A 56,414-nucleotide genomic window follows, 5' to 3' on the forward strand; every position below is an offset into this window, starting at 1 on the left:
GAGGCGGGCGTTTCAGCGATTCGAATCTTGTCGACGCTAGTCATCCTGGGCATTCTGCCCGCCCGCTTCACTACGACGCTTCTCTCTACGCGCCTTGTTCAGGCGACCCAGTGCCAATATCGGCCCCGACACGACATAGCAACCGAACAGTGTCAGCAGCATCACTGAGGGCTCGATGGAGATCAGCACGAACAGCAGCACGATCGCCAGTAGGAACACGAACGGTACCGGCCCCTTGAAATCGATCTCCTTGAAGCTGTGGTAGCGCACGTTGCTGACCATCAGTACGCCGGCGGCGGCCACCACGACGGTCATCAGCACCTTGAAGCCCAACGACTCGGCATCGAAGGTGTGGAAGACCCACACGCAGGCAGCCACGATTGCCGCCGCCGACGGGCTGGGCAAGCCGACGAACCACTTCTTGTCGGTGCTGCCGATCTGAACGTTGAAGCGTGCCAGGCGCAGTGCGGCCCCAGCGACGAAGATGAATGCCGCGATCCAGCCGACCTTGCCGATGTCCTGCAATATCCAGGTGAACGCGACCAGCGCCGGTGCCATCCCGAACGAGACCATGTCGGCCAGGCTGTCGAACTCGGCGCCAAACGCACTCTGGGTATTGGTCAGCCGAGCGACACGGCCGTCCAACCCATCGAGCACCATGGCGATGAAGATGGCGATGGCCGCCTTGGCATAATCCCCGTTCATCGCAGCGACGATGGAGTAGAAGCCGGCGAACAACGCCGACAGTGTGAACAGGTTGGGCAGCAAGTAGATGCCGCGGCGACGGATGCGTTTGCCGTTCTCGACGGTTTCCTCGATGACTTCGTCTTCATCATCGAAGAGCGGAGACGTGGCCCCGATCGTGATCGTCTCGGGCTCTTGCTCGTGGTGGCGGTCATCCTGCGTCATGAAGCGAGTCCTTTAGTGTCGAGTGCGCCAAGGCATTGTAGCCGGCTCATTCTACAGCCTAGCGGGAATCACGACAGATGCCCGCGAGAAAGCCAAACCCGTCAAACAAAACGGGGGGCGCGACTGTCGTCGCGCCCCCCGCATGAGCCATGGACCGATCGGTGATCAGTTCTTGCTCTTGTCGACCAGTTGGTTGGCCGTGATCCACGGCATCATGGCACGCAGCTTGGCACCGACCTGCTCAACCGGGTGCTCGGCCGTCTGACGGCGACGTGCATTCAGCGAGGCGTAGTTGCAGGCGCCTTCGGAGATGAACATCTTGGCGTACTCGCCGTCCTGGATGCGCTTGAGCGCCTTGCGCATCGCCTCTTTCGAGCTCTCGTTGATGATCTCGCGGCCGGTCACGTACTCACCGTACTCGGCATTGTTGGAGATCGAATAGTTCATGTTGGCGATACCGCCTTCGTACATCAGGTCGACGATCAGCTTGAGCTCGTGGAGACACTCGAAGTAGGCCATCTCCGGAGCGTAGCCCGCTTCGGTTAGGGTTTCGAAGCCAGCCTTGACCAGTTCCACGGCGCCGCCGCAGAGGACCGCCTGCTCGCCGAACAGATCGGTCTCGGTCTCGTCCTTGAAGGTGGTCTCGATGATCCCGCTGCGACCGCCACCGATGGCTGCCGCGTAGGAGAGCGCGATCTCCTTCGCCTGGCCAGAAGCATTCTGGTGGATCGCGATCAGGTCGGGGATACCGCCGCCGCGTACGAACTCGGAGCGCACGGTATGGCCCGGCGCCTTGGGTGCAACCATGATCACATCGAGATCGGCGCGCGGCTCGACCTGGCTGTAATGGATGTTGAAGCCGTGGGCGAAGGCAATGGTGGCGCCCTCTTTCAGATTCGGCTCGATCTCCTGCTCGTAGATCGTCTTCTGGTTTTCATCCGGCGCCAGGATCATGACGACGTCAGCGGTCTTGCACGCTTCCGCGACACTGGCGACCTTGAGGCCGGCGCTCTCGGCCTTGGCTGCCGAGGAAGAGCCCTTACGCAGGCCGACGGTCACGTCGACACCGGACTCCTTCAGGTTATTGGCGTGCGCGTGGCCCTGGGAGCCATAGCCAACGATCGTGACCTGTTTGGCCTGGATCAGGGAGAGGTCACAATCCTTGTCGTAATAAACGTGCATATCGAACTCCGGAAGTCGGTGCTAGCGAGCGTTCTGCTCGGAACTGTCGTACTGAACAACCATTAGCGTTGATGGCTACCGACGCCGTCTGTCGCGGCGCCCGTCGCTTCAGCCTGACGCCACGATAAGCCAGGCAATATGTTGCGTAAAACGCTATATTTGCAATGCGACATTTCGGATTATGAAACAATCATGGACTACCGCCCGCTCACCCACTTCCTGGCATTGGCCGACCACCTCCACTTCGGCCGGGCTAGCGACGCTTGCCATATCAGTCCATCGACGCTAAGCCGCTCGATTCGCCAGCTCGAGGAGACGCTCGGCGTCACGCTGTTCGAGCGCGACAATCGTCACGTCACACTGACGCGGGAAGGCTTGCTGTTCCACGCCTACGCCCGAGAGACGCTGGAGCAGTGGCAGGCGATGCAGGCCACCTTGATGGCAGAGACCCGTGAACTGGCTGGCGAAATCAGCATCTACTGCTCGGTCACCGCCAGCTACAGCTTCCTGTATCGACTGCTCAGCGAGTTCCGGTTGCGCCACCCACGCATCGAGATCAAGCTGCACACCGGTGACCCTGCGGATGCCATCGCCCGGGTCCAGGCGGAACAGGAGGACATCGCCATCACGGCACGCCCGCGCAGCCTGCCGGATGCGCTGGCGTTCAAGCCGCTGGCGACGTCGCCGCTGGTCTTCATCGCCCCGCGCGATGGTGCGGATTGGCTACCGAAGACGCCGGATATACCGACCCCTTCGCAATGGAAAGAAGTGCCGATGATTCTGTCGGAATCGGGCCTGTCACGAGATCACGCCGATACCTGGTTCCGCGCCATGGGGATCAGTCCGCGCATCTATGCCCAGGTCGCCGGCAACGAAGCTATCGTCAGCATGGTGGGATTGGGATTCGGCGTCGGCATCGTGCCGCGTATCGTGCTCGACAACAGCCCGCTGCTCGATCGCATCATGATCCTGCCGGTCAAGCCGGAGCTGCCTCACTACGATGTCGGCCTGTGCGTGCTCAAGCGCCGCTTGAAGAGTGCGCTGATCGACGCGCTATGGGCTCAGCTCCCGAACTGACCCCGCCCGCCGGAGCGGCGACAAACGCAAAACGCCCGGCGGGATCGCTCCCGCCGGGCGTCGGTCCACCACCGGTCAGCTACAACGAGAGCAGCTTGTCGCCACGCGCGATGCCGGATACCCCGGTCCGCGCGACCTCGAGGATGCCGATCGGCGCCATCGCCTGGACGAAGGCGTCGAGCTTGCCGGCGTCGCCGGTGATCTGCACGGTATAGACGCTCGGCGTGACGTCGACGATCTGGGCCCGGAAGATATCCGCCGTACGCTTCACTTCATCCCGCGCAGCGCCCAGCGCCTTGACCTTCACCAACATCAGCTCGCGCTCGATATGGTTGCCCTCGGTCAGGTCGACCAGCTTGACCACGTCGATCAGCTTGTTGAGATGCTTGGTGATCTGCTCGATCACCCGGTCGTCCCCCACCGTGGTGACGGTCAGCCGCGATAGTGACGGGTCCTCCGTCGGCGCCACGTTGAGGGTTTCGATATTGAAGTTGCGCTGGGAGAACAACCCCACCACGCGGGACAGGGCGCCGGGTTCGTTTTCCAGCAGAATCGAGATGATATGGCGCATCAGGTCCGCTCCGTCTTCGAAAGCAGCATGTCACGCATGGAGCCCAGCGGCACCTGCATCGGATAGACGTGTTCGAAGGGATCGACGTAGATATCGAGGAACACGAGCTCATTAGTATCGGCGAAGGCACGCTCCAGCGCCGGCTCCAGCTCATCGAAGGTCGTCACCTTGATCGCGGTGAAGCCGTAGGCCTCGATCAGCTTGGCGAAATCCGGCAGCGACTCCATGTAGGAGTGGGCGTGGCGGGACTTGTAGTTGAGATCCTGCCACTGGCGCACCATCCCCAACGACTGGTTGTTGAGGTTGACGATCTTGACGCCGACATCGAACTGCTTACAAGTCGACAGCTCCTGCATCATCATCTGGAAGCTGCCTTCGCCGGTGAAGCAGACCACATCGTCCTGCGGATAGCTCAGCTTGATGCCCATCGCCGCCGGGAAGCCGAAGCCCATGGTGCCGAGGCCACCCGAGGTGATGAAGCGGTTGGGCTTGGCGAACTTGTAGTACTGGGCCGCGAACATCTGGTGCTGGCCCACGTCGGTGGTGACGAAGGCTTCGCCGCGGGTGGCGCGATAGACCGCCTCGATCACCTCCTGAGGCTTGAGCGCTTCGCCCGGCTTCGAAGGCTCGTAGAGCTTGCCTTCGCGCTCGGCCCGCCAGCCCTCGATGCTCTTCCACCACTCGCCCAGTGCCTCTGCGTTGGACGCCTCGCGATCCTGAACCAGGCTGATCATCTCGTCGATGACACTGCCCGCCGCGCCGACAATGGGCACGTCCGCGCGTACGGTCTTGGAGATCGAGCTGGGGTCGATATCGACATGCACGATCTTCGCGGTGGGGCAGAACTTCGAGGTGTTGTTGGTGACGCGGTCGTCGAAGCGCGCGCCGATGGCAACGATCAGGTCGGCGTGATGCATCGCCATGTTGGCTTCATAGCTGCCGTGCATGCCGAGCCAGCCCAGCGACTGCTGATCGCCCTGCGGATAGCCGCCGATTCCCATCAGCGTGGTGGTGATCGGGAAGCCGAGCCGATGAACCAGATCGGTCAGCGCTTCGCTGGCCCGCCCGGTGACGATGCCGCCGCCGGTATAGAACACCGGCCGACGCGCCTTGAGCATCATGTCGACGGCCTTCTTGATCTGGCCGCTGTGCCCGCGAGTCACCGGGTTGTAGGAACGGATCTTGACCTTCTTCGGATAGACGTATTCGTAACGCTCGGTGGGCGCGGTCATATCCTTGGGGATGTCGACCACCACCGGACCGGGGCGCCCGGTCGAGGCAAGATAGAACGCCTTCTTCAGCACCTCGGGAATCTCGCTCGGATGGCGGATCGAGAAGCTGTGCTTCACCACCGGACGAGTGACGCCGACGATATCGGTTTCCTGGAAGGCGTCTTCCCCGATCAGGTGGCTGGCGACCTGGCCGCACAGGACCACCATCGGAATCGAGTCCATGTAGGCCGTGGCGATGCCGGTAACGGCGTTGGTCGCGCCCGGACCGGACGTGACCAGCACCACGCCGGGCTTGCCGGAGGCACGGGCGTAACCATCGGCGGCGTGGGTCGCGGCCTGTTCATGACGAACGAGAATGTGTTGAACGCTATCCTGGCGGAACAGGGCATCGTAGATATGCAATGCCGCTCCACCCGGATAGCCGTAGATGCGCTCGACGCCTTCGTCTTTCAGAAAGCGGGCGATCATATCGGCGCCGGAAAGTAATTCCACTGGTGAGTCTCCCCTGGAAGTTCGAGTGCCGCTTCGCGGTTCTGATGACAGAACCTGGGTCGTGAATGGTTGGCGCGATTCACGAACACGAAGCTCAATCACGGCGATACGCCGCTGCCGACGGTTGAACGTCGGCGCCTGATGCCATTTCCTGGCGTCCTGGGCCCGGGGTGGGGACCCGCACTCTTAGGAACCGTTGGCACCTTGGTATCGACGGCTCCTGACACGGCAGATCGCCGTATCGGGGTTGGCGGGAACAGGCGTGTGGCCCGCGCCCTTCTTTCCTTTGAAAGATATCCTTCGACAGGCGGGTAGAGGTCGCTCGGAACCTACCCTTCACGCAGCGGCCGGGGATCGCCCGTCATTGGCTGCGCCCGCAATCAGGAACCGCCTAGATTCCACCAGCGCCTCGGGACTGTCAACCTCCGGCGCCCACGGCAGAGACGCGAACGAGGCGAGCGACCGCTTTCCACCAGCAGCATCGACTAAAGTTGAAGGGCTTCGCACAGCGCCTCGCTGCCATCACTGCTGTACTGAATTTCAGCTGGCAACGAGTTCGAGGCGCTGATCGATGAGCTCGTGGACAACCCCACCTATGGAGTAACGCGCATGTCCCCCATCGTGAAATGGTCCGCGTTCGTGGCCATGGCAGGCTTTCTCTTCGGTTTCGACACCGCCGTGATATCCGGCGCGGACAAGCCCATCCAGGAACTGTGGGGTCTGAGCGATCTTCAGCACGGTCTCTTCATCATGTCGATGGCGCTATGGGGAACGGTGCTCGGCGCGATCTTCGGCAACTGGCCGACCGACCGGCTGGGCCGGCGCGCGACACTCTTCATCATCGGCGTGCTCTATTTCGTCTCCGCGGTGGGTTCGGCACTGGCCATCGATCCGTTCTGGTTTTCGTTCTTCCGCCTGATCGGTGGCTTCGGGGTGGGCATGTCCTCGGTCGCCGCGCCGGCCTATATCTCCGAGATCGCGCCGGCCGAAAGGCGCGGCAATCTGGTGGCGCTCTATCAGTTCAACGTCGTGTTCGGCATCTTCATGGCCTACGTCTCCAATGCCATCCTTGGCAGCCTGCTTGGCGACGACGCCTGGCGCTGGATGGTGGGTGTCGAGGCCGTACCGGCCCTCGTCTATACGCTGGCGCTGCTCAAGGTCCCGGAGAGTCCGCGCTGGCTGATCCTCAACAAGGAGGACACGCACACCGCCGCCGACGTGCTTAACCAGATCGATCCGAAGCGAGATACCCAAGCACAGATCGAGGAGATCCAGGCGGCCGACCGCGAGGACAACAAGGTCCATTCGCGCTTCTTCTCGCGCCGCTATCGACTCCCTATCGTTCTGGCCTTCCTGATCGCCTTCTTCAACCAGTTCACCGGTATCAACTTCGTGCTCTATTATGCGCCGCGTATTCTCGAGGCTGCCCAGCTTGGCGATAACGCAGCCCTGCTGTCGACTGCCGGCATCGGCCTGATCATGGTGATCTTCACCATGATCGGCATGGCCCTGATCGACCGCTTCGGTCGGCGGACACTGATGTATATCGGCTCGGTGGGCTACATCATCTCGTTGTCGATCATCTCCCACGCCTTCTTCACCGATAACCTGGGCGGCGCGCTGATCCCGTTGCAGCTGTGCCTGTTCGTCGCGGCCCACGGCATCAGTCAGGGCACAGTGATCTGGGTCTTCATCTCCGAAATCTTCCCCAACCGCGAGCGGGCACGCGGCCAGTCGCTTGGCAGCTTCACCCACTGGTTCTTCGCCGCCGTCATCACCCTGGTGACGCCATGGGTACTGGGGATCTTCAACGGCGGGCCGGTCTTCGCCTTCTTCGCCTTCATGATGGTGTTGCAGATCGTCTTCGTCGCCTTCCTGATGCCGGAAACCAAGGGCATATCACTGGAGAAACTGCAGCAGAAGCTGTCGCCGAAGGGTGAATCGGGGCATTAAAAATGCCCGTGACGCCAAGCGTCACGGGCAGGAAACGGTCAGGACGCGACCGTAGTTTCAGAAATGGAGAGTGACGCCAGGCCCGGCGCGCCGCCGGGCCGGGTCATTACTTGTCGAACACCAGATGATCGCCCTCGGCGCGGACGCGAATCGTGTCGCCCGGCAGGAATCGGCCCGAAAGCAGATCCTGCGCCAGCGGGTTCTCGATCCGGCTCTGGATCGCCCGCTTGAGCGGACGCGCCCCGAACACCGGGTCGAAGCCGACCACGGCCAGTTGCGCCATTGCCTCGTCGCTGACCTCGAGCTTGAGATCGCGTTCGGCCAGGCGGCCACGCAGGCGGTCGAGCTGGATCGAGGCAATCGCCTGGATCTGCTCCTGGCCGAGGGCGTGGAACACCACCACCTCATCGATACGGTTGATCAACTCCGGCCGGAAGTGATTGCCCACCACCGTCATCACGGCATCGCGCATGGCGGAATAGTCGCTCTCCTCGCCGCCCATGCGCTGGATCACGTCGGAGCCCAGGTTCGAGGTCATCACGATCACCGTGTTGCGGAAATCCACGGTGCGCCCCTGGCCATCGGTCAGACGCCCATCCTCCAGCACCTGGAGCAGGATATTGAAGACATCCGGATGCGCCTTCTCCACCTCGTCGAGCAGCAGCACCGAGTAGGGTTTGCGACGCACGGCTTCGGTCAGGTAGCCGCCCTCTTCGTAGCCGACATACCCCGGCGGCGCGCCGATCAGACGAGCCACGGAGTGCTTCTCCATGAACTCCGACATATCGATGCGCACCATCGACTCTTCGGTATCGAACAGGAAGTTGGCCAGCGACTTGCACAGTTCGGTCTTGCCCACCCCGGTGGGGCCGAGGAACAGAAACGAACCGTTGGGCCGGTTGGGATCGGAGAGACCGGCACGCGAGCGGCGCACCGCATTGGCAACCGCCTTGACCGCCTCGTCCTGGCCAATGACCCGCTCGTGCAGCGCCTCTTCCATGCGCAGCAGCTTGTCGCGCTCACCCTCGAGCATCTTGGAGACCGGAATCCCGGTCCATCTCGACACGACTTCGGCGATCTCCTCCTCGGTTACGTTGGAGCGCAGCAACTGATGCGTCGAGGTGTCCGCGCCGTCGCTATCGCTGCTCTCCGCGATCTGCTGCTCGAGCCTCGGGATCACGCCGTACTGCAGTTCCGACATTTTCCCCAGGTCGCCCTGGCGCCGGGCGGCCTCCAGGTCGATACGCGCCTGCTCTAGGTCGGCCTTGTACTGGGCCGCGCCCTGGATGCTGGCCTTCTCGGATTTCCAGACTTCCTCGAGATCGGCGTACTCGCGCTCAAGTTCGGTGATCAGGGTCTCGAGATTCTCGAGACGCTTGCGCGAAGCCTCGTCGGTCTCCTTCTTCAGCGCCTCCCGCTCCATCTTGAGCTGGATCAGGCGCCGGTCGAGCCGGTCCATCTCCTCCGGCTTGGAGTCGAGCTCCATGCGAATGCGCGATGCGGCCTCGTCGATCAGGTCGATCGCCTTGTCGGGGAGCTGCCGATCGGTGATGTAGCGGGTCGACAGCTTGGCCGCCGCGATGATCGCCCCGTCGGTGATGTCGACCCCGTGGTGGACCTCGTAGCGCTCCTTGAGTCCGCGCAGGATAGCGATGGTGTCCTCTTCACTGGGCTCGTCCACCAGCACCTTCTGGAAGCGCCGCTCCAGCGCCGCGTCCTTCTCGATGTACTGGCGATACTCGTCGAGCGTGGTCGCGCCAACGCAGTGCAGTTCGCCGCGGGCCAGCGCCGGCTTGAGCATGTTGCCGGCATCCATCGCGCCCTCACCCTTGCCGGCACCGACCATGGTGTGCAGCTCGTCGATGAACAGAATGACGCGTCCTTCTTCCTTCGACAGTTCGTTGAGCACGGACTTCAGCCGCTCTTCGAACTCGCCACGGAACTTGGCGCCCGCCAGCAGCGAGCCCATGTCGAGGGAGAGCACTCGCTTCTCCTTCAGCCCCTCGGGCACCTCGCCATTGACGATACGCTGTGCCAGCCCTTCGACGATGGCCGTTTTGCCCACGCCGGGCTCGCCGATCAATACCGGGTTGTTCTTGGTGCGACGCTGCAGGACCTGGATCGTGCGCCGAATCTCGTCGTCGCGACCGATCACCGGATCGAGCTTGCCTTCGGTTGCCCGGGCGGTCAGGTCGAGGGTGTATTTTTCCAGCGCCTCCCGCTTCTCTTCGGCATTGGCGTCATCGACATTGGCGCCGCCGCGCAGCTCGCCGATCGCCGTGGCCAGTCGCTTCCGGTCCAGGCCCGACTGGGTCAACACCTTGGTGAGTCCATTCTTCATGTCCAGCGCGGCAAGCAGCACCAGCTCGATCGCGATGTACTGGTCGCCGCGGCTCTGGGCCTCGCGGTCGGCCAGGTTGAACAGCCGCGCCAGGTCCTGACTCATGCTGACGTTGCCATCGAACTGGCCGACTTCGGGCAGGTTGTCGAGATAGCCCGCCAACCCTTCCCGCAACCGGCTGACATCGCCTCCCGCTTTCTGTACCAGGCCCTTGATGCCGCTATCGCGCATCTCGAGCAGCGCCATCAGCAGGTGCCCCGGGTCGAGCTGGTTATGGCCGCGACCTACCGCCAGCGACTGCGCTTCGGCCAGGGCGTTCTGCAGCTTGGTCGTCATGCGATCCATACGCATATCTTCGCCTCCAGGGAGCCGTTGCAGGTCATGACCTGGCGGCTCGGTTATTCATTAGTTGACACTTAAATGGAGGTATGTTGGTTCTTTTCAAGCGAAGCGAATGAAATATTCGCCGCGACAGAACGCCACAGACGAATGCAATTCATGGAGAGAGGAGGGTCCAGGCGATCGTGAAGGCGAATCAGCGCAGCCAGATCATGCTGGCCATGCGCCCGGTACGACCGTCATCGCGGCGATGGGAGTAGAAACGGGATTCACAGGCGGTGCAGAAATGACCGCCGCTGATCGAATGCACGCCGACACGCTCCAGCCGGAGTCGAGCGAGCCGGTAGAGATCCGCCATGTAATGCCCCAGGCGATAAGGGCTGCGCTCGAAAGCCACCTCGGCTTCCGGCTGCAGGGCCACGAAGGCTTCGAAGACTTCCGGGCCGACCTCGAACTGGGCATTGGAGATCGCCGGTCCCATCCACGCCATCAACTCCTCCGGGTCGACCCCCAGTGCCGCCACGCTGGCCTCCAGCACGCCCCCCGCCAGCCCGCGCCAGCCGGCATGGGCCAACCCGACCCGCGTTCCCTGGCGATCGCAGAAGAAGACCGGCAGGCAATCCGCGGTGAGGATGACGCAGGCGTGGCCGCGATCGAACGCCACCGAGGCGTCGGCCTGGGGCGGATGCTGCCGGTACCCGTCCTGGAAGTTCTGCATGACGCGTGCGCCATGCACCTGATCGAGCCACAACAGCGGCCGCTCGTCGCCGACCTCCGCCGCCAGCCGGTCACGGCAGCTAATCACGGACTGGGGATCGTCCCCGACGTGAGCCGCTGGATTGAAAGCCGCGAAATCGCCGCGGCTGGGCCCGGTCTCGCGCGTGGTGACGAAGGCACCCACGGTGCTCGGCGCGGGCCAGTCAGGTAGCAGCAGGGTCGGCGCGTCGCTCATCGATGGCTCGGAGTCATTCGTCAGCGGCGACGAACACGCGGATGAATGCATCAATCGGCCTCCTGATCCTCACGCAGTGCGTCCAGCAGCAAAAACATGTCGTCCGGCAGCGGTGCCTTGCACTCGATCGGCGCCCCGTTGGCGGGATGGTCGAAGCGAAGTTTGTGCGCATGCAGGGCCTGGCGTGGAAACGTCCTGAGCAGCGTTTTCAATGAGTCGCCCGCCCCGGCCGGCAACTTGAGCCGTCCACCGTAGACCGGGTCGCCGATCAGCGGGTAGCGAACGTGCGCCATGTGCACCCGGATCTGATGCGTCCGGCCGGTTTCGAGCCGGCAGCGAACGTGAGTATGCGCGCGAAAGCGCTCGTTGACGCGATAGTGCGTGACCGCCGGCTTGCCCGAGGCGGTCACCGCCTGACGCTGACGGTCCTTGGGATGACGCCCGATCGGTGCATCCACCTTGCCGCCGGCGGTCATCGCGCCCACCACGATGGCATCGTACTCCCGCGACACCGTCCGCGCCTGCAGTTGAGCCACCAGCGCGGTCTGCGCCGTCAGCGTCTTCGCCACCATCATCAGCCCGGTCGTGTCCTTGTCGAGACGATGAACGATACCCGCCCGCGGGATCGCCGCCAATGGCGCATGGTGATGCAGCAATGCATTGAGCAACGTGCCATCGGGATTGCCGGCGGCGGGATGCACGACCAGACCGGCAGGCTTGTCGATCACCATGACGTCGTCGTCCTCGAACACGATCGACAGCGGAATCGCCTGAGGCTCCCAGCGAGTCTCTTCCTCGAGCCGGGTGTCGAGTGCTAGCCGCTCGCCGCCGATCACCTTATCCTTGGGCCGGGCCTTCTCTCCGTCGACCGTCAACTCGCCCTGCTGAATCCAGCTCTTGAGGCGCTCTCGCGAGAATTCGGGGAACATTTCGGCTGCGGTCTGGTCGAGACGTCGCCCTGCCAAATGCTCGGGTACACGCTCGTCGCGCTTCAGGATGTCAGCCATACGTGAGGATCGGTTCCGTTTCGCCGGTACGTGTCGCCGCTGCGTTTGGTCGGCGCGTTTCGTCGGTACAAGGGTTTGCTTTATAGTGAGTCGAATTCGGCGGATTCTAGCACGGCCGCCAAGGAATGGTTGATACGAGGATGATGATGCGATTTTCTGCGCGATGTTCCACTCTGGCCGCCCTGTTGCTGGCAGGCGTACTGCTCGCTGGCTGTGCCAGCAATGAGCCTGCCCCGGACCTGCAGGAGCAGGATCTTTACCAGCAAGCCCAGAGTTCCCTCGATGCCGGGCGTTACAGTACCGCAGTAACGCAACTGGAAGCGCTGGATACGCGATTCCCCTTCGGCCGCTATGCCGAGCAGGCGCAACTCGAACTGATCTACGCCTACTATCGAGTCGAGGACTGGGAAAAGACTCGCGCCGCCGCCAGCCGCTTCATTCGCCTCCATCCGGACCACCCTCAGGTCGATTACGCCTACTACATGCGCGGTCTCGGCGCCTATCAAGCAGGTCGCTTCAGCCTCGAGAGCATGGAGCTGATCGACATTTCCAAGCGTGATCTGGGGGCCTCACGTGACGCCTACGTCGACTTCGGCGAACTGGTGCGCCGCTTCCCCGACAGCGCCTACGCCCCGGATGCCCGTCAGCGTATCATCTACCTGCGCAACGTGATGGCGCGCCACGAGCTGCAGGTTGCCGATTTCTATCTGCGCAAAGGGGCCTATGTCGCGGCAGTCGAGCGCGGCCGCTGGGTGATCGAGCACTATCCCAAGTCCACCGCCACCCGCGACGCCCTGGCGGTGATGGTGGAGGGCTATCTGGGACTGAAGATGCGTGACCGCGCCGAAACCGTGCTGCAGACACTGATCGAGAACGACCCCGACAATAGCCAGCTCGACGGCGATACCTTCGTGCCCAAGCATATTGATGTCGACCCGCCGCTGACGGCCCAGGGCTGAGCCGCGAAGGCCATTTTTGCGCCCGAGGTTTGCCGTAAAGAAGAAAGCCAGCGACAAATGTCGCTGGCTTTCTTCGTAGCTCGTCGCTAGCTCCCCGGCTGCCACCCGTTGACGATGGGATAGCGCCGATCGCGACCGAAGCCTCTGAGCGTCACCCGCACCCCCACCGGCGCCTGGCGTCGCTTGTATTCGCTGCGGTCGACCAGCTTGACCACCCGATAGACGTCGTCGCGCTCGAAACCGGCTTCGATGATCGCCTCCGCGCTCATGTCGCGTTCGATATAGCGTTCGAGAATCGCATCCAGCACGTCATAACCCGGCAGGGAATCGCTGTCCTGCTGGTTGGGTGCCAGCTCGGCAGACGGCGGACGCGTGATCACCCGCTCGGGGATCGCGGGTTCCTGCGCGTTGCGCCAGATGGCCAGGCGATAGACCCAGGTCTTGTAGACATCCTTGAGCGCGTTGTAGCCGCCGACCATGTCACCGTAGAGCGTGGCATAGCCCACCGCCATCTCGCTCTTGTTGCCGGTGGTCTGGACCATCAACCCCTTCTTGTTGGAAATCGCCATCAGCAGCACGCCGCGCACGCGGGACTGCAGGTTCTCTTCGGTGGTATCCGCCGCCAGCCCGCTGAAGCTCTCGGTCAGCGTTGCGGTGAAGGCTTCAACCATCGGCGCGATCGGCATCACCTCATAACCGACGCCCAGCATCTTCGCCTGTTCGGCGGCGTCGGCCTGAGAGATCTCGGCGGTATAGTGATAGGGCATCATCACCGCATGGACGCGATCCGGCCCTAGTGCATCGACGGCAATCGCCAGCGACAGCGACGAGTCGATACCGCCGGAGAGCCCCATCACCACGCCCTTGAAGCCGCTCTTGTTGACGTAGTCGCGAAGACCGGTGACCAGCGCGCAGTAGAGATTCTCCTCGGCGCCCAGCAGTGGCTCGCGCTCGCCCTTTTGCGGCTCCCAACCCATGGCATCCCGGGCGAAGCGCACTGGCATCAGCCCGACCTGCCAGAACGGTGCCCGTACGGCGACCTCCCCGGTGGCGTCCAGCACCAGCGAGCCGCCATCGAAAACCAGCTCGTCCTGGCCGCCGATGGCGTTGACGTAGACCAGCGGCGTCTCCACCTCACGCGCACGCTCGGCGAATAGCCGCTCCCGCTCGGCGGGCTTGTCGAGATGAAACGGAGAGGCATTGAGGGTCACCAGAATATCGGCGCCAGCCTCTGCGGATTGTCGTACCGGTGCGCCATCCCACAGGTCTTCGCAGATCAGGACCCCGAGCTTCGCCCCCTTGTGCTCGACGATCAGGGGCTCGTGGCCCGGCTCGAAGTAACGATCCTCGTCGAACACCTGGTAATTGGGCAGCGCCTGCTTGGCATACTCGCCGCGCCACTCACCGCCCAGCAGCACCCCGGCCAGGTTGTGACGCCGGCCGTCGCGCATGCCCGGATAGCCGATGATGACGAGCGTTTGCGGCGCGATCCTGTCGATCTTGCGAGCCATCTCTGCCAGGGCGTCCTGCAGCCGTGACTCCATCGCCTCGCGCAGCAGCAGATCCTCCGGCGGATAACCGGTCAGAAACAATTCGCTGAAGACAACCACATCCGCGCCATGCTCGATGCGCGCCTCACGCACCGCCTCGATGGCCGCCACGGTATTACCCGCGATATCGCCCACCATCGGGTCCAGTTGCGCCATCACCAGGGTCAGGTCTTGCATGGGTAAACTCTTCTCCAGACAGATGCGGCGCTCAAGCGCCTCGTTGGCCGTCGTCCATTTTCGCGCATGCCGGGTACAGAGGCAAAGCAGCGCCTCAGGTCAGCCGATACGGCGCCGGATCGACGATCGGCTCGCAGCCGATCAGTTGATCGACCAGCAACCGCGTGGCTGCCGGCGCCAGCACCAACCCGTTGCGATAATGGCCCGCGTTGACGTGCAGACCGTCGAAGCCAGGCACCGGGCCAATCGTCGGCACGCCATCCGGCGAGCCGGGACGCAGCCCTGCCCACTGCTGCTCGACCAGGCACCGGGCCAACTGCGGGATGATCGACAGGGCGCTGGCATGCAGCGACTCGAGGGCTGCCGATGTCGTCTGCTTGTCGAAGCCGACCTCTTCCAGTGTGGAGCCGGCCAGCACGCGGCCATCCCCGCGCGGGATCACGTAACGGCCATCCTTGAGCACGACCCGCTCGACCAGCCCCGCTGGCGCCTTGAAAAGAATCATCTGCCCCTTGACCGGACGCACGGCCAACTCGACCCCGATATCCGCCAGCAGCGCCCGCGACCAGGCCCCTCCGCAGATGATCGTCTGCCCGGCGCGAATTGCCCCGGCGGATGTCTCCACCCCCTCGATCATCGATCCACGCCGGACAAGACCGGCCACCTCGCACCGCTCATGGATCTCGACCTGCGCCATGCGCTCGAGCCGCGCCCGCAGCGCCTTGATCAGGCGCGGATTGCGGATGCTGCCAAGCGTCGGCATCCACAATGCGCCATCGAAGCCTGGCGCCGCATTGGGCTCTCTGGCGTAGAGTTCCTCGGCGCCGATCATGGCCAGCGGCTTGGCCACGTCCCGCGCCCATCGCAGGGCGCGGTCGACGTCGTCGACGCGCAGGTAGAGCAATCCCTTCTGGCGATATTCCGGGTCGATGCCCGTCTCCTCGAACAGCCGCCCGGCCAGCTCGGGATAGCGCCCCTCGGACCAACTGGAAAGGGCCGAGATCGCTTTCGAATAACGCCACGGGTAGAGCGGCGAGACGATACCGCCGCCCGCCCAGGAAGCCTCACGACCACACTGGCCGCGCTCGACCAACGCCACCGAATGGCCGGCATCGGCCAGCTGCAGCGCCGTCATCATACCGATGACACCCCCGCCGACGATCAAGAAATCCTGCATGGTGTCGATATCCTGACAAAAGGACGATTCTATCATTCGTCCAGAACCCGGACGCCGCAATGGTCTCTCGAGCTTCCTCCCCGCAACCCCGCGCCGATCATCGATCGGCGAGGCAGCTGCAGCGTGGTTTCACACTCATCGAGTTGATGATCTGTGTGGTCATTCTCGGCATTCTGGCGAGCTGGGCCGCGCCCGGCCTGGCAAACCTGAGCGCCCGCATGACGCTGGACAGCGAGGTGGAACGGGTATGGCAATTGATAAGAAGGGCAAGACAGGAAGCCGCCACCAGCGGGCAGCCGACCTGGCTCTGCCCGACCGAAAACGGGACGACCTGCAGCGACAATGGCCAATGGGGCGATACTTTACTGCTGTTCATCGATGGCAACGACAACGGCCAGCCTGACAATGACGAGCGCATGCTGGCAGTGAGTCACCCTAACGGAAACCAGGTCAGCATTACCGCCAACAGCTTTACCACGGGCCTGGGCTATACACCGCTGGGGTTCACCCGGGGGCGGCAGTTCGGAACCTTCACGCTCACCAACCCGGCGGCTGCCGGCGGAGGCCATAAGATCGTCGTGCACTTTGCCCGTATTCGGCTCGATACGGTCGATGCCGACGCAGCGGAGGAAGAGAGCTCGACCTGACGGACCAAGCTCACTCGCAACTGTCGGGCGTCGGCGTTCGATTTCCCTGGCTGTCCAGACTCATGACGTCGCACGTCCCACTGGTGCGGCCATCCGCACGACTGGCAGTGATCACGTAACGCTGGCCGTCGTCTTCAATCGCCACGACCAGACCATATCGGGCGGTGCCACTTTCCGGGGACTGAGTGGGCGAGAGGCCCAATGTCGAGGGAGAGACGGCATCGCTGGAATCCTCCCCATAGCGATAGGTCTGCGAGTAGCGCCGCTCCAGGTTCAGCGCCAGAGACTGCATCGCCGCCTGGGCATCCCGCGCCTGCGCCCGCTCGACATAGTGGAGATAGCTCGGGATGGCGATGGACGCCAGAATCCCGACGACCGCGACCGCGATCATCAGCTCGATCAAGGTAAAACCGCGGGTGCGCGATAGTTTATTCATCCGTCACTCCAGTCTACGCCAGGTCACTCGGCCGAGTTGCATGCTGTTGAGCGGGGCCTCGGCAATCTTCGTCAGTGCGCCATTGGTGCCCGCGCTCACCTTGGTTTCCTGGCCACCGTCATCGTCGAGCATCACTTTCGGGGTAAAGATCGCGCCATCGGTCGCGATAGCGACCGGCACATAGCGGGTGGTGTCATCCGACGATGGATAGTAACTATCCTGGTCGTCGACCTTGCCGTCACCGTTGACATCCAGCACCGGCGTCGGAAAGGCCGAGCCGTACCAGGCATTCAATTCATAGAGGTAGCCGGCGTCCTCGGCGCCGCAAACGCCATAGCCCGGGATCAACGATGAGAACAGAATCCGGTTGCCGCGTAGCGACGGGCCATCGACGACCCTCTCGGTGCCCGCAAGATCGAGATACCAGCCGTTTTCCGGGTAGCGGCTGGTGTCGACGTCATCGAGATATCGCACCATGGTGGAAGAACCATCCTGATCGTCGAGCGTCGTCTGGTGAAAAGCGCGCCCGGCCAGATCGGCACGTGTCAGCGTGTCGCTTCGGGCAACGCCATCCACGAAGTCCCTAACCGCATAGAAGCTGTCGGAGGTCCGGCGATCCTGAGTGGTGGGCAAACCGTAATTCTCCTCGCCGCCAGTGCCGAACAGCACCATCAGCCCGCCATCCGGATGTCTACCGACCTCCAGTGTCGAGGTGATGACCTGACGCTCACCCGCTCTGATGCCGCTGAAAAGCTGATGGATGTGACCTTCCCAGCCAGCCGGGTCGGTGGAGGAGAGGTCGAAGCGCCAGATATTCCCCTGCAGGTCCGCGCCGTAGGCCAGATCGACGCGACCATCTTCATCGCGGTCCAACAGGGAGACGGTCATCATGCCATTGTCGCCGCTGTTGTCGGCGGCGCTCGGAGTCAATCGCATGACATCCGAACTCGACCAGTTGCCCCCAGCGCCACCATCGACGAAAAGAATGTAGAGACTGGCCTTGCCAGCCTCACTGGCATAGCCATTGCCGACCACCACGGCGAATCGCCCATTCTCCATCCGCACAATACTGGGTTGGTTGTAGATGTAACCAAGTTGCTGGTCATCCTCCCCGAACACGGCAGCGTCATCGGCGGGGTCATATTCCCAGAGTGCGAGCGCGCTGGCATTCGACTCGCTGAAGCGAGCCGGATCGGTCACGTCGAGGGCGAACAGCCCCTTGCCGCCCGACCCCAGGCCGCTCGTCAGCAGCGAAAACCAGGCACCGGTGCCCGCCTCGCCATGGCGGGCATCCAGCACCGTCGGACTACCGTCGACATAATAGCGATGCCGGTAATCGGGATCGGCAAGCTCGGGCAACTGCTCGAGCACGAGCCCGGGCACATACGCAACGCGCTCAACCCCGGTGGCCGCATCGAAGCCGTGGAGCATGCCGTCATTGCCACCCACGTAGAGCATCTGGGCCCGCGTGCGTTGAGCAGTCCGGAATTCGGCATAGCTCGTGTCGCCCTCATCCGGCACGTAGTAGGTATTGGGCACGCCGACGAGATACGGCCGCGAGCCAATGAAATCGCCCAGCCTGGCGCTTTCGCGGCCGTTCAACCAGAGCCGGTCACGCAGACCGCCCCCGTTGCGCTGCTCGTTTTCGGTATCGCCGCGGATGTACCCGACCACATTCTGCAGCCGCTGGGTCATGTCGACGCCGGCGCCCTCGAATGCAGTCGTCGTGAAGGGGATCCCCGCCCCCGTGTCGGGATCATGGGTAATGATCTGGCGATTGCCTGGCAGGGGTAGCTGGTTGCGGGCGCTCCACACACTGCTGGTGACGCCGTCCTTCCCGAGCTTCACTGCCTGGAGATCGCCTGACCAGCTGTATTGATTGTTGTAGAGCGTCTGAAAGACATAGTCCTCGACGTCACCGTCGTGGCCAACGGTGACACCAGCTCCTGTGCGGTTGGTGTTTTCCAGCACCTGGTCCAGTAGTTCACGCAACGTGTCCGCCAGCTCACCGACCCGGTTGACCTCGAAGTAGGCACCGGGGGATCCGTCTTCGCGGCGACTGTCGTTGCCGTACTTGGCCGCGTAGTAGAGGGGCGTCTCGAGCTCATGTCCCGTGTTGCCAGCGACCCGGTAGGTGGCAGTCGTCGCCGGGCTGCCGTTACATGGCGCGTTCGACGGACAGAGCGATCCGGGATAGCTGTTGGTGTAGTTATTGATTCCGGTGTGGACGTTGAAGCCGTCGCTCTGCTGGACCACGATCCGGTCGGCACTCTCGCCAGTACCGTAGCGCCCGCTGGTGCCGCTGAGAATATAGCCGAGGCCGAGCTTGTGGGATGCCGCGGCGCGGGTCACGCTGGTGGTGATCGAGAGACGCTCGTTCGAGAGCCTATAGCTCAGGCGTACTTCTGCATCGAAATCGTAGTCTCCGCCGAACTCCGAATCTTCCCAGTCGATCAAAAAGCTACCGCTCGAACCGTCGGGCGCCTGCGATTCGACGAAGAAGTTGACGATCGCGCACTTGCCTCCCGCCGTGGTGTTGGAACAGGCGGGGATCAGGGAAACGGACTTGCCGGCGCCGATAGGTATCGATACGAGCGGCACGTTGGACGCAAGTTGCACGGCATAGGTATCGATCGGCTGGCCATCGTTCCCCTCGGGGCCGCGGATGACGGTATCGTTGTGGGCGAAGCGCGCCAGGCCTGCCACGCTGTAGCCGCCTTCCAGGCCCGGGGCGTTGGGACAGAGTCCTTTCGCATCGCTGAGCCCGGAGAGTGTCTTGGCCGTGCAGAACTTGTCACTGTCCGTGCCGGCGCTGGCGGAGGTCTGGCCGACGAAGTAGTCCCCGGAAGTACCCTCGGCCGCGCCGACGGCATTGGTCTGGGTGCGAATCTGGCCGGCGGAAATCGGTGACGAACCGGGAGCCCCCAGATCGTCGTTGTCGAAGGAGATTTCGCTGGCATTGACCAGCAGTAACGAGTGCGCGGCACACCACTTTCCGGAAAGGTCGTTGTCCCAGGCAGGTGATGTCAGTCCCGGGATGTAGCTGGTCTCGACACGACCGGTTCCGACGGAGAACCTCTCCGTTGCCGATGCTTCTCCGCCTATGTAGCGCAGCGCCTCGAGGGTGATCTCGCCAAACGGGTTCCCCCAGTTGGAGCAACTGCCATTGTTGAAAGAGCCTCTTCCCCAGGGACAATTGTCGCCTGAACTTGAGTTGTAGTTGCTGTCCTGATAGCTGTATTTCGCTATTTTCAGCGCATCGAGGTTGCTGACGATGCCGCTGTTGTCATTCTCGAAAACGCCGGTGGCAGCGCTGAGCTCGCTCCCGAAACCGCTGAAATTGGCTCTTAACACGCCGCCTTGCTTGTTGTTTTCGTAAGATCCCGTAAACAGACCGAACTCGATGTCGTTGGCGTAGTCATGCAGCAACCCGGTGGGCTTCGGGTAGGCAGAGTCCGGATATGCGGTACAGTTCTCACCGTCGCCAGCCGCGGCGCAGACCTCGACCCTGGCGCGATACTCCTCAGATCCTTGGGATGTCCTGTAGGGAAAATCTCCCCAATTCTGGCGCTCACCTCGCCATGGGCACTGCCACTGTTCGGTACTCGCCCATTTGGGCCAGCCTACCTTGCTGCCGCTCTCGTTGCCGGTGGCAACGCGAATCAGCGGTGGGTCGTTCACATTGCCGGAGTATATGTTTTCCCGTGGATGATATGTCGTATTACAGAACGTGACGGCACTGGCGCCGTTGAAAGGCGTGTTCTTGTTGATGATGTTCGGGTCGGCAATGATTTTACTGAAGCTATGGGAGTCCATGGGCAGAAACGCGCGCTCCAGCACCGTCGTTTCTGTAGCACTGTCCCGGTATCTCTTGCCGCCATACAGCGCCTTTCGAATGATATCGATCCGCGTCATTGTCGCCCAGTTGAGCAGATTCCCACTCCAGGATTTATTCCCGCTGCAACTGAATTCATCATCGCCTGGCTTTCCGTTTCCGTTTCCGTTTCCGTTTCCGTTTCCGTTTCCGTTTCCAGCGTGACCGATTCGTCTGAACGCACCACCGTCAAGATGAGCGTCGTAGTCATAGCAGCCACGACTATCGAAATAGCCGTAGTATTCGATGTCGGGGCGGTAGGTGGAATCGATCGCCCCATCGCCATCGAGGTCGGACCAATCGGTGTAGGCTTTCGAATACCAGTTGTGGTCGTTGGAAAGCACCAGCATGCTGCGTGGTGAGGTATCGGCCTGGGCGCTCAACGGCGGGTAATGCGGCACATCGTCTGCCGCCCATCCTTGGTTCGCGGCTGTCAGCAGCAGGCCACCCAGCACCCAGCCCTTAATAGACATAGCGAGCCTCCAGGCGCTGAACGGCTCGACCGCCCGGGCCGAACCCGATGCTGAACACACGGAAGAAGTAACGCTGCTCTGGATCCTCTTCCGCCTGCCCCTTGACTGCCGGATCGACCTCCTGATAGCCGTCCACCAACGACGGCGCGATACAGCCGATCATGTAGCGGGGTGCGGGCACGAAACCGCCGCTATCGCTGCTGTAGAGCGTAAAGTTGGCGACGGCGCCTGTACTCTCCAGCGAGCGCCAGTGAGCGTCATCATCGAGGCCATCCAGCGTCGTGATGTTGTAGCGCTCCCCTCCCGCATTGCAGAACAGTCCCAGGTCCCCGCTATCCTCGATGGCAACCTCGGCGGAGCGCAGTCCTGCCTCCGCGGCCTGGAACGCCATCTGGCGTGCCGCCTCGTTCGCCGAAAGCTGTTGCTGGACACGCGTCGAGTCGCTGACTGCAAGTGCCAGCATCGACACCAACGCCACCATCACGAGCGTCACCAACAGAGCGGCGCCACGTTGATCACCAGGCATCACTGGGCGGTCTCCGGAAGATTGCGAAGGGCGATGGTGGTTTCCAGGCGCGTGCGCGCGTGGCCGTCTTCGAAACTGACGGTCCCTTCTCCCCAGGGGAAACTCTGAACATAACGCTCGCCGGTCGACTCCGCCGACGCAAGAATCAGCGCCAGCCTGACCGCCCTGACCGAGGTCCAGTTGGCGTGCTCCCGCGACTGGAACGTATTGGAGTCATCGAGATACTCCCAACGCATCGCCTCCACATCGTTGAGCAGAGGCAGCGAATGATGCATTTCACCGCCAGAGAGCGAGACCAGACAGCGCAACGTGTGGCCATCGAGATAAAGGCCCGCGACGGCAACCGAATCAGCGTCGTTGCCGTCGGCAGCCGGAAAAGGCGTACCGTCGCAGTGGGTCAGCGGCTGGCCGCTCAGCTCGGCAGCCCGATAACGGACCCATATTTCGTCATCCGTATCGGCGGCGACCAGCTGGCCGGCGGCAAAGGCGGGTATCTGCTCATCTTCCGCCGGCGTGTAACTGGGGAACAGCAGGCTCAGATCCTCCCAGCGATCGCTGTAGCCGGACAGCCATATCTGCTGCTGAATCACGCTCAGCGCGAACCGACGAGCATCCTGAACATCCTGGTTGGCCACGGAACTCTGATAGCTTCTGCGACTGGACATGGTGTAGCTGGTCACCATGAGTACCAACATCAGACCGATCAGCATCGCGACCATCAATTCGACCAGACTGATGCCACGCTGGCGGGCCGGGGGAGATGCCAGGACGCGGCTCACAGTATCGTCTCCAGGCGCAGGCAACCGCCGTCGGCCGCCACCGAGAAGCCGGCATCCTGCGGGCGGCACGTCACCTGGGCCTCGCCGTCGGGCAGGCGGCGCCAGACAATGGCGAGATCGGCTTTCAACAGGTCGTCGTCCAGCTTCAGGATGCTCAACTGCGCTGTGGCATGGGGAAGCTGATCGCCCAGTGAAGACAACCAGACAGCGATCAGGTCACATAACCACTGGTTGGGCCCCGAGCAGCCAACCGGGGCGCCATTGGTGATTCCTACCCCCTCCGATGCCACCCGGTCCGTTCGCAACTGCTCGATCAGGTTGCCGCTCATGGCGACGGCTGCCGAACGCCAACGCGCCTCGACCTCGTCCCGCTGGGTCATGAGCTGCAACGCGCCCACGCCAAGCAGGGCGATGCTCAGTACGAGCAGCGCAATCAAGGATTCGATCAGCGTGACCCCACGCTCGCGTCCACCGAGGCGAACGGGCGATCGCAGCGAGATCGAGTGCGGCTCGACACGGGGAAAGGGGGGTAGGTTGGCGGACACGCGAGACTCCGCAGCGATTGCGTGACCACCAGAAAAGATGGCCGACAAGGGTTTGGCAACCCGTGCTACTCTGCACATGGTTACATTTGTTTACCCTATATCGGCCTGAAGCTAAGAAGATTTAGCGCGGATCACGCCTCGCTGGCGATCACCCGCTCGCGGAGTTCCCGCGGCATGGAAAAGGTGATCGTTTCGGCGCGGCCTGAGAGTTCCTCCGGCACACTGGCGCCATGCGCCCTGAGCTTGTCGATGACCCCCGCAACCAGGACTTCCGGCGCGCTGGCACCGGCGGTGATGCCGATGGTACCGACTCCCGCGAGCCAGGCGGGATCGATCTGTTCGGCATCATCGATCAGATAGGCCGGTGTGCCGACGCGCTCGGACAGCTCGCGCAACCGGTTGGAGTTGGAGCTGTTGACGCTGCCCACCACCAGCACCAGATCCGAGTCGGCGGCCAGCTCGCGGACCGCGTCCTGGCGATTCTGGGTGGCGTAGCAGATATCATCCTTGCGCGGCCCCTGGATCTCGGGGAAGTGCTCGCGCAGGGCATCGATCACTCTGGCGGTATCATCCATCGACAACGTGGTCTGAGTGACGAACGCCAGCCGCGAGGGATCGCGCACCGGCAGCCTGGCGACGTCTTCCTCGTCCTCGACGAGATAGATCGCACCGCCATGACTCTCATCGTAGCGCCCCATGGTACCTTCGACCTCCGGATGGCCGGCGTGGCCGATCAGGATGCACTCCTGGCCGCGCTTGGCGTAGCGCAGCACTTCCATGTGCACCTTGGTCACCAGCGGGCAGGTGGCATCGAAGATCTTGAGACCGCGACGCTCGGCCTCCTGTTGCACGGCTCGCGAAACGCCGTGGGCCGAGAAGATCACGATGACGTCGTCGGGGATTTCGTGGAGTTCCTCGACGAAGATCGCGCCCCGCTCACGCAACGAATCCACCACGAAGCGATTGTGGACCACCTCGTGGCGCACGTAGATGGGCGGCCCGAAGACATCGAGCGCGCGATTGACGATGTCGATGGCACGATCGACGCCGGCGCAGAAACCGCGGGGATTGGCCAGCTTGATTTGCATAATGACCTCGCTTGACACGCTCGGGTGTCGTGGTGAAAACCGAACCGGGCTCAGTGAGTCGTGACGGGCTTCACGTCCAGAATTTCCACCTCGAAGGTCAGGGTACGCCCTGCCAGCGGATGATTGAAGTCGACTTCGACATGGCGTTCGTCGACGCTGGCAATCACACCGGGCAGTTCGCCACCGGCGGCATCGGCGAACGACATCACCGTACCGGGTTCCACGGCCTCCTCGAAAGCGTCACGGGAGAGGCGCTGCACGTTCTGCGGGTTGTGCTGGCCAAAGGCGTGCTCGGGGGAGATCTCGAAGGCACCGGTGTCGTTTGCCGCCATGCCCTTGAGTGGCGCCTCGAAGCCCGGCGGCAGATTGCCGTCGCCGAGCTGGAACGTCGCCGGCTGCTTGTCCCGGGTCGAGTCCACCACTTCGCCGTCCTCGAGTTTCACCGTGAAATGGAGCGTGACTTCCATGCCCTCGCCGACGCGGTAGTCGTGATCGTGCGGATGGCCGTTCTCGCTCATGAGTCACCTCCTGTCGAAGAAGATTTGTCAGCCGAAGATTTATCCGTCGAGGCCGGTTTGTCATCGCCGCTGGCGCGAGAGGCCTTCGGTCGACGCGAATCGAGCAGCGACTGCAGGATCAGGCCGACCGCACCCAGCGTGATCGCCGTGTCGGCCAGGTTGAACGCTGGGTAGTACCAGCCGCCCCAGTGAAACGACAGATAGTCGACCACGTAGCCATGCACCAGGCGATCGTAGAGATTACCGATGGCGCCGCCGATCACCAGGGTCAGCGAGATCGCGGTCAGCGTCTCGCCACGCTTGAGCCGCGAGAGCCACACCGTCAGCCCTACGCTGGCACCGATCGCGATCAGCGCGAACAGCCATCGCTGCCAGCCCGCGTGTTCGGCCAGGAAGCTGAAGGCGGCGCCGGTGTTGTGCAGCAGCGTCAGGTTGAAGATCGGCAGCACTTCCAGTGGCCGACCGTAATCGAGATGCGCCGAAGCCAGCGCCTTGATGCTCAGATCAAGCACGATGACCACCAGCGATAGCCACAGCCAGCGCAGTGGGCGATGCATCCGATCGGTGACGGGGCGGGAAGCGGAATCAGGCAAAGCGGCGTACCTCTCCCGGGCCGTCCGGCAGGTTGGCGATGGAGCGCGCCGACAGCGTCGGATGCTCGGGATTGGCGCCGACATCCGGCCGCCGCTCCCAACTGCGCTCGTCCTTCTCGTACGGACTCATGCGCACCGCGACCTTGAGACCCTCCATCTCGGTGGACTTGGCATCGCCCGCTGCCGTCAGCGGCTTCAGCGTGGCCTCGGAGGTAATCAGCACGAAACGCAGTTCGTCCTCGAAACGCGACAGCAGCGCATGCAATGTGTCGTCGACGTAGAGCGTCACCTCACTGTCCAGTGCACCCTTGATCACGCCCTCGTTGCGCGCCGCTTCGAGCTGCTTGTTGACCGCCTGCTTGACCTGAATCACCCGCTCCCAGAATTCGCGGTCCATCGCCGCCTGTTCGGGCGGCAGGTTCGCCAAGTCTTCCGGCAACGTGGCAAGCCCTTGGTAATAGGTCTCGAGATGCACGCTCTCGCCACGCGCCCCCGGGATGTTCTCGTAGATCTCCTCAGCGGTGAACGAGAGGATCGGCGCGATCCAGCGCGCCAGCGCCTCGACGATGTGATAGAGCGCCGTCTGGCAGCTGCGCCGCGCCAGCGAGTCGGGCTGGGTGGTGTACTGGCGATCCTTGATGATGTCCAGATAGAACCCGCCCATGTCGCGGGCGCAGAAGTCGTGAACCTGCTGATAGACGTCACGGAACCGGTAGTCGCCATAGGCCTGCTGAATGCGTGCCTGCAGTTCGGCCGCGCGACCCACCGCCCAGCGATCCAGCGCCAGCATGTCGTCGAAGGCGACGGCGTCGGTGGCGGGATCGAACCCGGTCAGGTTGCCAAGCAGAAAGCGCGAGGTGTTGCGGATCCGGCGATAGACATCGGCGGTGCGCTTGAGGATCTCGTCGGACACCGCCATCTCGCCGGAGTAGTCGGTAGAAGCGACCCACAACCGCAGGATGTCGGCACCCAACTTGTCCATTACCTGCTGCGGCGCGACCACGTTGCCCAGCGACTTGGACATCTTGCGGCCCTTCTCGTCGACGGTGAAGCCGTGGGTCAGCAGCGCCTTGTACGGCGGATGACCATCGATGGCGCAACCGGTCAGCAGCGACGAATGGAACCAGCCGCGATGCTGGTCCGAGCCCTCGAGGTAGAGGTCGGCGCGGGGTCCTTGCTCGTGGCCGAGCGCGTGGGAGCCGCGCAGCACGTGCCAGTGGGTGGTGCCGGAGTCGAACCAGACGTCGAGGGTATCGGTTACCTTATCGTACTGATCCGCCTCGTCGCCCAGCAACTCGTGCGGGTCGAGCTTGAACCAGGCCTCGATACCGTCGCGCTCGACATGTTCGGCAACGGTTTCCATCAGTTCGACGGTGCGCGGATGCAGCTCGCCGCTCGCCTTGTCGATAAAGAACGGGATCGGCACCCCCCAGTTGCGCTGCCGCGAGATGCACCAGTCGGGGCGGTTGGCAATCATCGCGTGCAGCCGCGCCTGGCCCCAGCCGGGGATGAAACCGGTGGCGTCCACACCCGCCAGTGCCTTGTCGCGCAACGTGCGGCCATCGGCACCCTCGAGATCCATGCCCACGAACCATTGGGCCGTGGCCCGGTAGATGACAGGCGTCTTGTGGCGCCAGCAGTGCATGTAGCTGTGGGTGATCCTGTCGTGGGCCATCAGCGCGCCGGCTTCTTCCAGCTTGGCGACGATCTGCGGATTCGCCTTCCAGATCATCTGGCCGCCGAACAGCGGCAATGTCTCGGCGTAGACGCCGTTGCTCTGCACCGGGTTGAGGATCTCGTCGAAGCTCATGCCGTAGCGGCGGCAGGAGTGGAAGTCATCCTCGCCGTAGGCCGGTGCCGAGTGAACGATGCCGGTACCGGCGCCCAGCTCGACGTAGTCGGCCAGATAGATCGGTGAGAGCCGGTCGTAGCCGCTCTCCAGTGCCGCCAGCGGATGCCGGAACGCAATGCGCTCGAGACGTTCGCCCGGAGCGGTGGCGATGATCTCGCCGGTCAGGCCGAAGCGTTCCAGGCTCGATTCGACCAGCTCCTCGGCCAGCAGCAGCAGCCGCTCGCCGGTATCGACCAGGGCGTAGACGAATTCGGGATGCACGTTCATCGCCTGGTTGGCGGGAATCGTCCACGGCGTGGTGGTCCAGATCACCGCCGCCGCCGGCTTGGCCAGCGAACCCAGTCCGAACGCCGCCGCCAGCCCGGCATCGTCGACCGCCGGAAAAGCGACATCGATCGCATCGGACTGCTTGTCCTGGTACTCGACCTCGGCTTCGGCCAGCGCCGAGCCGCAATCGAAGCACCAGTTGACCGGCTTGAGCCCCTTGAACACGTAGCCACCCTTGACCATCTCGGCCAGGGCGCGGATCTCGCCCGCCTCGTTGGCGAAATTCATGGTCAGGTAGGGATTGTCCCAGTCGCCCTGGACGCCGAGGCGCACGAAGCCCTCCTTCTGAACCTCGACCTGGGCGGCCGCGTACTCGCGGCACAGCGCCCGGGCCTCGTCCGCCGGCAGGTGCTTGCCGCGGGTGGTCTCGACCTTGTGCTCGATGGGCAGGCCGTGGCAGTCCCAGCCGGGTACATAGGGAGCGTCGAAGCCGGCCAGGCTCTTCGACCTGACGATGAAGTCCTTGAGCAGCTTGTTGACCGCATGACCGATGTGAATGCTGCCGTTGGCGTAGGGAGGACCGTCGTGGAGCACGAAGCGCTCGCGCCCCCGACGCGCCTCACGCAGCCTAGCGTAGAGGTTCATGTCGTTCCACTGCGCGATTCGGCCCGGCTCCCGCGCCGGCAGATTGCCGCGCATGGGAAAGTCGGTCGAGGGCAGATTCAGCGTGTGCTTGTAGTCGCTCATGGCTTTTTCGGTCCGCTCAGGGATGATGTCGTGGCGCTCGAGATTGATATCGTGGTGCTCGAGGCTATATTCGTGCCGCTCGGGACGCTATCCGCGAGGCCCGGAGCGGTATTCGTGACGCTCAAGCTGTAGTCAGTCGCCGTCCGAGCCGGTGGGCGCCGCGTGCGCGGCCCCGCCGGGATTCGACGGTTCGGGTGGCAACGGTGCCGAGGCGAGCGGAAACCGTGCCTGGGGCAACGAGGCGGCGCAGAGTCCGCCGGCTGCGGCCTCGATCTCTGCCGGCCCCGGTTCGGGAGCCAACGAGTCCGACTGTCGTTCCGGTCGCGCAAAATAGCGGCGAGTGTTGTCGAGATCGCGATGGATCTGCGCGACCAGGGCATCGAATTGGTCGAACTTGACTTCGCCGCGCAATCGGGCGCAGGGAACGACGGTGAGCGTCTCGCCATACAGGTCGAGCTCGCGATCCAGCAGGTGCACCTCCAGCATCGGCTGATCGGCACCTACGGTGGGACGCCAGCCGATATTGGCGGCGCCCGCGACCCACTCCCCGTCGGCCAGTCGGGTCGCGCAGGCGAACACGCCGCGCAGCGCCATGGGCCGCCGGGTCAGCGGGATGTTGGCGGTGGGCACGCCGATCGTGCGACCCAACTGACGGTCGCGGACGACCCGCCCCTGGTAGCCGTAAGGTCGGCCCAGCATCCGCGCGGCCTGGAAGAAATTGCCGCTGGCCAGCAGCGTGCGCACGCGGGTGCTCGAGACGCGCTCGTCGTCAAGGGTGAAGGTTCGGGTGTGCTCGACGGCAAAGCCGCGTTCGCGCCCGACAGCCTGCAGTAGCGTGAAATCGCCGGCTCGGTCGCAGCCGAAACGGAAATCGTCGCCCACCACCAGATGCTTCACCTGCAGGCCGTCGATCAACACTCGCTCGATGAACTGCCGGGCAGTGAGGCTGCGCAAGGCATCGTTGAACGGCAGACACAGGATCCGGTCGGCACCGTGGGCCTTGAGCAACGCCACCTTGTCGCGCAACCGGGTCAGTCGCGGCGGCGCCTGGTCGCCGGCGAAGTACTCGCGCGGCTGCGGCTCGAAGATCACCACCGTGACCGGCAACGCCTGCGACCGGGACAGCGTCTGCAACTGCTCGAGAATGGCCTGATGTCCAAGATGCACGCCATCGAAGTTGCCGATGGTCGCCACGCAGCCACGCGCCATCTGGCCCTGCGGATCAGGGCTTCTGGGGGGCAAGTTGTGCAGGCCTCGGATCAGTTCCATGGGGTCTGTTCCCGTTTCGACACGAACCGCGTCGCTGCCTTGAAAAGTGTCAGTATAAACAAGGGCCCTTCCCCTATCAGCCGTGCAGGCGGAAGTCTCTCAGACGGATGCCGCTGAGCGCCAGCCAGCCAAAATAGATGACCGAGCCGCCGATCACCAATGCCGTCAGCATGACGGCGCGATGCAGCGCGCTCCAGGTCGCCCAGGTGTGCCACTCCGGCGACAACCACCATAGCGCGGCCCCCATCAGCAGACAGCCGCCGACGACCTGGATGGCGTAGCGCCCCCAGCCGGGCTGGAAACTCAACACGCCCTGACGGCGCAGCCCCAATCCCAGCAGCCCGGCATTGAGAAACGCCGACAGTGCCGTGGCCAGTGCCAGCCCGGCGTGTGCCAACGGCACGATGAGCGCCAGGTTCATGACCATGTTGGCGAACATCGCCACGATGCCGATCTTGACCGGCGTCTTGGTGTCCTGGCGCGCAAAATAGCCCGGCGCCAGCACCTTGATCAGCATGAACGCCAGCAGCCCCAGTGCATAGGCCCGCAGGCTGCGCGCGGCCATGACCACGTCGTAATCGGTCATCGCGCCGTAGTGGAACAGGCTGACCAGCAACGGTTCTGCCAGCAGTATCAGCGCCAGCGCAGCCGGCAGCCCGATCAGCAGCACCATCCGCAATGCCCAGTCCAGCATGCGCGCGAAATGTTCCCGGGACTCGTCGGCATGGCGCTTGGAGAGCGCCGGCAGGATCACCGTGGCGATGGCGATCCCGAATACCCCCAGCGGCAGCTCCACCAGCCGATCGGAGTAGTAGAGCCAGGAGACGCTGCCGGAGACCAGGAACGATGCCAGTACCGTATCCAGCAGCAGGTTGATCTGCGAGACGGAAACGCCGAACAGCGCCGGGGTCATCAACCGCAGAATGCGCCGGACCCCGGGATGGCGAAAGCCCAGCCGCGGGCGCGGCATCAGCCCCAGCCGGGCCAGGAACGGGAGCTGGAACAGCAATTGAGCAGCGCCGGCGATCAACACCCCCCAGGCCAGGCCCATGGCCGGGTCGTCCATCCAGGGGGTCAGCCAGACCGCCGCGCCGATCATGCAGACATTGAGCAGCACCGGCGTGAAGGCGGGTATCGCGAAGCGCTCCCAGGTGTTGAGCACGCTGCCAGCAAAGGCCGTCAACGAGATCAGCAGCAGATAGGGAAAGGTCAGCCGTAGCATGTCGGCGGTCAGTGCCAGCTTGCCGGGGTCCGCCTTGAAACCGGGCGCAAAGAGCCATACCAGCCATGGCGCGGCAGCGATGGCCAGCGCCGTGATCAGCGCCAGCACCACGCTGAGGCTGCCGGAGACCGCATCGAGCAGCTCTCGAACCTCGGCCCGAGTGCGCTGGGTGGCGTACTCCGAGAGCACCGGTACGAACGCCTGGTTGAACGCCCCTTCGGCGAACAGGCGGCGCATGAAGTTGGGAATCTTGAACGCCACGAAAAACGCGTCCGCCCCGCTACCGGCACCCAGCAATGCGGCGATCACCACATCTCTCGCCAGCCCGAGCACACGCGACAGCAGCGTCATCGTGCTGACGACGAGGCCGGAGCGCAGCAGCCCGCGGCGGGATACCGGGGTCGCGGTTCCCGCTTCCATCGCGTCGGCCACCGTCGCCTTGTCCGTCGTACCGTCCGCAGGTCCGTGCTGTTCGCTCATGCCGCGCCGTCGCTCACTTCAGGAAATCCCTCATCGCCCGCTTCGCTGCTCCCATGGCGATCTCGATCCGGTGCTCCCGAGACCCTGGCTTCGATACCGTGACCTAGATGCCCGTGCCACGAAAGGCAGCCACAAAAAAACCGGCCGAAGCCGGTTTTTCGTCAAGCGCGTCCGGCTCAGGCAGCCAGCGCCTTAATTCGCTTGTTCAGGCGACTCTTGATGCGCGCGGCCTTCTTCTTGGACATGGCGTCCTTGTCGGCGATGCGATCGATGACCGGCTGAGCGGCCTTGAACTCGGTGTTCGCCTGCGCCTGATCGCCAGACTGGATAGCCTTGATCACACGCTTGATATAGGTACGAACCATGGAACGCTGACTTGCGTTGAGCTTGCGGCGGTCTTCCGCCTGACGTGCGCGCTTACGCGCCTGCTTGGTGTTCGCCACCGTCGACTCCTTGGAGATGTTGACAGTCAATTCTGTAAGTTAAATCACCCAGGACAGCCTCGAAACCGCTTCAGGCAACCCTGAATGATTCGGCCGAATGTTCAATGACACCCGAGCAACGCTTGGGGCCATTTTCGACTGCGTTTCAGGCAGTCTTAACGGGCCATGTCTGAGAGGATGCGGGATTCTATCACAGGACCCATGGGGTATCCAGCAGCAACTGTTGCATCCGGATCATTTCAGATCACCACCAGATTGTCTCGATGGATCAGCTCCGGCGCCTCCATGTAGCCCAGGATTTCGGCGATGCGCTGACTGGGCTGCCCAACGAGCCGAGCAGCGTCGGCGCTCGAGTAGTTGACCAAGCCCTTGGCTACGCGCACGCCTCGCTCGTCGACACACACCACCATGTCGCCACGTCGAAAGCTGCCCTCTACCTGCTTGACCCCCACCGGCAACAGGCTCGACCCCTGGCCACGCAGCACCTTGACCGCGCCGGCATCCAGGGTCAGCGTACCGCGCACCTGCAGCTGTCCGGCAAGCCAGCGTTTGCGAGCCGCCAGCGGCGCGTGATCCGGATACAGCAGCGTCCCCAGCGACTCGCCCTCGAGCAGCCGGTTCAGCACCGCCGCCTGGCGCCCGCTGGCGATCGCGGTGACCGCACCGGAACGGGCCGCCAGCCGGGCCGCCCGCAACTTGGTCGCCATGCCGCCTCGGCCCAGCACACCACCGCCACCAGCGACCGCATCGAGGCCAGGATCGTCCGCCCGAGCTTCGTCGATCAGTCGGGCATCGGCGTGATGGCGCGGGTCGGCATCGAACAGGCCTTCCTGGTCGGTCAGGATCAGCAGCGCATCGGCCTCGAGCAGATTAGCCACCAGAGCCCCCAGGGTATCGTTGTCGCCGAAGCGGATCTCGTCGGTCACCACGGTATCGTTCTCGTTGATCACCGGGATCACACCGAGCTGCACCAGGGTGCGTAGCGCCGAGCGTGCGTTGAGGTAGCGCTTGCGGTTCGAAAGATCGTCGTGGGTCAGCAACACCTGGGCACTGCGTAGATCGTGGCGGGCGAAATGCGTTTCGTAGCACTGGGACAGCCCGCTCTGTCCGACGGCGGCGGCAGCCTGCAGTTCGTGCACGGCCGTCGGTCGCGCGTGCCACCCCAGCCGCACCATGCCCTCAGCGATGGAGCCGGAGGAGACCAGCACCACCTCGACACCGCGCCGATGCAGCTCTGCCATCTGGTCGACCCAGCCGCCAATGGCCGCGTCGTCGAGCCCGCGCCCATCGTTGGTCAGCAAGGCGCTGCCGATCTTGACCACGACCCGCCGCGCGCCCTCGAGGACACCGCGCCCCATGCGTTCATCCGCCGCCATTTCAACCTCCGTCCGACATGCTCCGACCCACGGTTGGCTCAACGCGTATATTCCACCTCGACGTCATGGTCGTCGTCGTCATCGTCGTCGAACTCCTCGACGACTTCGCCACGCTTGACGCGCAAACGGGTCTGGTGCGCTTCCACCCGCTCCACCGACTCGGCCTCCATGCGCCGGCGCATCTCGCGCTCGCGCTCCGCGGCCTCTTCGTCATCGTTCTCCAGCTGTCGCTGCTCGGTGAGCCAGCGGTGCGCCGACTGCACCAGTTCGTCCGTGCCTTCGCTGGAGATCGCCGAAATCCGGAACACCGGCCCCTGCCAGTCGAGCCGCGAGACGATATCCCCTACCCGCGCCTCACGATCCTCCGCCGGCAGCAGGTCGAGCTTGTTGATCACCAGCCAGCGCGGCAGCTCGGCCAGCGTCGGCGAGAACTGCGACAGCTCCCGGGCGATCGCCTCGACCGCGGCAACCGGATCGGACTCGTCGAACGGCGCGGCATCGACCACATGCAGCAGCAGTCGCGTGCGGGTGAGGTGCTTGAGAAAGCGCAGCCCGAGCCCGGCGCCATCCGAGGCCCCTTCGATCAGCCCGGGCACGTCTGCCATCACGAAGTGCTCGTGCGTGCCGAGCTTGACCACCCCCAGATTGGGCACCAGCGTGGTGAAGGGGTAGTTGGCCACCTTCGGCTTGGCTGCGGAGACCGCCCGGATCAACGTGGACTTGCCGGCGTTGGGCAGCCCCAGCAACCCTACGTCGGCCATCACCTTCATCTCCAGGCGCAGCTTGCGCCGCTCGCCATCGGTGCCCGGCGTGGTCCGGCGCGGCGAGCGGTTGGTCGAGGACTTGAAATGGATGTTGCCAAGCCCTCGGCGGCCACCCTGAGCCACCAGCACGACCTGACCCTCGGCGGTCACGTCGGCAATTACCTCGAGGGTGTCCTCGTCGATCACCGTGGTGCCTACCGGAACCTTGACGTGCAGATCGTCGCCGGCCTTGCCGCTCATCTGGCGCCCCTGCCCCTGCTGGCCGCTCTGGGCCTTGTAGAAGCGCTGGAACTTGAAGTCGATCAGCGTGTTCAGCGACTCGTCGCCGATCAGGTAGACATTGCCGCCATGACCGCCGTCGCCGCCATCGGGGCCACCCTTGGGCACGTACTTTTCGCGCCGGAAGCTGAGACAGCCGTTGCCGCCCCTGCCAGCTTCGACGGTGATCGAGGTTTCATCGACGAACTGCATGTCACTCTCCCGGCGGCGAGCGCCGCGCGCTTGGATACCGCATGATATTGCCGCAACAACGAAAAAGCCCCGCCTGAGCGGGGCTTTTCACACAAGGTCCGTGATGTCTCAGGCGGAGACTACACTCACGAACTTGCGGTTTTTTGGGCCTTTCTGTTCGAACTTGATGACGCCGTCATTCAGTGCGAACAGGGTGTGGTCCTTGCCGATACCCACACCGCTGCCCGGATGGAACTTGGTGCCGCGCTGACGGACGATAATGTTGCCGGCCGTAGCCTTCTGTCCACCGTACAGCTTGACACCCAGGCGTTTGGATTCGGAATCGCGACCGTTGCGCGTACTACCGGCGGCCTTCTTGTGAGCCATGGCGAATACCTCTCTCTGGGGGAATGTCCCGCTTACGCGGAGATTCCGGTGATCTTGACTTCAGTGAACCACTGGCGGTGGCCCTGACGCTTCATGTGATGCTTACGACGGCGGAACTTGATGATCTGCACCTTGTCGCCGCGGCCGTGAGAAACGATTTCAGCGGACACCTTGGCGCCGCCGACCAACGGTGCGCCGACCTTGATGTCGTCACCATCGGCGACCAGCAGGACCTGATCGAACTCCAGGGTCTCGCCGGTCGGCACTTCCAGCTTCTCGAGCTTCAGTGTCTGACCTTCCTGCACGCGGTATTGCTTACCGCCGCTCTTGATAACAGCGTACATAACTCTTTCTCCAGGGCTTTTGGAGCCGAAGCTCGTCGGCCAAGCTCATCGGTACGAATCGCTCTTTCATCGACCTGCGTCGAGTGGTGCCCCTTCCGGCAACCATCTGACAGGGAGCATGATGAGTTGGGCGGCGGATTATAACGATTGGCGCGAAACCAGGCAAGTCCTTGCATCGCCAATACCCGTCGATGCCGACGAGGGCGCGAAACGGGCCCGTCGCCTTGCGTCCGTCGGTTGACGCACCTGTAGGCGCCACCTAGCATACCCCCTCACATCGCCTCTCTCGGCCCGACTCAGAGCGGCCCCACCCGATTCACTGACAAGCCGACCATGCAATCCAACGCTGCATCCATCCATGCATCGGTGGCTGAGGACTTCGCCGCCGTCAATCGCACGATCCTCGCTCAGTTGGCATCGCGGATACCGCTGGTCGAGACCATCGGCCAGTACATCATCGAGAGTGGCGGCAAGCGGCTGCGTCCGTTACTGGTGCTCCTGGCGGCGCGCGCGCTCGACTATCCTGGCGACAAGCATGTCACGCTGGCGACCCTGATCGAGTTCATGCACACCTCCACGCTGCTGCACGACGACGTCGTCGACGAATCCAGCCGCCGCCGCGGCAAGGCCACCGCCAATGATACCTGGGGCAATGCACCCTCGGTGCTGGTCGGCGACTTCCTCTACTCGCGCTCGTTCCAGATGATGGTCGAGGTCGGGTCGATGCGGATCATGCAGGTACTCTCCGGAGCCACCTGCGTGATCGCCGAGGGCGAAGTCCAGCAACTGACCAACATCGGCAATGCCGACATCGAAGAGTCGAATTACTTCGATACCATCCAGGGCAAGACAGCGATGCTGTTCGAGGCGGCTTCCCACAGCGGCGCCATCCTCGCCAACGCCAATGCCGAGCAGGAGCAAGCGCTCAAGCTCTACGGCCGTTATCTGGGGCTCGCGTTCCAACTGATCGACGACCTGCTCGACTACCAGGGGGACGCCGACACCATGGGCAAGAACGTGGGCGACGATCTTGCCGAGGGCAAACCGACGCTGCCGCTGATTCATGCCATGCGCGAGGGGACGCCGGAGCAGTCGGCGCTGATCCGCCAGGCGATCACCGACGGCGGCCTGGAGCAACTGGCGGACGTGCTGGCGATCGTGCGCGAAACCGGCGCTCTCGACTATACCCAGCGTCGCGCCGAGGAGATGGCCGAGAAGGCCCGGGCACAGCTTGAGAACCTGCCGCCGAGCCCTTATCGCGACAGCATGGAAACGCTGACGCGGGTGGCCGTCGAGCGGGACGTCTAAAAGGCAGCACGATCAGGGTTGCACCGCGCCCTTTGATGAGTATAATTCACCTCCGTCGAACAGCCCCAGGCGGCACGAATCGACGATTTGATCGGAATATAGCTCAGCTTGGTAGAGCGCTGCCTTCGGGAGGCAGAGGTCGTAGGTTCGAATCCTGCTATTCCGACCACAAAACACCGTAAAAACCGCCACTTAGGAAATCCCTTCGTGGCGGTTTTTCTTTGCGCGCTCGTCTAGGTTCCAAATAGGTTCCAGTAGCACCGGCCGTGTTCAGTGCTTCAACTGCGGCAGGGGCTAACCCAAGCCCGCTACAAAACCGCCTGTGCATAAACCACCCAGAAACGCAGAAATCCGCATAAAAAATCGCGCCCTTATAACCCTCAGCGCGCCCAGTGCTGGCGCGGCTTCCGCCCTGCTGCAGAGGTGCGTAATTTTCGACCCATTTAGCGCGCGGGCGGGGCGGGGTGCTGATCGCGCGGCTGCGGTGCTGACCGAGCTGAATCGGGCGGGAACATCTTGCGACCTCACAACGCAAAACGGCCGCCCGAGTGAGCGACCGTGATGCTTGCGAGCCTGCGAAAGGAAGCTAGCGCTTTAGCTGAGCGTAGATACCGTCGAGCCTGGGACAGGCCATGTAGAAAGCTCTCTCGCTGGAACGCTCCTCACCTTGCGGCCCGAAGTAGAGACCATCGTCCCCCGTCGGGCAATGGATGCCGTTGCCGGATTCTTGATGGCCGTCGTACTTGACGATGTAGTAACCCTGAGGCGAGTACTCATCATAGAGCCGGCTATTAATGGCGTTCTCCCCGTACAGGCCCATGATCACAGCGTCAGAAGCCATGACAAAAAGTAGTATTCCGGCCCCCATCCCTTTCTCCTCAGCGGTATTCCGTCATTTCATCGGCCGCAGGCGCAGGGGCCTTTAACGACACTGACTAGACATGAGGCTTCTCCTCCACCTGTTTCTCACTCAGCTCATAAGGCCGGAACCTCACTACCTCCTCCCCTACTCGCTCGTTGATCTCGAGCATGATCTGCTGCAGCGGCTCGAGTTCGTTGGCCACGTAGACGCGAGCCGCCTTCTCCGAGTCACCGAACCCGCCCGTGTTGTTGGGGATGATGCCCATAAGCTGCGGCGGGATCCGGTGGCCGGCGAGCTGGTCGTCGCGTGTGATGTTCTTGATGTGCCAGAACTCGTCCTTCGCCGCGACCTCGGATACCGGGATGATCTGCACCCCGTCCTTCTTGCCGTGCGGCGAGTACATGAACAGGTTCTTGAAGTTGCCGACCCCCTTCGACTCCTTGAGCGCGGTGCGCATGGCATCGATGTCTTTCTTGTCGTGGGCGGGATCGCTCACGTACATGATGAACCCGGCGTGGGAGCCGTTGAGGTAGTAGCGCCGACGGAACAGCGTCGCACTCTCGTTGAGCCAGGCCGACTGGAGCGAGCCAAGGTAATCGGGCAGCCCGTAGACCTCCTGGTCGATGTCGGGCTCGAGCAGGTGGATCGTTCGGCCAGCAGGTAGCTCGGTCTTGTTGACCCAGTCCGGCACCCAGAAATAGCGATCGGTCTGCGCCCCGCGCCGCATGTACTTGGCCGGCCGGCGCTGCAGGTCGAGCAGTCGCCCCAGGCGGCCGCGGATCTCTTCCAGGTAGCAGTTACCGAATACGAGGTAATCGAGCGCCAGCGCGCTGAACGTCTGGCGGTTGAGCAGCGGGTGCGGGATGAAGGTGCGCAGGAGGATGTTTCGCTTCACCTGAAGCGCCGACCCATGATGCGCCGTCGCTCGGTAGCTCTTCGCCAGCACCTCGAACGGCACCGGCGGCTCGTACCACTCGTTCGGCGACAGGTAGACGCCCTCATAGAACACATCGCGCAGACTGGTCACCGGCTCGGCATCGCCGAACGAGAACGCCTCAACGCCCGCTGACTGCTGGGACTTGGCATCGCTAGCGGTTTCGGGCGCGTAGGCCTCTCGCGTGGTTTCGGACGCGTTGGAAAGTATCGCGGGAACGCGCATGCGCGGCTTGGCGGTCGGGGTCATTCGTACATCTCCATGATGGATTCGCTGGTCTCGCCGGCCGGGCCGTCGATGGGTTCGAAGTGGAGGGCGTGCATCGTTGCCCACGCGAGATCCGCGTGGCCGGTCTGCGCATTGCGCCCCGATACGTAGGTGAATTGGCGGCCGCTAGCCGTGAGCTGCTTCTTGATCGCCATGAACGATTGGGCGAGATCGACCCAGCCGGCATCGAACTCGAGCCGGTCCTTGCGGATGATCTGCTGGGCCTGCAGTACCATCGAGGTCTTGAGCTCGGCGGTGTAGTGGTAGCGGGTGACGGTGGGAAACCAGTTCTCGACGTGCTCGGCCACGGCCGCGCCGATCCCGGTGGTATCGATACCGATGTGATCGATCTCGTAGCGATCGGCGAACGTCCGGATGAACGCCGCCTGGTCCTCGTAGTCCTGCCCCTTGAGCCGATGGCGCTCGAGGATGCGATGCTTCTCCCCCGCCGAGCGCGCGGGCAGCACGACGACCAACCCCGCACCGTCGCCGTCCTCATTGCGACCGGTTGGGTCGTAGCCGATCCACACACCCCGGTCGCCGACCGGCTTGGGAGCAAATGGCCGGTAGTCGTTTTCCCAGGCCTCCCAGGCGTCGACCATGCAGCCCTGCATCGTTCCCAGAGGGAACGCACTCTGACTGTCGTCGACGAACTCGCACTCGAACAGGTTGGCGAACTCATCCAAGCTGTACTCGAACTGCAGATCCTCGACATCGAACAGATCGCACCCGCCGGCCTCGGCGTCGTGCACCGTCACGATCTGTTTCCACTGGCGATCCCCACACAGCGCGCCAGCGGCGAGCGCGGCGTGGCTTACGTCGATATCGACGCGGTCGGCTTTCTTGCGGCGCTTGTTGACCCGCTCGCCGGTCCAGAAGGTGTAAGCCTCGTGCGCGATCGATGACGGCGTCGAGAAGTACGTCTGCCGCCACTGCTTGTGCGTGGCCATGGCCGACGCAACCTTGCGGAACTGCTCGAAGCCGTGGATCCAGAAGTATTCATCGAGATAGACGTCGCCGTGATAGCCCTGGGCGGTTTTCGAATTCGTGCCGAGAAAATGGAGCTCGGCCCCGTTGTCGAGAATGATCGGATCGCCCTTCAGCTCGACGTCGCAGACCTCTTTGACGAACTGGATGATGTAGTTCTTGAAGATGTGCGCCTGAGCCTTACTGGCCGAGAGGAAGATCTTGTTCTTCCCCGTTTTGAACGCATCGACGATGGCCTCGCGGGCGAAGTAGAACGTCGCGCCGATCTGGCGGCTCTTCAGGATGTTGCGGATCCGGTGCTTCTGGCCGGCCGCGTGCCAGGTGAGCTGGTAGTCGAACAGCGACTCGAAGAATGCCGCCTCGAGCGCCTCGAACTGCTCCTCCGTCAGCGCGTTCCGCTTCGGCCTACGCTTCTCGCCCGCGTTGCGCCGTTCGATCTTCGGGTTTAAGTCGCCCTCCTTCCCCGTCTCCGCGTACTTGTGAACCCGCGCCAGGCGCTCGATCTGCCGACCGAGGGCGTCGATCTCTTTGTAATCCCCGTTCCCCTTCCGCTCCTTGCCGATCAGCTGGACGAGACGCGCTTCGAGTGCGCCTTCGACGCGTTGTGTCGGGGTCGCCTCTTCCCAGCCGTCGCGGTCTTTCCAGCTATGGACCGTGGCCGCTTTCATTTCGAGGTATTCAGCGATGCGCGCGACGCGCCAGCCCTGCCAGTAAAGATGGCGGGCCGTGAGTCGTGGGGAGTCGAGTGTGTCGGGGGCTGTCGTCGTCATGCGGCCAGCGTACCCGCGCACTCGGAGTCCCAAACGGCGCGCGCGTTGTAGATCGCGAATCTACAACGCGGGCCAGTTGAGCGAATGAGAGTCGGCGCGGAACCTGACAGCACTTTGCACAGACAGCGACACCGCTCCGCTCACCCGCTGAGGAAATCACATGCCCTGGCACGTTATCGCCACCGAAGGCGCCACGATGGATGGCCGCAAGATCCCCGCCGACTGGCTGGAGAAGATGGCCGCGAACTTCGATCCGAAGACCTACGGCTGCCGGATCAACCTCGAGCACATCAAGGGGGTGTTGCCGGATAGCCCCTTCAAGGCCTATGGCGATGTCACGGCGCTGAAAGCCGAGAAGAACGGCGAGGGCAAGCTGCAGTTGTTTGCCGAGATCGATCCCACCGACGAACTCAAGTCGATGATCAAGGCGCGCCAGAAGGTCTACTCCTCGATGGAGGTGGACCCGGATTTCGCCGACACCGGCGAGCCGTATCTTGTCGGCCTGGCCGTCACCGATACGCCGGCATCGCTGGGTACGGAGATGCTGCAGTTCAGCGCCGGCGCCGGTAAAGACTCTCCGCTAACGGGCAAGAAGACTCGTCCCGAGAACTTCTTCTCCGCTGCCCTCGAGCTGGAGCTCGCGGAGACCATCGAGCCGCCGGCCGACACCGGTCCGTCGCTGCTCGACAGCGTGAAGGCGCTGTTCAAGCGTCACGACGCGAAGACCGACAAGGGATTCGCCGTGTTCCGCACTGATCTCGAGCAGACGCTCGGCTTGTTCGTCCAGAAGCACGCCGCGCTCGAGGACGAGCTCGCCAAACGCCCCACCGCCGAGGCGTTCGCCGAGCTGAAAGACGCCCACCGGAAGACGAGCGCCAGGCTCGACGAGCTCTACACCACCCTCGACAACACACCCGACCAGCCGTCTCGCTCGTTCGCCCTCGGCGGCAACGGCGACACCGAAATGACCGACTGCTAAGGACCACTACCCCATGCGCAACGATAGCCGCATCCTGTTTAACCAGTTCGCCGCACAAGTGGCGAAGCTGAACGGCGTGCCGGATGCCACGCAGAAATTCGCAGTCGAACCCAGCGTCCAGCAGCGCCTGGAAAAACGCATCCAGGAGTCGAGCGACTTCCTACGCCGGATCAACATTATCGGCGTCGATGAACTCAAGGGCGAAAAGCTCGCGCTGGGGGTTTCCGGCCCCATTGCTGCGCGCACCGACGTCAGCAAGCAGGAGCGCGACACCCGCGATCTCAGCTCACTGGATACTCAGAGCTACGAGTGCCGCATTACCGAGTTCGACACTCACCTCGGCTACAACAAAATCGACGCCTGGGCGAAGTTCCCCAACTTCCAGGCCATGATTCGCGACACCATCGTTCGTCAGCAGGCACTGGACCGAATCACCATCGGTTTCAACGGCACGCGCGCAGCGGTGCAAAGCGACCCCGTCGCCAACCCGCTGCTCCAGGACGTCAACATCGGCTGGTTGCAGCACTACCGCGATCAGGCCCCCGAGCGAGTGATGGCAAAAGGCAAGGCAGGCGGCAATGTCGTCATCGATCCGACCCCGACGAAGGGCGAGGACGGCAAAATCAATGGCATGGTTGGCGATTACGCCACGCTCGACGTGCTGGTGTACGACGCCATCAGCAGCTTCATCCAGCCCTGGTATCGGCGTAACCCGGGCCTGGTCGTCATCCTGGGCCGCAACCTGATGGACGACAAATATTTCCCGCTGCTGAACCAGCTCGCGCCCTCCGAGCAACTGGCGGCCGATCTCGTCATCAGTCAGAAGCGTATCGGTGGGCTTCGTGGGTTGGATGTCCCGTTCTTCCCCGACAACGCGCTCATGGTCACCACGCTGGATAACCTCTCGATCTACTGGCAGAACGGCGCTCGCCGCCGCTACGTCACAGAGAACCCCAAGCGCAACCGGATCGAGAACTACGAATCCAGCAACGAAGCCTACGTGGTGGAAGACTTCGGCGCCGGCTGTCTGGTCGAGAACATCGAAATGTCGCCGGCAGCGCTGCGCGGTGACGGAGGCAAGCAATGACCACCCCAGCCCGTCAACACTTCCAGCGCGTCACGGCCGCGAAAGCGGCCGGGGGCGCTACCCCCGGCCAGCCCCAAAACGGCCCGCAGTACGAGCTGATGATGGCCACGCTCTACGATGCTCGCCGCGCACTCAAACAGATCAAGTCGACCGAAGGGAAGATCGCCCGAAAGCGCGAGCTGGTGCCGCAGTTCGATCCCTACATCGAAGGCGTGCTCGAGAGCGGCAACGGTGCCCAGGATGAGGTGCTGACCACCGTCCTGGTCTGGCGCTTCGATATCGGCGACCTCGCCGGCGCGCTGGACATCGCCGGCTATGCCCTCGAGCACAAGCTCGACATGCCGGATCGATTCGAGCGCGATCTCGAGAGCATCGTCGCCGAGCAGCTCGCCGAGGAAGTGCTCGCCCAGCTCGGCAAGCTCGGCGACGACGCCGATCCGGCCGAGCGTCAGGCACTCGGAACGCAGCTCGCGTCGCTCATGGTCCGCGCCCGCGAAATGCTCGACGGCGCCGATATGCACGACCAGATCTCGGCCAAGTTTCACAAGGCGTATGGCTATGCCCTGCGCGACGCCGACTGTCCGAGCGCGGCCATCGAGCAGCTCAAGCGCGCGCTCGAGCTGAACGACCGCGCCGGCGTGAAACGCGACATCGAGCAGCTCGAACGCCAGGTCAAAAAGAACGCCAGCGATCAGCCCAGCGGCTGACACTGCGACCGAGTCGCACGCCGACCCCGGGAGGCATCGGGGGGAGATCCAGGCCACGTGCCCCATATCGTCGATCCCCGATCCACCTCCCTCTAATTCAATGGATCGCCCATGTCCCTAGTCGCCCACGGCGGAAGTGAAAGCCAGCACCGGCCCGCCCCACCGGTCCCGAACAACGGATTCTGGCCCGACATCGAGCCGGGCGATTTCCGCGACCGCCATCGCATCGAAACGACCATCACCGAGGGGCGCGTCGTCCAGGCGCTCGGCGTCGCCATGCGCGACATCAATCGCCAGCTCGCCGCGTTTCAGGCTCGCCAGCGCGATGCCGGCGTCAACGAGGCGGATGCCGTCCCGAGCGAGCCCTGGCAGATGCCCGGCGACACGACCGCGCTCTATCGCCAGGCCGTCTATGCCAGTGCCCACGCCAGTCTCCTCGAAGCGTACCGGGACTACAGCGCGACCCGATCCGGCGAGGAGATCGGCGAGGTGGAGAACGAAGCCGCCGACGACTATCGCCGCAACTCGCGCTGGGCCGTCGCCGAGATCCTGGGCGAGACCCACACCACGGTGGAGCTGATCTAGTGGCTCGCATCGTTTACGCGCGCCAGGGCGACACCGTCGACGCGATCTGCCAGCGCGTTCACGGCAAGACCGCCGGCGTGACCGAGCAGGTGCTCGAGCTCAACCCCGGTCTCGCCGAATTTGGGCCGATCCTGCCGCAGGGGACGCCGGTCGCCATGCCCGAACTAGCCAGGCGCCAGGCGCGCACCGACACCGTCCAGCTCTGGAGCTGACGCCATGCGAATTCGACTCAACAGCGACAACCCCCGGCCCGATCCGATGATCGTGCTGATCACCCTACTCATTGCCCACGCAGGGACGACCATGGCCCAGCAACTGAACATCACGACCGAAGCGATCAAGACCACGCCGCCGGCCGTCGTCTCGCTGCTCCACGCCGGCGGCATGACGCCCAGCGACTGGATCACCGTGCTCACCCTGGCGTATCTCGCCCTGCAGATCGGGCTGATCGTGCCCAAGTACCTCGAAAAATTCCGCCACTGGTGGGAGCGAATCCGCGGAGGCCGATCATGAAGAACCTCGGACGCTGGATCGGCGGCGGTGCCATCGGTGGCGCCTGCGGCCTGGCGTTGTCGATCTCCATCGGCGTCGTCAAACACTACGAAGGGACGGAGCTGGAATCTTATCCCGACCCCGTCGGCATCCCAACGATCTGCACCGGGCACACGGGACCGACCGTCGAGATCCACCAGACTAAGACCGCCGAAGAGTGCGATACCCTGCTCGCCGGCGATCTTGGAGCGGCGTTCGACACGATCGACCGAGAGGTGTCGCCGGAGATCAACGCCACGATGCCGCCGACCCGGCGAGCGGCGCTCGCCTCCTTCATCTTCAACGTAGGCCCGGGCGCGTTCCATCAATCGACTCTGCTGGCGCGGCTGAATGCCGGCCAGACGCACGCTGCCTGCGATCAGCTCTCTCGCTGGGTCTATGCCCAAGGCAAGAAGCTCGCCGGTCTCGTCAAACGGCGCGCCGCCGAGCGCGAGCTCTGCCTTGCGGGGCTGGAATGAACGGCCGCGCGCTGGCCGTTGTAGTCGGCCTCACCATCGCCGCCGGTGGCGGGTGGATCTCTCGGGGCTGGTTCGAAGACGCCCAGCGGCTCACCGAGGAACGCGCCGCGCGGCTGGTCGCTGATGCCGCCATGGCTCGCGAGGCCGACATCGCCGGCGTCGTCGAAAGCCGGCTTGCCGAACTCGACGCCAACGAACGCATCATCGACCGGGGAGTGATCCGTGAGATTCAGAAACCGATTTATCGTCGTGTCTGTCTTGGCGATGACGCTATCCGCCTGCTCAACGACGCCGCCGCCGGCAGAACCGCCGAATCAACAGAACCTCCTGCGCAAATGCCCGGCCACCCTGCCACCGCTGACTGACGGCACCGGCGGCGACGTCGTGCTGACGATGCAATCCTGGGCGAGCCTCTACCACGGCTGCGCCACCCGACATAACGGACTCGTGGACGCCCTCGATGCGAAAACTCACTAGCCTGCGCCAGCACCTGTTCGATAGCGTCCCCGGGCTCGCCAGCGATCCGAATCGCCTGCGCACCTATGTCCCCGATGGCGCCATCAAGTTTCACAAGGGGGCGAACCTCTCCCACGAGTATCGAGTGACCGCCGAGGTCATCGTCATCGGCTGTGGTGGCGATCTCGACCCCGTCGTGTTGCCGCTGCTCCAATGGCTCGCCCGCTACCAGCCGGACATCGACCCCGAGCAGGCGCTGCGCTTCACGCTCGAGATCCACTCGAACACCGACATCGACGTCATTTTCAGCGTCGAGCTGACCGAGCGGGTCGTCGCCCTGGTCGACTGCGACGCCGGCGAAATTCGTAGCGAGCACCGAATGCCCGAGTATCCGGCGGACGACTGCCCGACCGACCGCTGGCAACTGTTCACACGCGACGATCCGGCGGGCGACTACCATCTCGCCGCCGAGTGGGGCGGCACGTGAGCGATGATGCCCTGACCCAGCTCGAAGAGTGGGTCGAACCGCTGCTCGCCAGGCTCGAGCCCGCCGAGCGCAAGAAGCTCGCCCGCGAGATCGGCACCGCACTGCACAAGCGTCAACAGCAACGGATCCGGCAGCAGAAGAATCCGGACGGCACGCCCTACCCAGCCCGCGTCGGCAGGAAGAAGCGCCGGCACGCGCGCAAGCGGCTGCGCTTCCTCTACGAAAAGCCGGGGCATGACGCCGAAGAGCGCGAGATCGTGAACTGGTTCTCCACCCCCGAGACCTATTTCGGATTCGACCAGCGCCACGCCGGCGCCCTGCGCACGTTCAAGAAGCGCCGCGTCGTCCGCGTGCTCGAAATCGATCTCACCCCGGTCGCAGATCCCCGCGAGAAAACCGGCAAACGCCAGTCCAGCGAGGCGATGTTCGAGAAGCTGCGCACCGCGCGCTATCTCAAGATGAAGCCAACGGCGCATGGCGTCTCGATCGGCTACGAGGGGCGAATCGCCCATATCGCCCGCATCCACCAGGAGGGCAAGCGCGCCCCGGTCAACGCTCATCTCGAGTACGACTATCCCGAGCGTAAATTGCTCGGCACCACGCCCGATGACGTCGAGATGATTCACGACATGATCGTTCGCCACCTCGGCGCGAACCTCGAAGACTAGGCGGCGTTGTAGATTCCCGATCTACAACGCGCGTCGCTAGAGCTCTGGAGAGCGTCACGTAAGCATGGCGGCATGAACAACGCCGCCGAACTACTCCGCCTGATCAACAACCTGATCCGATACGGCACCATCGCCGAGATCGATCACGGGGCCGTGCGCGTGCGAGTCCGCTCCGGTGACGCCCTTACCGACTGGATCCGCTGGCAGGAACAGCGCGCCGGCCAGACCCGTACATGGAACCCGCCCAGCCTGGGCGAGCAGGTCGTGCTACTCGCGCCCGGTGGCGAGCTGCGCGCCGCCTCCGTGCTCATGTCGCTGAATACCCTGGCCACGCCCCCGCCGAGCCTTGACCCGAACGTGACGATGCTCGAGCTCCCCGACGGCGCGGTCATCCGTTACGACCACGGCGCGAACCACCTACAGGCGACGCTTCCCGGCACGGCGTCCATCAAGACCAAGGGCGATGTTGTCGTGAACACCGACGCCTCGCTCACCGCGACCGCGGCCGGCGGCGCGACGATCAACGCCAACGTCGTCATCAACGGCAACGTCACGTTGAACGGCAACCTCAGTCAGCCCAGCGGGCAGACCGCGACGATGTCAGGCGCGGTCCACTTCAAGGGCGCCGTCACTAGCAACGGCCGCGACATCAGCTCCCACCACAAACACGACCGCATTCAGCGCGGCGGCGACGAATCCGGCGAGGTGGTGTGATGCCCGGCATGAACCGCACCACCGGGGCGGCGCTCGATGGCGTCGAGCACATCCGCCAATCCATCGCCGATATCCTGACGACGCCGATCGGCTCCCGCGTGATGCGCCGCGAATACGGCTCGCTGATTCCCGACCTCATCGATCAGCCGCTCAACGACGCCTTGATGCTGCGGGTCTACAGCGCCGCCGTCATGGCGATCATCCGCTGGGAGCCACGCTTACGCGTGACCGGCGTGCGGCAAATCATCGACGTCGAATCCCCCGGCCGCGTCGCCGTCGAAGTCCAGGGCGTCACCGAGGACGACAACGATGTCGCGCTCGCCCTACCACTGAACGGGGGTGAGGCATGAGCGGCGGCTTCACGGCGGTCGACCTCTCGCGCCTGCCGGCACCGGCAGTCGTTGAGGAAATCGAGTTCGAGGCGATCTTCGAATCGATGCTCGCCGACCTGCGCGAGCGCGATCCCAGCTTTGACGTCACCGTCGAATCCGACCCGGCCTACAAGGTGCTCCAGGTCGCCGCGTACCGCGAAATGCTGCTGCGCCAGCGCATCAACGAGGCCGCCAAGGGCGTCATGCTGGCCTACGCCATCGGCTCGGATCTCGACCACCTCGGCGCCCTCTACGGCGTAGAGCGCCAGATGCTGAGCGAAGGTGATCCCGACGCCATCCCACCGGTGCCGGCCACCTACGAGACCGACGCCGACTTTCGCCGAAGGATTCAGCTATCGCTGGAGGGTTTCAGCACCGCCGGCCCCGAGGGCGCCTACGTGTTCCACGCGCTATCGGCGGATGGCGCCGTGCTGGATGCCAGCGCGACCAGCCCATCGCCCGGTGAAGTTGTCGTGACGGTGCTATCGCGCAATGACAACGGCAACGCCCCGGCGTCACTGCTCGAGGTCGTCAACAGAGCGCTATCCGCCGAGGATGTTCGACCGCTGACCGACCACGTCACCGTGCAAACCGCCCAGATCATCGAGTACCGCATCGATGCGACGCTCTACTTCTACGCCGGGCCGGATCGCGAAGTCGTCATGCGCCAGGCGCGCGATCGGGCCGCCGAATACACCGAGCAGCAGCACCGTCTCGGGCTCGACGTGACGATGTCCGGCCTCTACGCCGCACTGCACCAGCCCGGTGTCCAGCGGGTCGAGATCGCCGAGCCTGCGGCGAGCATCGTTGTCGATCGCACCCAAGCGACCTACTGCACCGCCATCGATCTGACCGACGGGGGTCTCGATGAGTGATTCAGGCACCCGAGGCCGCGCCGTCAGCCTACTGCCACCCAACGCCACCACCGCCGAGCGCGCCCTCGAGGCGACTACGGCGACGGCCAGCGACCTGCCGGTACCGCTGCGCTCGCTCTGGAACCCGGATACCTGTCCCGCCGACCTGCTGCCCTGGCTCGCCTGGGCATTGTCGCTGGATTCGTGGCAACCGTATTGGCCGGAGCGCATCAAGCGCCAGCGGATCCGCGACACAATCGAGATCCAGCGCCGTAAGGGCACCGCGAAATCCGTTCGCGATGTGGTCCGTTCCTTCGGTGGCAGCCTGGCGCTACGCGAGTGGTGGCAAAAAGCCGACAAGGGCGAGCCTCACACCTTCGATGTGGTGCTGACGCTCGGCACGGGCGTTCCCAATAACGCCGAGTTTCAACAGGACATCGTCGACGAGATAAGCCGCACCAAGCCGGTCCGCTCGCACTTCACCTTCACCGCTGGATTGCGCGCTTCCGGCGGGATCGGTATCGCCGGTGCCGCGCGCCCGTTCATTTACCGCCGCATATCGGCCACCGCTGAATAGAGGATCCCCATGGCCATTGTCTTCACCATCACCGACGCCGGCCGTGCCGCGCTGGTCGACCCCGACAACAACGGCACCAACGCCGTGGTCATCGCCGAGGTCGGGCTGGGATCCGGGCGTTACGCGCCGACGAAGGACCAGACCGAGCTACAATCGCCGATCAAGCGCGTGGACACCATCGCCGGCCAGGCGGTCTCCGACGATACGCTTCACGTCACCGTTCAGGATGAGACCAGTGATGCCTACCAGGTCGGCGAGATCGGCCTGTTCACCGATGCCGGCGTGCTGTTCGCGGTCTACTCCCAATCGGACTGGATCATCGAGAAAGCCGCCCCGGCCACGCTGCTGCTCGCCACCGACCTGGTAGTCGAGTCGCTCGACGTCTCCTCGATCACCTTCGGCGATGCCGCCTTTCTCAATCCCCCGGCCACCACCACCGTCAAAGGCGTGCTCGAACTCGCCACGCAGGAGGAAGTCGACGCCGGCACCGACCGGCTTCGCGCCGTCGTCCCGCGCACCCTGAAAGCGTTCATCGACAGAGTGCTCGCCGCCTACGCCACGGTAAAGCAGCTCACCGATCACGCAGCCAGCCGTGACCACCCCGCTGCCAATACCAACAACCAGGGCATGGTCGAACTCGCCACCGTCGCCGAGGCGAAGGAAGGCACGGACAACACCCGCGCCATCACCCCCGCGGCGGACAAGGCCGCGCTGGATCAGCATCGCACCGAGACCGGCGCCCACGCCGCCGACCGCATCTCGCTCGGCACGCTATCGACGCTCGGCAACCCGAAAACCGTCCAGGCCGCCATGGCGGCGCTCGGCTCGGCCGCGTTGCGTAATGAAGGCTCGGGCGGCGGGCTCGATGCCGACAAGCTCGACGGCCAAGAGCTCGACGTCTTCTACCGCTCGAACACTTCCAACCCTTCGATCCGGATGGGCTCGGGCAGCGACACCAACTGGGATGGCATCGTATACAACGAGGGCGACAACACTCTGGCGTTCTACGCCGATCAAGAAGTGGGGAGAGATACGCCCCGCGTCCTGCTGGGACCTGGCTACATCGAGGCCGCCGGAGACCGGTTCTATGACAATGGCGACCTGACGGTTAAGGGAAAAGCCAAGGCGGGAACGCTCGAAGTCAGTGGCGGCGTGTCATTCGGCTCAGAGCTGAACATGCATAACAGCAATATCGTCAACGCCAATAAGGTCACGATCAACGACGAAGGCTTTGGCGAGGGCTTCATGCTGCCCAATTGGGAGTTTTCCGAGAGCGGCGGCAACGCCTACGTTCGCGACTCGAAAAATTCTCACATCGTGATGGAATTCGCGCCCGATTATGTCAGGGCGGTGGATGGTTTCTCTGTCGGGACAGGCGTCGATACCACCAAGTCGTTCTGGAATGGTAAAGGGATCGCGCTGGGCGATAACGATTCGGGAATTCGACAGTCGTCCGATGGCGTTATCGAACTGTGGGGGAACAACAGCCGGGCGCTTTACATCAACGGCGCTGGCGAGACGGTCGCAACCGGTGAACTCGTCGTTGGCTCTAGCAAGATCCGACTGGGCTCGGGAGGTTCCACCAACTGGGATGGCATCGTCTACGACGAGGGCGACAACACGCTGTCGTTCTATGCCGATCAGGAGCCAGGCAAGGACACCCCCCGCGTCAAGCTGGGGCCGGGCTGGATCGAGGCGTCAGGCCGTCGAGTATGGCATGAGGGTGATGTGACGTCGCAAGGCGGTAAATCCGGTGGCCGGCGACGATTGCCCAATGGTGATACCGAAATGTGGGGCTATGTCACGACCAATACCAGCGAAGGCAGCCCGACCAGTGTGACGTTCCCCTACTCCTTCGACTCGGCCTGCTACAACGTGTCGATCACTCCGGTGGTCAATCCCAATGTCGACGTCATTCTCGGCGTCAACGACTCTCCTTCGCGGACAGGATTTACTGCCTATGCATCGCGTCAGAGTGAAACGTCCGACTCTTCCGTACCCGGATTCTTTTGGAGGGCCATTGGCCGATGAGCGTCTACTTCTCCCCACATGAACACGGCTTCTTCGAAGACCACAACAGGCCGGATGACGCTATCGCGATCAGCGACGACGTCCACTGGTCGCTGGTCGAGGGCCTGGCACGTGGTGAGGTCATCGTCATCAACGACGCCGGCGAGCCGGAGTTGACCGAAAGAGTGATTTCCATCGCTGAACTCGCATCAGGGGCACGGGCCGAGATCGAAAGAGCCCTGGCAGCCGAACTCAACGCCGGCATGCCCTACACCCTGCCCGACGGCACCGAGGACGTGATCCAGACCCGCCCCGACCAGGATGAAGCGAACCTGCTCGGCCTGGCGATCGAGGCCCGCGACCTGCGCGCCGCCGGTGAGACCGGTGCCGTCATGTCGCTTCGCGCCAGGTCGAACACCGTCCACGCGCTCACGCCGGAGCAGATGATCGCACTCACCGACGCCGCCAAATCGTTCAAGCAAGCGATGCTGGCCAAGTCATGGGCGCTGAAGGACGCCGTCAGCGCCGCAGAAACGGCAGGCGATCGGCAAGCGATCGAGACCATCACCTGGACCACCGACACCACCACCGAGGAAATCGCATGAACCGTACCCACTTCGAACACGCACTGATCGGCGCCGTCATGATGCTGGTCGCCTGGGCAATCCTCGCCCTTCTCGATGTCCCGGGCGCGGCGCTGATTGCCTTCGCGATTCCCGTAGTTTGGTTTCTCGCCCGCGAATGCACCTCTCACGAGTACCGCCTCGGCGTCGCGCGTGGCTGGCGTTGGGGAAAGAAGCTGCCCGTCAGGTGGTGGGAGGGAGTCGCCCGCGGTTGGACGCGGGATTCGATGCTCGACTGGGTCACCCCGGCGCTGGTCTGCCTGCTGCTGCTCTACGCCATACAGCTCGGAATCGGTGCATTTCTGACATAGGCCGGCCGAAGTCCAGCCATCGAGAGAAGCCCGCCACCCGGCGGGCTTTTTCGTGCCAGCTCGTCCGGGCGTTGTAGATCACCGATCTACAACGCCCGCCGCTAGAGCTCTGCCACACGCCGCGCAAGCATGGCCGCACGCATGCACAGAATCACCAACCGCCCAGGAGCCGCCCATGGCCGATTACCATCACGGCACGTCAGTCACCGAGATCAACGAGGGGACGCGCACCATTCGTGTCGTGTCGACGTCGGTCATCGGGCTGGTCGCCACCGCCGACGATGCCGACGCCGAGACCTTCCCGCTCGATACCCCGGTCCTCATCTCCAACGGCACCACCGCGCTCGGCAAGGCTGGCACATCCGGCACCCTCGCCCGCTCGCTCGATGCCATCTTCGACCAGACAACGCCGGTCATGGTCGTCGTCCGCGTGGCCGAGGGCGCTGACGCCGACGAGACCAAGGCCAACATCATTGGCGGCGTGAACGAATCCGGCCGCAAGACCGGCATTCAGGCGCTGCTGGCCGCGCAGGCCCGCTTTGGCGTCAAGCCGCGCATCCTCGGCGTGCCCGAGCTGGACGACCAGGACGTCGCCGCCGAACTGATCAGCGTCGCCCAGAAGCTCCGTGCCTTCGCCTACGTCTCTGCCTACCGGTGCGCCAGCGTCGAAGAAGCGTCGATGTACCGCCAGGCCTTCGGCGCGCGCGAGGCGATGGTCATTTGGCCCGATTTCACCGGGTTCGACACCGAGACCCGACAGACTCGCAACCTGCCGGCCGTGGCTCGCGCCCTCGGTCTGCGCGCGAAGATCGATCAGCAGACCGGCTGGCACAAGACACTCTCGAACGTGGTCGTGGACGGCGTCACCGGACTGAGCGCGGACGTCTATTGGGATCTGCAGGATCCGAACACCGACGCCGGCATCCTCAACGCGGCCGACGTGACGACGCTCATCAATCGCGACGGCTTCCGCTTCTGGGGCTCGCGTACCTGCACCGACGATCCGCTGTTCGCGTTCGAGAACTACACCCGCACCGCCCAGGTATTGGCGGACACGATGGCCGAGGCGCATCTCTGGGCCATCGACAAGCCCATGACCCCCAGCCTCGCCCGGGACATCATCGAGGGCGTGAACGCCAAGTTCCGCGAACTCACCCGCCTGGGCTACCTGCTCGGCGGCCAGGCATGGTTCGACGCCGAAGTGAATACCGCCGAATCGCTCAAGGGCGGCAAGTTGTACATCGACTACGACTACACCCCCGTCCCCCCGCTCGAACACCTCGCACTGTGCCAGCGCATCGTCGACCGCTACCTCGCCGACTTCGCGTCGCGCGTGGACGCCTGAGCCGGCTTGGCACCGGAACCGTAAGGAGAAAGGAATATGGCACTACCCAGGATCATGAAGGACTTCAACGCCTTCGGCGATGGCAACAACTGGCAGGGGCTGATCCCCTCGCTGACGTTGCCCGAGCTGGCGCGGCGGATGGTCGAGTACGAAGGCGGCGGCATGGATGGCCCCATCGAGGTTGACCAGGGCCAGGAGCTGATGACGATGGAGTGGACCGCCGGCGGGCTGCTCATCGATGGCCTGTTCGACTCGTTCGGCTCGCCAATTCACGACGCCGCGATGCTGCGCATGACCGGCAGCTACGAAAGCGACGAGACCGGCGAGGTCATCCCCGTCGAGGTCGTGGTTCGCGGCCGTCACAAGACAATCGGCATGGGCGAGGCCAGCAAGGGCGACAACAACACGATCAGCGTCACCACCACGATCAGCTACTACAAGCTCACCGTCGACGGCGAGGAGATCATCGAGCGCGACGTCCCGGGCTACGTGTTCAAGGTGCGCGGAGAGGATCGCCTCGAGAAGAGGCGCCGGGCGCTCGGCCTGTAATTCATCGACACCACGCCCGGCCAGCGGCCGGGCCTACCCCTGAACCTGGAGCGACACCATGACCGAGAAGACCACCACCGCGGCGGACACCGACCAGGAAGCCGCCAAGAACCCCAACGAGACCGTCGTCGCGCTCGATTACCCGCTCAAGCGTGGCAGCAAGCAGGTTCACGAGATCGTCGTGCGCAAGCCAAAGGCGGGCGCGCTGCGTGGCGTCTCGCTGACCGACGTGCTGCAGATGGAAGTGACAGCGCTCAACAAGGTATTGCCGCGCATCACCGACCCCGCGCTCTCCGAGGCCGAACTGCGGGGCATCGACCCGGCGGATCTCTTCCAGCTTGGCGGGGCCCTCACCGGTTTTTTGCTGCCACGGAAGTACCGCGAGGAAGCGAGCGAATAGCGCTCCCCGAGCGTGTCGATGACGCCATGGCGGACCTCGCCATGGTGTTCCATTGGACACCGAGCGACATGGACGACATGCCGCTCGAGGAATTGACCGAGTGGCGGGAGCGCGCCCGCCTCCGCCACGAGCCCACCAGGACAACCCCGCAACGATAGGACGCCCGCCGATGGCCGGAGATCTGAAACTCAACGTCATGCTCCGCGCCATCGACAAGGTGACCAAGCCGCTCAAGAAAATCGCCCAGGGCACCGGCCACACCACCGATGCGCTGCGGGAAAACCGCGAGCAGCTCAAGACCCTGGAGCGCGCTCAGAAGGACATGCGCGGGTTCCGCGAACTCAAGCAGCAGTCGCAGGAAAGCGGCCGCGCGCTGAAACGGCAACAGGACGAGATCCGCGATCTCTCCCGCCGGATGAACGAAGCCGGTACCGACACCCAGGCGCTCGGACGCAAGCGACAGCAGGCCATCAAACAGGCGCGCACGCTCTCTCGCCGCTACGAAGACGAGCAACGCCGCCTGCGCGACCTGCGCTCGAGCATGACCCGCGTCGAGGGCGTCACCGGCAGCTACAGCGACCAGCAGGCCGAGCTTCAGCGCCGTATCCGCCGCACCAACGAACAGATCCAGCGGCAACAACGCGAGCTGCGGGAGGTGGCACGCCGGCAGAAGGCCGCGACAGAAGCGACCGACCGCTACCATCGCACCATCGGCCGATCCAACGGCATGCGCGGTGCCGCCATGACCGGGATCGGCGTCGGCGGCGGTGGCGTCTTCGCGCTGAGCGCCCAGGCACTCAGCGCCGAAGCGTCCGGGGCGAAGCTCGCCGCACAGTTCGGCGAATCGAGCGATCTCGGGCTCGACTACCAGGATGTCATCGCCGAGGTCTATGGCGCCGGACGTGGCGCGGACATGCAGCAGGTGACCGAGGGCGTCTCCGCTGTCGCCGCCGCGTTCGGCCCGCTGGACGATATCAGCCAGGAAAGCCTGACCGATCTCACTAAACGCGCGCTGACCCTCTCAGACGTGTTTGGTACCGATGTCGCCGAATCGGTCCAGACAGCACAGCTCATGGTGAAGAACGGTCTGGCGAAAGATGCCAACGCCGCCATGGATCTGCTCGGCGCCGGCTTCCAGCGCGTCTCCGTCGAGATGCGCGACGAGCTTCCCGAGATCCTGCACGAGTACAGTACCAACTTCCGCGCGCTCGGCTTCGATGGCCAGCAGGCAATGGGGCTGCTCGTCGATGCGGCCGGCCAGGGCAAGTTCGCCCTCGACAAGACCGGCGACGCACTGAAGGAGTTCACGATTCGTGGCTCGGACATGAGCAAAGCCAGCGTGTCCGCCTATGAGTCGGTGGGGCTGAACGCCCAAGCCATGTCCGATGCCATCGCCAGCGGCGGCCTTGCCGCGAGGCAAGCGCTGCAGCAAACCGCGAAGGCGATTCTCGCCATCGAGGATCCGGCCAAGCGCGCCAACACCGCCATCGCCCTGTTCGGTACTCCGATCGAGGATCTCTCCGTCGACCAGATTCCCAAGTTCCTCAAGGGGCTGGCCGGTACCGGTGAGGAGCTCGGCGACGTCGCCGGCACAGTGGGCGAGATGGCCGACGCGCTCGGTGACAACGCCATGTCGGCGTTGAAGCGCGTGCAGCGAGCCCTCTCCGGCGAGCTGATCCGCGTACTGCGCGACGTCCGCGACCAGATCATCGACGTCAGCGATGCCGTGGTGGGATGGATGAAAGACAACCCTGCGCTGGTATCCCTGATCATCAAGGCCACCGCCGCTATCGCGGCACTCGTCGCCATCTGCGGCGGGCTGACACTCGTCATAGCCTCCCTACTCGGCCCGTTCGCCGCCTCGCGCTGGGCGCTCGAGATGCTCGGCCTGCGCGCCAAGGGCGCCGAGTCGATGCTCGGCAAACTCGCCAAAAGCGGCATCAAGGCACTTGGCGGGTCGCTCAAGTGGCTTGGCCGCATCTTCGCTGTCGTCGGCCGGGCGTTCCTCCTTAACCCGATCGGTCTAGCCGTAACGGCCATCGCCGGCGCCGCGTATCTGATCTATCGCAACTGGGACGGCATCGCCGCGTTCTTCGCGGATCGCTGGCGCGACGTCAAAGCCGCGTTCGACAGTGGCGTCGGCGCCGTCATGCGCCTGCTGCTCAACTGGAACCCGCTCGGCCTCGTCTACAAGGGCATCATCGCCATCCTGCGCAAGCTGGGCGTCGAGGTGCCGGACAGCATCGCTACCCTGGGCGACGCCATCGTCAACGGCCTGGGCGCGGCATGGGAGGGCATCACCCGGCTCTGGGACTGGTTCAAGGAGGCACCCGGCAAGGCCATCGACGCCGTCGTCGAGCTGGTCAGCGACTGGGACCTGATGGACCAGCTCGAGGAGAAATGGGACGAAGCGATCGCCTATCTCAAATCGCTGCCCTCGCGCATGTGGAGCGCCGGCAAGGACGTGGCGGCCGGTCTCGGCGAAGGCATCAAGAGCGGCGCGTCCGCCGTTGCCGACCGCGCGGGCGACATGGCCGACGGCGCGATCCAGAAAG

The 56,414-nt window shown here is 63.8% G+C and carries 57 protein-coding genes and 1 tRNA gene (1 of these 58 running past the window's edge); 30 read left to right on the forward strand and 28 right to left on the reverse strand.

Features of this window, described 5'->3' with window-relative positions; all coding sequences use genetic code 11:
• Positions 1-36: 36 nt before the first annotated feature.
• Positions 37-909: a CDP-diacylglycerol--serine O-phosphatidyltransferase gene (pssA, locus tag DOM54_RS15775; RefSeq protein ID WP_110717260.1), complete on the reverse strand. Its 873-nt coding sequence runs from the start codon at positions 907-909 to the stop codon at positions 37-39.
• A gap of 165 nt (positions 910-1,074) precedes the next feature.
• Entirely contained in the window at positions 1,075-2,091 is a 1,017-nt protein-coding gene (gene ilvC, locus DOM54_RS15780; RefSeq protein ID WP_110717261.1) for a ketol-acid reductoisomerase, read from the reverse strand.
• 192 nt (positions 2,092-2,283) lie between these two features.
• On the opposite strand from ilvC, the gene ilvY reads away from it, so the two are divergent.
• Positions 2,284-3,168, forward strand: a complete 885-nt coding sequence (gene ilvY / locus DOM54_RS15785; protein ID WP_110717262.1) for an HTH-type transcriptional activator IlvY — start codon at positions 2,284-2,286, stop codon at positions 3,166-3,168.
• A gap of 79 nt (positions 3,169-3,247) precedes the next feature.
• On the opposite strand, the gene ilvN is transcribed toward ilvY, so the two are convergent.
• Positions 3,248-3,739: an acetolactate synthase small subunit gene (gene ilvN / locus DOM54_RS15790; RefSeq protein WP_110717263.1), complete on the reverse strand. Its 492-nt coding sequence runs from the start codon at positions 3,737-3,739 to the stop codon at positions 3,248-3,250.
• Positions 3,739-5,463, reverse strand: a complete 1,725-nt coding sequence (locus tag DOM54_RS15795; RefSeq protein WP_110717264.1) for an acetolactate synthase 3 large subunit — start codon at positions 5,461-5,463, stop codon at positions 3,739-3,741. Before DOM54_RS15795 ends, ilvN begins: the two co-directional genes overlap by 1 nt.
• Before the next feature lie 609 nt (positions 5,464-6,072).
• Between DOM54_RS15795 and DOM54_RS15800 the strand changes: the two genes are divergently transcribed.
• Positions 6,073-7,416, forward strand: coding sequence for a sugar porter family MFS transporter (locus DOM54_RS15800; protein WP_110717265.1), 1,344 nt, complete (start codon positions 6,073-6,075; stop codon positions 7,414-7,416).
• Between the two features lie 106 nt (positions 7,417-7,522).
• Here the strand turns inward: DOM54_RS15800 and clpB are convergent, their stop codons facing one another.
• From clpB to rluD, 3 genes are all read right to left on the reverse strand, one after another.
• The gene (gene clpB, locus DOM54_RS15805) at positions 7,523-10,108 is read right to left on the reverse strand and encodes an ATP-dependent chaperone ClpB (RefSeq protein ID WP_110717266.1); all 2,586 of its coding nucleotides are present in this window, start codon (positions 10,106-10,108) and stop codon (positions 7,523-7,525) included.
• A 184-nt stretch (positions 10,109-10,292) separates the two neighbouring features.
• On the reverse strand, positions 10,293-11,048 hold the full coding sequence (gene pgeF, locus DOM54_RS15810) for a peptidoglycan editing factor PgeF (protein ID WP_110717378.1): 756 nt from the start codon (positions 11,046-11,048) through the stop codon (positions 10,293-10,295).
• 50 nt (positions 11,049-11,098) lie between these two features.
• Positions 11,099-12,055 carry a 23S rRNA pseudouridine(1911/1915/1917) synthase RluD gene (rluD, locus tag DOM54_RS15815; protein WP_110717267.1) on the reverse strand — a complete coding sequence of 319 codons (957 nt, stop codon included), beginning with the start codon at positions 12,053-12,055 and terminating at the stop codon, positions 11,099-11,101.
• A 146-nt stretch (positions 12,056-12,201) separates the two neighbouring features.
• On the opposite strand from rluD, the gene DOM54_RS15820 reads away from it, so the two are divergent.
• Positions 12,202-13,014 carry an outer membrane protein assembly factor BamD gene (locus DOM54_RS15820; RefSeq protein ID WP_110717379.1) on the forward strand — a complete coding sequence of 271 codons (813 nt, stop codon included), beginning with the start codon at positions 12,202-12,204 and terminating at the stop codon, positions 13,012-13,014.
• Positions 13,015-13,100: 86 nt separating this feature from the next.
• Here DOM54_RS15820 and DOM54_RS15825 read toward each other — a convergent pair whose 3' ends face one another.
• A complete protein-coding gene (locus DOM54_RS15825) occupies positions 13,101-14,741 on the reverse strand; it encodes an NAD+ synthase (RefSeq protein ID WP_110717268.1) in 1,641 nt (546 codons plus the stop codon).
• A gap of 94 nt (positions 14,742-14,835) precedes the next feature.
• Positions 14,836-15,918 carry a glycine oxidase ThiO gene (gene thiO / locus DOM54_RS15830; protein ID WP_110717269.1) on the reverse strand — a complete coding sequence of 361 codons (1,083 nt, stop codon included), beginning with the start codon at positions 15,916-15,918 and terminating at the stop codon, positions 14,836-14,838.
• Between the two features lie 59 nt (positions 15,919-15,977).
• Here thiO and DOM54_RS15835 point away from each other — a divergent pair, with 59 nt between their 5' ends.
• Positions 15,978-16,565 (forward strand): GspH/FimT family pseudopilin, encoded by a 588-nt coding sequence (locus tag DOM54_RS15835; RefSeq protein ID WP_110717270.1) that lies wholly within the window; start codon positions 15,978-15,980, stop codon positions 16,563-16,565.
• Positions 16,566-16,575: 10 nt separating this feature from the next.
• Here DOM54_RS15835 and DOM54_RS20455 read toward each other — a convergent pair whose 3' ends face one another.
• Together DOM54_RS20455 and DOM54_RS15845 are read right to left on the reverse strand one after the other, a co-directional pair.
• Positions 16,576-17,001: a type IV pilin protein gene (locus DOM54_RS20455; protein ID WP_110717271.1), complete on the reverse strand. Its 426-nt coding sequence runs from the start codon at positions 16,999-17,001 to the stop codon at positions 16,576-16,578.
• 3 nt (positions 17,002-17,004) lie between these two features.
• A complete protein-coding gene (locus DOM54_RS15845) occupies positions 17,005-20,682 on the reverse strand; it encodes a pilus assembly protein (RefSeq protein ID WP_162619895.1) in 3,678 nt (1,225 codons plus the stop codon).
• A 27-nt stretch (positions 20,683-20,709) separates the two neighbouring features.
• On the opposite strand from DOM54_RS15845, the gene DOM54_RS20095 reads away from it, so the two are divergent.
• A complete protein-coding gene (locus DOM54_RS20095; RefSeq protein ID WP_162619896.1) occupies positions 20,710-21,237 on the forward strand; it encodes a hypothetical protein in 528 nt (175 codons plus the stop codon).
• Between the two features lie 100 nt (positions 21,238-21,337).
• Here the strand turns inward: DOM54_RS20095 and DOM54_RS15850 are convergent, their stop codons facing one another.
• The 14 genes from DOM54_RS15850 to rplU form a co-directional block, all read right to left on the reverse strand.
• Complete coding sequence (locus DOM54_RS15850; protein WP_110717273.1) at positions 21,338-21,874, reverse strand: pilus assembly PilX family protein; 537 nt, start codon at positions 21,872-21,874, stop codon at positions 21,338-21,340.
• On the reverse strand, positions 21,874-22,653 hold the full coding sequence (locus DOM54_RS15855) for a PilW family protein (RefSeq protein ID WP_162619897.1): 780 nt from the start codon (positions 22,651-22,653) through the stop codon (positions 21,874-21,876). Before DOM54_RS15855 ends, DOM54_RS15850 begins: the two co-directional genes overlap by 1 nt.
• Entirely contained in the window at positions 22,650-23,198 is a 549-nt protein-coding gene (locus DOM54_RS15860) for a type IV pilus modification PilV family protein (RefSeq protein WP_162619898.1), read from the reverse strand. Before DOM54_RS15860 ends, DOM54_RS15855 begins: the two co-directional genes overlap by 4 nt.
• A gap of 131 nt (positions 23,199-23,329) precedes the next feature.
• Positions 23,330-24,286 carry a 4-hydroxy-3-methylbut-2-enyl diphosphate reductase gene (gene ispH / locus DOM54_RS15865; protein ID WP_110717276.1) on the reverse strand — a complete coding sequence of 319 codons (957 nt, stop codon included), beginning with the start codon at positions 24,284-24,286 and terminating at the stop codon, positions 23,330-23,332.
• 50 nt (positions 24,287-24,336) lie between these two features.
• Entirely contained in the window at positions 24,337-24,804 is a 468-nt protein-coding gene (gene fkpB / locus DOM54_RS15870) for an FKBP-type peptidyl-prolyl cis-trans isomerase (RefSeq protein ID WP_110717277.1), read from the reverse strand.
• Complete coding sequence (gene lspA, locus DOM54_RS15875) at positions 24,801-25,361, reverse strand: signal peptidase II (RefSeq protein ID WP_110717278.1); 561 nt, start codon at positions 25,359-25,361, stop codon at positions 24,801-24,803. The genes fkpB and lspA overlap by 4 nt, the downstream gene beginning before the upstream one ends.
• A gap of 28 nt (positions 25,362-25,389) precedes the next feature.
• A complete protein-coding gene (gene ileS / locus DOM54_RS15880; RefSeq protein WP_110717279.1) occupies positions 25,390-28,263 on the reverse strand; it encodes an isoleucine--tRNA ligase in 2,874 nt (957 codons plus the stop codon).
• A 132-nt stretch (positions 28,264-28,395) separates the two neighbouring features.
• Entirely contained in the window at positions 28,396-29,532 is a 1,137-nt protein-coding gene (gene ribF, locus DOM54_RS15885) for a bifunctional riboflavin kinase/FAD synthetase (RefSeq protein WP_110717280.1), read from the reverse strand.
• 76 nt (positions 29,533-29,608) lie between these two features.
• Entirely contained in the window at positions 29,609-31,174 is a 1,566-nt protein-coding gene (murJ, locus tag DOM54_RS15890; RefSeq protein WP_110717380.1) for a murein biosynthesis integral membrane protein MurJ, read from the reverse strand.
• Between the two features lie 236 nt (positions 31,175-31,410).
• Positions 31,411-31,677 carry a 30S ribosomal protein S20 gene (gene rpsT, locus DOM54_RS15895; protein WP_110603393.1) on the reverse strand — a complete coding sequence of 89 codons (267 nt, stop codon included), beginning with the start codon at positions 31,675-31,677 and terminating at the stop codon, positions 31,411-31,413.
• Positions 31,678-31,916: 239 nt separating this feature from the next.
• Positions 31,917-33,053: a glutamate 5-kinase gene (gene proB, locus DOM54_RS15900; protein WP_110717281.1), complete on the reverse strand. Its 1,137-nt coding sequence runs from the start codon at positions 33,051-33,053 to the stop codon at positions 31,917-31,919.
• A gap of 38 nt (positions 33,054-33,091) precedes the next feature.
• Complete coding sequence (obgE, locus tag DOM54_RS15905) at positions 33,092-34,288, reverse strand: GTPase ObgE (protein ID WP_110717282.1); 1,197 nt, start codon at positions 34,286-34,288, stop codon at positions 33,092-33,094.
• Positions 34,289-34,396: 108 nt separating this feature from the next.
• A complete protein-coding gene (rpmA, locus tag DOM54_RS15910; RefSeq protein ID WP_110717283.1) occupies positions 34,397-34,654 on the reverse strand; it encodes a 50S ribosomal protein L27 in 258 nt (85 codons plus the stop codon).
• 32 nt (positions 34,655-34,686) lie between these two features.
• Entirely contained in the window at positions 34,687-34,998 is a 312-nt protein-coding gene (gene rplU, locus DOM54_RS15915; protein WP_071230753.1) for a 50S ribosomal protein L21, read from the reverse strand.
• A 333-nt stretch (positions 34,999-35,331) separates the two neighbouring features.
• On the opposite strand from rplU, the gene ispB reads away from it, so the two are divergent.
• Positions 35,332-36,306, forward strand: a complete 975-nt coding sequence (gene ispB / locus DOM54_RS15920) for an octaprenyl diphosphate synthase (RefSeq protein WP_110717284.1) — start codon at positions 35,332-35,334, stop codon at positions 36,304-36,306.
• 92 nt (positions 36,307-36,398) lie between these two features.
• Positions 36,399-36,475 (forward strand) — tRNA-Pro (locus DOM54_RS15925).
• Between the two features lie 417 nt (positions 36,476-36,892).
• Here the strand turns inward: DOM54_RS15925 and DOM54_RS15930 are convergent.
• From DOM54_RS15930 to DOM54_RS15940, 3 genes are all read right to left on the reverse strand, one after another.
• Positions 36,893-37,147, reverse strand: coding sequence for a hypothetical protein (locus tag DOM54_RS15930; protein WP_162619899.1), 255 nt, complete (start codon positions 37,145-37,147; stop codon positions 36,893-36,895).
• Between the two features lie 94 nt (positions 37,148-37,241).
• The gene (locus tag DOM54_RS15935; RefSeq protein ID WP_110717286.1) at positions 37,242-38,351 is read right to left on the reverse strand and encodes a phage portal protein; all 1,110 of its coding nucleotides are present in this window, start codon (positions 38,349-38,351) and stop codon (positions 37,242-37,244) included.
• On the reverse strand, positions 38,348-40,126 hold the full coding sequence (locus DOM54_RS15940) for a terminase large subunit domain-containing protein (RefSeq protein WP_110717287.1): 1,779 nt from the start codon (positions 40,124-40,126) through the stop codon (positions 38,348-38,350). The genes DOM54_RS15935 and DOM54_RS15940 overlap by 4 nt, the downstream gene beginning before the upstream one ends.
• A 160-nt stretch (positions 40,127-40,286) precedes the next feature.
• Here DOM54_RS15940 and DOM54_RS15945 point away from each other — a divergent pair, with 160 nt between their 5' ends.
• From DOM54_RS15945 to DOM54_RS16050, 23 genes are all read left to right on the forward strand, one after another.
• A complete protein-coding gene (locus DOM54_RS15945) occupies positions 40,287-41,105 on the forward strand; it encodes a GPO family capsid scaffolding protein (protein WP_110717288.1) in 819 nt (272 codons plus the stop codon).
• A gap of 13 nt (positions 41,106-41,118) precedes the next feature.
• Positions 41,119-42,192: a phage major capsid protein, P2 family gene (locus DOM54_RS15950; protein ID WP_110717289.1), complete on the forward strand. Its 1,074-nt coding sequence runs from the start codon at positions 41,119-41,121 to the stop codon at positions 42,190-42,192.
• Positions 42,189-42,899: a phage terminase small subunit gene (gene gpM, locus DOM54_RS15955; RefSeq protein WP_110717290.1), complete on the forward strand. Its 711-nt coding sequence runs from the start codon at positions 42,189-42,191 to the stop codon at positions 42,897-42,899. The genes DOM54_RS15950 and gpM overlap by 4 nt, the downstream gene beginning before the upstream one ends.
• A gap of 111 nt (positions 42,900-43,010) precedes the next feature.
• The gene (locus tag DOM54_RS15960) at positions 43,011-43,484 is read left to right on the forward strand and encodes a head completion/stabilization protein (protein WP_110717291.1); all 474 of its coding nucleotides are present in this window, start codon (positions 43,011-43,013) and stop codon (positions 43,482-43,484) included.
• On the forward strand, positions 43,484-43,696 hold the full coding sequence (locus tag DOM54_RS15965; RefSeq protein WP_110717292.1) for a tail protein X: 213 nt from the start codon (positions 43,484-43,486) through the stop codon (positions 43,694-43,696). The genes DOM54_RS15960 and DOM54_RS15965 overlap by 1 nt, the downstream gene beginning before the upstream one ends.
• A 4-nt stretch (positions 43,697-43,700) precedes the next feature.
• Positions 43,701-43,997 carry a hypothetical protein gene (locus DOM54_RS15970; RefSeq protein ID WP_110717293.1) on the forward strand — a complete coding sequence of 99 codons (297 nt, stop codon included), beginning with the start codon at positions 43,701-43,703 and terminating at the stop codon, positions 43,995-43,997.
• A complete protein-coding gene (locus tag DOM54_RS15975) occupies positions 43,994-44,494 on the forward strand; it encodes a lysozyme (protein WP_110717294.1) in 501 nt (166 codons plus the stop codon). Before DOM54_RS15970 ends, DOM54_RS15975 begins: the two co-directional genes overlap by 4 nt.
• Positions 44,491-44,859 carry a hypothetical protein gene (locus tag DOM54_RS15980; RefSeq protein ID WP_110717295.1) on the forward strand — a complete coding sequence of 123 codons (369 nt, stop codon included), beginning with the start codon at positions 44,491-44,493 and terminating at the stop codon, positions 44,857-44,859. The genes DOM54_RS15975 and DOM54_RS15980 overlap by 4 nt, the downstream gene beginning before the upstream one ends.
• Entirely contained in the window at positions 44,759-44,971 is a 213-nt protein-coding gene (gene lysC / locus DOM54_RS20615) for an Rz1-like lysis system protein LysC (protein ID WP_420852765.1), read from the forward strand. Before DOM54_RS15980 ends, lysC begins: the two co-directional genes overlap by 101 nt.
• Complete coding sequence (locus DOM54_RS15985) at positions 44,955-45,437, forward strand: phage tail protein (RefSeq protein ID WP_110717296.1); 483 nt, start codon at positions 44,955-44,957, stop codon at positions 45,435-45,437. The genes lysC and DOM54_RS15985 overlap by 17 nt, the downstream gene beginning before the upstream one ends.
• The gene (locus DOM54_RS15990; protein WP_162619900.1) at positions 45,434-46,105 is read left to right on the forward strand and encodes a phage virion morphogenesis protein; all 672 of its coding nucleotides are present in this window, start codon (positions 45,434-45,436) and stop codon (positions 46,103-46,105) included. Before DOM54_RS15985 ends, DOM54_RS15990 begins: the two co-directional genes overlap by 4 nt.
• A 72-nt stretch (positions 46,106-46,177) precedes the next feature.
• On the forward strand, positions 46,178-46,819 hold the full coding sequence (locus tag DOM54_RS15995) for a phage baseplate assembly protein V (RefSeq protein WP_110717298.1): 642 nt from the start codon (positions 46,178-46,180) through the stop codon (positions 46,817-46,819).
• Entirely contained in the window at positions 46,819-47,169 is a 351-nt protein-coding gene (locus tag DOM54_RS16000; protein ID WP_110717299.1) for a GPW/gp25 family protein, read from the forward strand. Before DOM54_RS15995 ends, DOM54_RS16000 begins: the two co-directional genes overlap by 1 nt.
• Positions 47,166-48,065 (forward strand): baseplate assembly protein, encoded by a 900-nt coding sequence (locus tag DOM54_RS16005; protein WP_110717300.1) that lies wholly within the window; start codon positions 47,166-47,168, stop codon positions 48,063-48,065. The genes DOM54_RS16000 and DOM54_RS16005 overlap by 4 nt, the downstream gene beginning before the upstream one ends.
• Positions 48,058-48,621 (forward strand): phage tail protein I, encoded by a 564-nt coding sequence (locus tag DOM54_RS16010; protein ID WP_110717301.1) that lies wholly within the window; start codon positions 48,058-48,060, stop codon positions 48,619-48,621. Before DOM54_RS16005 ends, DOM54_RS16010 begins: the two co-directional genes overlap by 8 nt.
• Positions 48,622-48,630: 9 nt before the next feature.
• The gene (locus DOM54_RS16015; RefSeq protein ID WP_110717302.1) at positions 48,631-50,652 is read left to right on the forward strand and encodes a gp53-like domain-containing protein; all 2,022 of its coding nucleotides are present in this window, start codon (positions 48,631-48,633) and stop codon (positions 50,650-50,652) included.
• Positions 50,649-51,236, forward strand: a complete 588-nt coding sequence (locus DOM54_RS16020) for a DUF4376 domain-containing protein (protein WP_110717303.1) — start codon at positions 50,649-50,651, stop codon at positions 51,234-51,236. Before DOM54_RS16015 ends, DOM54_RS16020 begins: the two co-directional genes overlap by 4 nt.
• Entirely contained in the window at positions 51,233-51,565 is a 333-nt protein-coding gene (locus tag DOM54_RS16025; protein WP_110717304.1) for a hypothetical protein, read from the forward strand. Before DOM54_RS16020 ends, DOM54_RS16025 begins: the two co-directional genes overlap by 4 nt.
• A gap of 175 nt (positions 51,566-51,740) precedes the next feature.
• The gene (locus DOM54_RS16030; RefSeq protein ID WP_110717305.1) at positions 51,741-52,910 is read left to right on the forward strand and encodes a phage tail sheath protein; all 1,170 of its coding nucleotides are present in this window, start codon (positions 51,741-51,743) and stop codon (positions 52,908-52,910) included.
• Positions 52,911-52,946: 36 nt separating this feature from the next.
• Entirely contained in the window at positions 52,947-53,459 is a 513-nt protein-coding gene (locus DOM54_RS16035; RefSeq protein WP_110717306.1) for a phage major tail tube protein, read from the forward strand.
• A gap of 58 nt (positions 53,460-53,517) precedes the next feature.
• A complete protein-coding gene (locus DOM54_RS16040) occupies positions 53,518-53,859 on the forward strand; it encodes a phage tail assembly protein (protein WP_110717307.1) in 342 nt (113 codons plus the stop codon).
• Positions 53,860-53,885: 26 nt separating this feature from the next.
• Complete coding sequence (locus DOM54_RS16045; RefSeq protein ID WP_110717308.1) at positions 53,886-54,017, forward strand: GpE family phage tail protein; 132 nt, start codon at positions 53,886-53,888, stop codon at positions 54,015-54,017.
• 11 nt (positions 54,018-54,028) lie between these two features.
• Positions 54,029-56,414 carry the 5' portion of a phage tail tape measure protein gene (locus DOM54_RS16050; RefSeq protein ID WP_110717309.1) on the forward strand. It continues 419 nt past the right edge of the window, so 2,386 of the gene's 2,805 nt are visible here — the first part of the coding sequence; it begins with the start codon at positions 54,029-54,031; the stop codon falls past the right edge of the window.

Origin of the sequence: Salinicola acroporae, assembly GCF_003206615.1 — a bacterium.
Classification (GTDB): Bacteria; Pseudomonadota; Gammaproteobacteria; order Pseudomonadales; family Halomonadaceae; genus Salinicola; species Salinicola acroporae.

What these genes read in the sequence shown, in the direction of transcription:
- pssA (WP_110717260.1), bottom strand. Translation starts at nt 909, where the DNA reads ATGACGCAGGATGACCGCCACCACGAGCAAGAGCCCGAGACGATCACG.
- ilvC (WP_110717261.1), bottom strand. Translation starts at nt 2,091, where the DNA reads ATGCACGTTTATTACGACAAGGATTGTGACCTCTCCCTGATCCAGGCC.
- ilvY (WP_110717262.1), top strand. Translation starts at nt 2,284, where the DNA reads ATGGACTACCGCCCGCTCACCCACTTCCTGGCATTGGCCGACCACCTC.
- ilvN (WP_110717263.1), bottom strand. Translation starts at nt 3,739, where the DNA reads ATGCGCCATATCATCTCGATTCTGCTGGAAAACGAACCCGGCGCCCTG.
- DOM54_RS15800 (WP_110717265.1), top strand. Translation starts at nt 6,073, where the DNA reads ATGTCCCCCATCGTGAAATGGTCCGCGTTCGTGGCCATGGCAGGCTTT.
- clpB (WP_110717266.1), bottom strand. Translation starts at nt 10,108, where the DNA reads ATGCGTATGGATCGCATGACGACCAAGCTGCAGAACGCCCTGGCCGAA.
- pgeF (WP_110717378.1), bottom strand. Translation starts at nt 11,048, where the DNA reads ATGAGCGACGCGCCGACCCTGCTGCTACCTGACTGGCCCGCGCCGAGC.
- rluD (WP_110717267.1), bottom strand. Translation starts at nt 12,055, where the DNA reads ATGGCTGACATCCTGAAGCGCGACGAGCGTGTACCCGAGCATTTGGCA.
- DOM54_RS15820 (WP_110717379.1), top strand. Translation starts at nt 12,202, where the DNA reads ATGCGATTTTCTGCGCGATGTTCCACTCTGGCCGCCCTGTTGCTGGCA.
- DOM54_RS15825 (WP_110717268.1), bottom strand. Translation starts at nt 14,741, where the DNA reads ATGCAAGACCTGACCCTGGTGATGGCGCAACTGGACCCGATGGTGGGC.
- thiO (WP_110717269.1), bottom strand. Translation starts at nt 15,918, where the DNA reads ATGCAGGATTTCTTGATCGTCGGCGGGGGTGTCATCGGTATGATGACG.
- DOM54_RS15835 (WP_110717270.1), top strand. Translation starts at nt 15,978, where the DNA reads ATGGTCTCTCGAGCTTCCTCCCCGCAACCCCGCGCCGATCATCGATCG.
- DOM54_RS20455 (WP_110717271.1), bottom strand. Translation starts at nt 17,001, where the DNA reads ATGAATAAACTATCGCGCACCCGCGGTTTTACCTTGATCGAGCTGATG.
- DOM54_RS20095 (WP_162619896.1), top strand. Translation starts at nt 20,710, where the DNA reads ATGATATGTCGTATTACAGAACGTGACGGCACTGGCGCCGTTGAAAGG.
- DOM54_RS15850 (WP_110717273.1), bottom strand. Translation starts at nt 21,874, where the DNA reads ATGCCTGGTGATCAACGTGGCGCCGCTCTGTTGGTGACGCTCGTGATG.
- ispH (WP_110717276.1), bottom strand. Translation starts at nt 24,286, where the DNA reads ATGCAAATCAAGCTGGCCAATCCCCGCGGTTTCTGCGCCGGCGTCGAT.
- fkpB (WP_110717277.1), bottom strand. Translation starts at nt 24,804, where the DNA reads ATGAGCGAGAACGGCCATCCGCACGATCACGACTACCGCGTCGGCGAG.
- lspA (WP_110717278.1), bottom strand. Translation starts at nt 25,361, where the DNA reads ATGCATCGCCCACTGCGCTGGCTGTGGCTATCGCTGGTGGTCATCGTG.
- ileS (WP_110717279.1), bottom strand. Translation starts at nt 28,263, where the DNA reads ATGAGCGACTACAAGCACACGCTGAATCTGCCCTCGACCGACTTTCCC.
- ribF (WP_110717280.1), bottom strand. Translation starts at nt 29,532, where the DNA reads ATGGAACTGATCCGAGGCCTGCACAACTTGCCCCCCAGAAGCCCTGAT.
- murJ (WP_110717380.1), bottom strand. Translation starts at nt 31,174, where the DNA reads ATGGAAGCGGGAACCGCGACCCCGGTATCCCGCCGCGGGCTGCTGCGC.
- proB (WP_110717281.1), bottom strand. Translation starts at nt 33,053, where the DNA reads ATGGCGGCGGATGAACGCATGGGGCGCGGTGTCCTCGAGGGCGCGCGG.
- obgE (WP_110717282.1), bottom strand. Translation starts at nt 34,288, where the DNA reads ATGCAGTTCGTCGATGAAACCTCGATCACCGTCGAAGCTGGCAGGGGC.
- rpmA (WP_110717283.1), bottom strand. Translation starts at nt 34,654, where the DNA reads ATGGCTCACAAGAAGGCCGCCGGTAGTACGCGCAACGGTCGCGATTCC.
- rplU (WP_071230753.1), bottom strand. Translation starts at nt 34,998, where the DNA reads ATGTACGCTGTTATCAAGAGCGGCGGTAAGCAATACCGCGTGCAGGAA.
- ispB (WP_110717284.1), top strand. Translation starts at nt 35,332, where the DNA reads ATGCAATCCAACGCTGCATCCATCCATGCATCGGTGGCTGAGGACTTC.
- DOM54_RS15930 (WP_162619899.1), bottom strand. Translation starts at nt 37,147, where the DNA reads ATGGCTTCTGACGCTGTGATCATGGGCCTGTACGGGGAGAACGCCATT.
- DOM54_RS15935 (WP_110717286.1), bottom strand. Translation starts at nt 38,351, where the DNA reads ATGACCCCGACCGCCAAGCCGCGCATGCGCGTTCCCGCGATACTTTCC.
- DOM54_RS15940 (WP_110717287.1), bottom strand. Translation starts at nt 40,126, where the DNA reads ATGACGACGACAGCCCCCGACACACTCGACTCCCCACGACTCACGGCC.
- DOM54_RS15945 (WP_110717288.1), top strand. Translation starts at nt 40,287, where the DNA reads ATGCCCTGGCACGTTATCGCCACCGAAGGCGCCACGATGGATGGCCGC.
- DOM54_RS15950 (WP_110717289.1), top strand. Translation starts at nt 41,119, where the DNA reads ATGCGCAACGATAGCCGCATCCTGTTTAACCAGTTCGCCGCACAAGTG.
- gpM (WP_110717290.1), top strand. Translation starts at nt 42,189, where the DNA reads ATGACCACCCCAGCCCGTCAACACTTCCAGCGCGTCACGGCCGCGAAA.
- DOM54_RS15960 (WP_110717291.1), top strand. Translation starts at nt 43,011, where the DNA reads ATGTCCCTAGTCGCCCACGGCGGAAGTGAAAGCCAGCACCGGCCCGCC.
- DOM54_RS15970 (WP_110717293.1), top strand. Translation starts at nt 43,701, where the DNA reads ATGCGAATTCGACTCAACAGCGACAACCCCCGGCCCGATCCGATGATC.
- DOM54_RS15975 (WP_110717294.1), top strand. Translation starts at nt 43,994, where the DNA reads ATGAAGAACCTCGGACGCTGGATCGGCGGCGGTGCCATCGGTGGCGCC.
- DOM54_RS15980 (WP_110717295.1), top strand. Translation starts at nt 44,491, where the DNA reads ATGAACGGCCGCGCGCTGGCCGTTGTAGTCGGCCTCACCATCGCCGCC.
- lysC (WP_420852765.1), top strand. Translation starts at nt 44,759, where the DNA reads ATGACGCTATCCGCCTGCTCAACGACGCCGCCGCCGGCAGAACCGCCG.
- DOM54_RS15985 (WP_110717296.1), top strand. Translation starts at nt 44,955, where the DNA reads ATGCGAAAACTCACTAGCCTGCGCCAGCACCTGTTCGATAGCGTCCCC.
- DOM54_RS15995 (WP_110717298.1), top strand. Translation starts at nt 46,178, where the DNA reads ATGAACAACGCCGCCGAACTACTCCGCCTGATCAACAACCTGATCCGA.
- DOM54_RS16000 (WP_110717299.1), top strand. Translation starts at nt 46,819, where the DNA reads ATGCCCGGCATGAACCGCACCACCGGGGCGGCGCTCGATGGCGTCGAG.
- DOM54_RS16005 (WP_110717300.1), top strand. Translation starts at nt 47,166, where the DNA reads ATGAGCGGCGGCTTCACGGCGGTCGACCTCTCGCGCCTGCCGGCACCG.
- DOM54_RS16010 (WP_110717301.1), top strand. Translation starts at nt 48,058, where the DNA reads ATGAGTGATTCAGGCACCCGAGGCCGCGCCGTCAGCCTACTGCCACCC.
- DOM54_RS16015 (WP_110717302.1), top strand. Translation starts at nt 48,631, where the DNA reads ATGGCCATTGTCTTCACCATCACCGACGCCGGCCGTGCCGCGCTGGTC.
- DOM54_RS16020 (WP_110717303.1), top strand. Translation starts at nt 50,649, where the DNA reads ATGAGCGTCTACTTCTCCCCACATGAACACGGCTTCTTCGAAGACCAC.
- DOM54_RS16025 (WP_110717304.1), top strand. Translation starts at nt 51,233, where the DNA reads ATGAACCGTACCCACTTCGAACACGCACTGATCGGCGCCGTCATGATG.
- DOM54_RS16030 (WP_110717305.1), top strand. Translation starts at nt 51,741, where the DNA reads ATGGCCGATTACCATCACGGCACGTCAGTCACCGAGATCAACGAGGGG.
- DOM54_RS16035 (WP_110717306.1), top strand. Translation starts at nt 52,947, where the DNA reads ATGGCACTACCCAGGATCATGAAGGACTTCAACGCCTTCGGCGATGGC.
- DOM54_RS16040 (WP_110717307.1), top strand. Translation starts at nt 53,518, where the DNA reads ATGACCGAGAAGACCACCACCGCGGCGGACACCGACCAGGAAGCCGCC.
- DOM54_RS16045 (WP_110717308.1), top strand. Translation starts at nt 53,886, where the DNA reads ATGGCGGACCTCGCCATGGTGTTCCATTGGACACCGAGCGACATGGAC.